The sequence below is a fragment of the Nonomuraea sp. NPDC059023 genome, from assembly GCF_042740095.1.
GTDB lineage: Bacteria > Actinomycetota > Actinomycetes > Streptosporangiales > Streptosporangiaceae > Nonomuraea.
The window spans coordinates 450030-501671 of sequence record NZ_JBHYIO010000003.1; the positions used below are offsets into that span (position 1 = coordinate 450030).

Sequence of the window (51642 nt, forward strand, 5' to 3'; positions counted from 1 at the left end):
TCAGCTGTCCTGAGGTCACCGGGTCCAGCTAGACCAGGCTGCTCCAGTATGTCCAGAAACGGATGGTGATCAGCGCGAGGACGGCCAGGTACCACAGCGTCAGCACGATCACGTGGTTGCGGGCGAAGGGGCGGGCGAGGTTCCTGAGCGTGACGTAGAGGAAGACCGGGATCGTCACCGCCCACACGACCATGCAGTACGGGCAGAGCGCGCCGATCACGTAGAGGCTCTGGTAGATCAGCCAGTGCACGAACACGACGCCCGCCGTGACCCCGATCTGCAGCCCCGCCCAGAACCACCGTTTCGGCACCGCCCCGGCCAGCAGCGCGGCGCCGGTGGTCGTGACGATCGCGAACCCGGCCACGCCCAGCAGCGGGTTGGGGAAGCCGAACAGCTCCGCCTGCGGCGTGGACATGATCGAGCCGCACGAAAGGACCGGGTTGATGCTGCAGCTCGGGACGTACTCGGGGTTCTTCAGCAGCGCGATCTTCTCGACCGCCAGCACGAACGCGGCGACCAGCCCGATCCCGCCGCCGATCAGCAGCAGGTACGGCAGCAGCCGCGGGAACGGCTCCGCCCGCCGCTCACTTGGCGAGAGCCGCATCGATGGCCGCCTTGATGTCGTCGGTGGACTTGGGCTGGAGCTTCTGGCCGTTCAGGAAGAACGTCGGGGTGCCCTCGACGCCGAGCGCCTGCCCGTCGGCGACGTCCTTGTTGATGCGGGCCAGCGTGTCCTCGGCGGCGTAGGCCTTGTCCCAGGCGGCCATGTCCAGGCCCATGCTCTGCGCGAACTCCCTGAACAGCTTGTCGGCCGGGGTCTGCTTCTCCGCCCACTGCTTCTGCGTCTGGTACATGCGCTGGTACATGGCGTCGAAGCGGCCCTGCCGGGCCGCGGCCTCGACCGCCCGCGCGGCGCGCTCGGCGTTGAAGTGGCTGGCGATCGGGAAGTAGCGGGCGACGAAGGTGACCTTGCCCTGGTACTCCTTGCGCAGCTGCTCGATCACCGGGAACGCGGCGCCGCAGGCCTCGCACTCGAAGTCCAGGAACTCCACCAGCGTGACCTTGCCGTCCGGGGCGGTCTGGAGGCGGTGGCTGTCGGCGCGTACCACCTGGGCCTGTGCGGCCGGCGCCTCCCCGCCGGACCTGCTGACCACCAGGACGGCGGCGACCACGACCGCGAAGACGGCGATGGCGGTCAGGACGAAGGCGGTGTTGCGCTTTCTGGCGCGCAGGCGGTCGTCTTCCTCGCGCATGGCCTCGACCTTGGCGCGGCGCGCCTGAGCCCGATCCTGCTCGTCCGACACGTGGCCTCCCTGGAGTTTCTACATCGCGTAGAAAATTGGATTTCTACCTAGCGTAGAAGATGAGGGCAGTGGTCGGTCCTGCGGTCAGGCGAACATCGGGCTCAGCCGGGCCAGAAGGCGCCGCAGGCCACCGGGGCGACCAGCACCGCCACCGGGCCGCTCATCAGGACCAGCGCCGCGGTGTACACCGCGGCCGGGATCCACCTCCGGCCACGCGACGTGCCGAGCAGGCGTTCCACGCGCTGCGCGACGCCCTCGTCGGCCAGCCGGAACGCACCCTCGGGCCCCTTCGGGACGGCCATGAGCACGATTGCGCGGGCCAGCGTACGATCGCCGCTCACCCGCCGCGCCTGGTCGTCGGCGAGCATCTCCAGCAGCACCGGTACGGCCCGCCGCGCCGCCTTCACCACCGGCAGCCACGGAAAGGCGGCGGCCAGCGCCGCGAACGGCATCAGGAACAGGTCGTGCCGCCCCCGCGCGTGGGCCCGCTCGTGCGCGAGCACCGCCCGGAGCTCGGCGGGGTCCAGCAGATCGAGCGCCCCGCGGCTCAGCACCACCCGGGACCGCCACCCGGGCACGCAGTAGGCCACCGGCGCGGCGCCCGGCAGCACGTACACCTCGCGGCCGGCCGGCAGGCCGAGGCCCACCTCACGCTCGTCGACCCGGTCGGCCAGGATGTCCACGAGCGTGCGCTGACGGCGCTGCCCGGCCACGGTCCTGACGGCGGTGCGGGCCGTGTGCGCCACGAGCCAGGCGATCAGCGCGGCCGACCAGGCCAGCGCCAGATGATGCCCAGGACCGAGCCCGTCCAGGCCGCGCCCGTCGACCACCTGATGCCCGAACGTGTGCATCCCATGCGGAAAGGCCGCCGCCAGCGGGGCGACCGCCGCGACCAGCCCCACCCCCACGGCCCCCAGCCCACCGGCCAGCCCGATCGCCTGCCAGAGCACCAGCGCCGCCCGGGGATGCCGGCGCGCCCACTCCGCCCCGGCCAGCGCCGCGGCCACCCGCCCGCCGAACACCGCGGGCAGAAGCGCCATCCCGGCCACGACCAGCCAGAACGTCACGACCCCCCGTCCCTGTCCGTATCGCCGCGGCCGGCTTCCCTGGTCGCCGTCAGGTCGGGGCGGTCCACCAGTGCGGCCCGGAGGGCGGCCGCCACCTCCGGTGACACCGCGCCCACGAACCGGCTCACCGCCGCCTCCACGTCACCGGCCTCGTCGAGCGCCTCCCGCATGGCCTCGGCCACGAAGGCGTCCTTGCCCGCCGCCGCGCGGTACAGATGCGCCCGGCCCGCCCGCTCCCTGGTCGCCAGTCCCTTGCGCGACAGGCGTACCAGCACGGTCAGCACGGTCGTCACGGCGGGTGAGGAGGGCAGCGTGGCGGCGAGGTCCTGGGCCAGGATCCCCTCCGGGTGCGCCCAGAGTGCCTCCATGACCGAGCGCTCCAGGTTGCCGAGCCGCACCGCCGTACCCCTCTCGCGAGATGTCCCGCTCTACGGTAGACGCTCGCCCGCGATGGACGGAGCAGAGGTGAGGGTCGTGGCGACCGTCTCCTCGCGGACCGGGGCGGGGGCGAAGGCGGCCGGGCGGCGCCGCCACAGCGGGAGGGCGATCAGCACCATGACCACGCCCACCAGACCGGCGGCGACGAACGCCCAGGCGGGGCCGTACCCGTCGATGAGGGCGCCCGCGATCGGCGCGGACGACGCGCCCCCGATCAGCAGCGCGGTGCCGTGGAAGCCCATCGCCTCGCCCCTGGCCGCGGCCGGGACCCAGCGGCTGGCCGTGTCGACGGTGCTGGACAGGGCGGGCGCGCACAGGACGCCCGCCGGGACCAGGGCGAGCAGCAGCAGGCGCCAGTCGCCGCCGACCAGCCCGACCGGGATCGTCAGCGCGCCCATCAGCCCGATCAGGAGCAGCGGCGAGAAGCCCCGCGACAGGCCGCCGTAGACGAAGCCGCCGGCCAGCGAGTAGAAGCACCAGATCGCCACCGCCAGGCCCACCCAGCCGACGTGGCCGGCGTTCTTCATCGTGGCCACCATCGCGAGCTCGGAGGCGGTGAGGATGAACGTGGCCGCGGCGGTCGTGCCCAGCAGCGCCACGAACGCGGGCGTCAGCCACTGGCGCCGCGGCACCCGGACCTGGTCGGCCAGCAGTTCCTCGGCCGAGCGGGTGGGCGGGTTGAGCACGATCAGGGCGGTGCCGGAGCCGACCAGGCCGACGGCGACGACCGTCATCGTCCACGTGCTGCCGAGCGTCGTGACGCCCGCGACGGCCAGGGCGGGCCCGGCCATGTACGCCAGCTCGACCAGCATCGAGTCGAGCGAGAAACCCATCCGGCGCTGCTCCGGCGGCACCAGGGCGGCCAGGCACTGCCTGATCACGCTGAACACCGGCAGCGCCAGCAGCCCGGCCACCGCCGCCGCGACCGCCAGCACGGGGAACGGCAGCGCCCACGCGGTGGCCCAGAACACCGCCTGGGCGAGGGTGGTGGTGATGAGGACGGGGCGCAGGCCGTACTTGTCGACGAAGCGTCCCGACAGCGGCGAGCCCACCGCCATGCCGACCGTGCTGGCCATCGTGACCAGGCCGGCCTTGGCGAATCCGAGGTCGAGGGAGTATGCCACGTGCAGGGTCAGCGCCATGCCCGTCGCCGTGGACGGGACACGGGCGAACAGCCCGATCAGCAGCAGGTTCCGGACACCGGGCAGCCGCAGCAGGCGCCGGTAAGGCTCGATCGCCATGATTGTTACTTACCTCCAGCCCCTATTGTGACGGGTCGCACTGACACTTTCCGCCCGGGTGAGGCATCATCGATGGTGTCCGGGTACGCCACTGGGGCGACTCGAGGCTTTGTTCAGGAGGGTTGTTCCATGTCCTCTCTGTATGGCGGCGTCACGGGCCGCCGCGTCACCGTCCGCGATCTGGCCCAGGCCAAGGAGCGGGGCGAGAAGTGGCCGATGCTCACCGCGTACGACGCGATGACCGCCCGCGCGTTCGACCGGGCCGGGGTGCCGGTGCTGCTGGTCGGCGACTCGGCGGCCATGGTCGTCTACGGCTACGACTCCACCCTGCCCGTCACCGTCGACGACCTGCTGCCGCTGACGGCGGCGGTGGTGCGCGGGTCCTCGCGCGCGCTGGTCGTCGCCGACCTGCCGTTCGGCTCCTACCAGGGCTCGCCGGCGCAGGCCCTGGAGACCTCGGCCCGCTTCATGAAGGAGGCGGGCGCGCACGCGATCAAGCTGGAGGGCGGGCGCCGCGTGCTGCCCCAGGTGGAGCTGCTGGTGTCGGCGGGGGTTCCGGTGATGGGGCACCTCGGGCTGACCCCGCAGTCGGTCAACGCGCTCGGCGGCTACCGCGTCCAGGGGCGCGGCCAGTCGGGCGACGAGCTCATGGCCGACGCCAAGGACCTCGAACGGGCCGGCGCGTTCGCGGTGGTGCTCGAATGCGTGCCCGCCGAACTGGCCGAGCGGGTCACGACGTCGCTGTCCATCCCGACGATCGGCATCGGCGCGGGTGCCGCCACTGACGCCCAGGTCCTGGTATGGCAGGACATGATGGGACTGACGGAGCATCCGGCCAAGTTCGTGAAGGCCTACGGCACGCTGGCCGCCGACCTCGACCGCGCCGCCCGCGCGTTCTCGGACGAGGTGGTGTCGGGCGCGTTCCCGTCCCCCGAGCACACCTACACCTAGCGTCCACCTGGCGTCCAGCTGGCGTCCACAGTTCCGCAGGGCGGTACCTGGAGGCGGCTCCCGGCGGCCGGGCTGGCATGATCTGAGCCATGACAGACGTGAGCGGGCTTTCGATCGGCATCCTGGGCGGCACCGGAGACCAGGGCAAGGGGCTGGCGCGGCGGTTCGTGCTGGCCGGGCACACCGTCCTCATCGGGTCACGCAGTGCGGAACGGGCACAGCAGGCGGCCGAGCCCATCGGCGCGCGGGGCGCGGGCAACGCCGAGGTGGCCGCCCAGGCGGACGTGGTGATCGTCGCGGTCCCCTGGGACGGCCACAAGGAGCTGCTGGAATCCCTCCGCACCGAGTTGTCCGGAAAAATCGTGATTGATTGCGTCAACCCACTCGGCTTCGACAAGCAGGGCGCCTACGCGCTGCCCGTCGAGGAGGGCAGCGCCGCCCAGCAGGCCGCCGCCGTGCTGCCGGACAGCCGCGTGGTGGCCGCCTTCCACCACGTCTCGGCCGTGCTGCTCCTGGACGAGACCGTGGAGAAGGTCGACCTGGACGTGCTGGTCCTGGGCGAGGACCGCGAGGCCACCGACACCGTCCAGGCGCTGGCGGCGGTCATCCCGGGCGTGCGCGGCGTCTACGGAGGCCGCCTGCGCAACGCCCACCAGGTCGAGGCGTTCACCGCGAACCTGATCTCCATCAACCGCCGCTACAAGGCCCACGCCGGCCTGCGCGTCACCGACGTCTGAGCCATCCTCTGACAGCTCCCGCGCCGACGTCCGAGCCGTCCCCCGACGGCTCCCCCGCCGACGTCCGAGCCGTCCCTGACAAACCCGGCCCATCCCCTACGGCTCCCGCCCCCAACCCGCCTCCCGCCGACGTGAGCGGCCCCCGGTCATCGGGCGCTTCTCACGTCGGACGCACTCCCCGCCGCCACGAGGCCCGTGCACCGGCCAAGTGGTTCACAACCACCCGGCATCCTCGGCGATCCGCACCGCGTCGATCTTGTTCCGCGCCCCGGTCTTGGTGATGGCCGAGGTCAGATAGTTGCGTACCGTGCCCGGCGACAGATGCAGCCGCCCGGCCGTCTCCTCCGCGCTCACCCCCTGGGCCGCCTCCCGCAGGACCGTGGTCTCACGCTGGCTAAGGGGGCTCTCGCCGTACTCCATGGCCGAGCTCACCAGCTCGGGGTCCAGCACCCGCAGCCCCGCGTGCGTACGGCGGACCGCGTCGGCCAGCCGCTCCCCCGGCGCGTCCTTCACCAGGAACGCGGTGATCCCCGCCGCCAGCGCCCTGCGCACCTGACCCGGCCGGCCGAGCGCGGTCAGCACGAGGATGCGGCACTGCGGCAGCCGTTCGCGCAGTTCGGCGGCGGCTGTAATGCCGTCCACGACCGGCAGGTCGATGTCGACGATCGCGACGTCGGGACGGTGTTCCAGCGCGGCGGGCACGATCTCGTCCCCGCGCGTCACCTCGGACACCACCGCGAGGTCGGGCTCCAGCCGCAGCAACGCCGAGAGCGCCGCGCGGATCATGAGCATGTCTTCCGCCAGCAGGACCCTGATCACGCCGGCACCTCCACGACCAGCCGGAACGCGCCGCCGTCCGCGTGCGCGGCGACGCTGCCGCCCGCCTGCCCGGCGCGCTCGGCCAGGCCCGTCAGCCCGCTGCCGTCTTCGCGGGGCGTGCCGGGCGCGCCGTCGTTGACGATCTCCAGGCGCAGCCGGCCCGTCTGGGCCGCCGTGGTGATGGTGCAGGTCGTGGCGGCGCTGTGGCGCAGGACGTTGGTGACGCCCTCGCGTACGGCCCAGGCCAGCGCCTCCTCCGACGCCCGGGGCGGCACGGCGTCGGCGAGGTTGACCTGCACGCTCACCCCGGACGCCTCCAGCAGCGAAGCGGCCCGTTGCGTCTCGCCCCGCAGCGTCAGCTCCCGGTACCCGCGGGCCACCTGCCGTACGTCCTGGGCCGCCTCCCTGGCCACCTTCACCAGGTCGCCGACCTCGGTGCGGGCCGTACCGGGATCGCGGTCCATGAGACGGGCGGCCAGATCGCCCTTCAGCGCGATCGCGGTGAGGCTGCGGCCGAGACCGTCGTGCAGGTCGCGCGAGATGCGCAGCCGTTCCTTCAGCACGGCCGCCTCGGCCAGCCCGGCGCGGGCGGACTCCAGTTCGCGGCTGACGGCGACCAGGCGGACGACCACGTACACGATGATGCCGCTGATCGGGATCGTCACCGCGTAGAGGGCGGCGACGACGGGGATGTTCAGCGTGACCATGATGCCGCCCGCCTGCACCACCGTCATGAGCGCGAGCAGCGGACCGGCCGCCCACAGCGGCAGGTACAGCAGGAGCGTGCCGGCGAGCAGCTGCGCGGTCACCCCCGACCAGCCGCTCGGCAGGAACGGGTCGGGCAGATAGGTCGCCACGGCCTGGACCACGACCGTCAGCGGGAACAGCGGGGGCCGCACGCCCCTGAGCGCGGCCCGCATGTTGAGGACGTGGGGGATCCAGCAGCCGGCGAGCGAGGCGAGCACGAGCAGGGTGACGTCCAGCCGGCCCGAGCTCAGGTAGATCAGCCCGAGCATCGGGTAGCCGACGGAGATCACCGCGATCAGCCAGGTGGCGAGGCGTTGAGCGGAGGAAGCGGTCATTGTCCGACAAATCTACGAGCGCCGCGGCTCCCAGCGAAACCAGAGCCGGATCGCGACCAGCCCGGCGAGCGTCCAGACCGCCAAATTCAGGGCGGGCGCCGCGAACTCCCCCGTCTTCATCGCGTGTACGGCGGCGCTGGTCGGCAGCAGGTCGAACCCGGCGCGTACCCAGGAAGGCAGCAGGTCGAGCAGCGGCCCCATCGCGCCCGCCCCGATCCCGCACACCAGGAACACCGGCACCGTCATCGCCGCCGCCAGCTCCGCCCGCGGGATCGCCACGGTGTAGGCGGCGCCGAGCACCGCCACGCAGACCGCGCCGCCGAGCACCGCCGCGACGAAGACCACCGGATTATCGGGGAAGGGCACGTCCGCCACGAACCGCACCGCCAGCAGGCAGCCGATCACGAGCGCGACCGTCTGCGTGACCGTGCTGGCGATCTCCCCGGCCAGGATCTGCGCGTCGGTCAGCATGGTCGAGCGCAGCCGCTTGAGCACGAGCTGGTCGCGCCGCATGGACAGCGCCACGGCGATGTTCATGAACCCGGTGATCGACAGCACGAGGGCGGTCGAGCCGTAGAAGGTCTGGGTGGCCCAGGCGACGCCGTCCGCCTGGACGTGCCGCATGAGCAGCGGCATCCCGATGGTCAGGCCCACCGGCGTGATCACCGACCCGGCCAGCATGGACTTGTCCCGCCAGAACAGGCGGGCGCCGAGCTTGTAGGTGGCGGCGACGCTCATGAGGTGCTCCTGTCGAGGAAGAGGTCTTCGAGGGTGGCGGCGCGTACGTCGAGCCCGGTCAGCCGCAGGCCGCGCCCGGCCGCCCAGCTCAGCAGCGTCTGCGCGGCCAGGTCGGGGTCCTCGGCGCGGCAGACGGCCAGCTCGCCGTCGAGCGTGACGGGCAGCGGCAGCTCGCCGGGGGCGACGCCCGGCGGCATGCGGAAGGCCACCCGGCCGCTCTGGGCGGCCAGCGTCTCGGCCATCCCGCCCGCGGCGATGATCGCGCCGCCGTCCAGGATCGCCAGCGACGAGGCCAGCCGCTGCGCCTCCTCCAGGTAGTGCGTGGTCAGCAGCACCGTGACACCCTCGGCGGCCAGGCCGCGCACCAGTTCCCAGGTGTCGCGGCGGGCCTGCGGATCCATGCCGGTCGTCGGCTCGTCGAGGAAGAGCACCTCGGGACGTCCCAGCGTGGCCAGCGCCAGATCCAGCCGCCGCTTCTCCCCGCCGGACAGCTGGCGCACCTTGGTGCCCGCCTTGTGCGCGAGCCCCGCCAGCCGCAGCGCCTCGTCGCGGGGACGGGCGGCCGCGGTGAAGTCGCGCCACGTGTCGACCGTGCGGGCCACCGTCAGGTCGGGGAAGAACCCCGCCTCCTGCAACATCACGCCGGTACGGCGCCGCGCCTCCCCCCGCTGCCCCGCCGGATCGAGCCCGAGCACCCGCACCGTGCCCGCGTCCGGCCGCTGGAACCCGGCCAGCACCTCGACCGTCGTCGTCTTGCCCGCGCCGTTGCGGCCGAGCAGCGCGAAGATCTCCCCTTCCGGAACCTCGAAGGAGACGCCCTTCACGGCCTCGAACGCGCCATAGCGCTTGACGAGGCCGGATACCTGGATGGCTGTCATGCCTCCGATCGTCGCGGGCTCAGCGTTCGGGGAACAGTGAAGAATTCACGATCCGCAGCAGCGTGTCCGCGACGCCGTCCGGGTCGACGACCTGGTGAAGGTGGGCGCCGGGGACACGGGTGACCGGCCAGCCGCGACCCGCCGCCCGCTCGGCCACCTTGTCGTACGGCGGGCCGTACCAGAGATAGCCGCACGGAACCGCGTCCCACCCGGCCGGGACCGGCACGAGCTGGGTGTAGTAGGCCAGCGGCAGCCGAGGCTGCTCATCGGCCACACGCCGCCTGACCTCGGGGTCGGGCAGCATCGGGGCGACGTCCTCCTCGCTCCACCAGTCGGTCCAGCGGGGCAGCAGCCCGTCCGGTCCGGCCAGGTCGCGCAGGAACGGCAGGAACGCCTCCTCCGCCGTCTTCACCAGCCCGTCACGTGGGGGCAGATGCGCGTCCGCGAACACGCAGGCCACCACCCGCTCCCCCAGCCCCTCCTTCACGACCGGCAGGAACAGCCCCGCGTTGCTGTGCCCGGCCAGCACCAACGGCCCTTCCTCCGGTACGGCGGAGCGCACCGCCTCGACCACCCTCGGCCAGTGCGGCGGGCCGCCCTCGGTCACCGCGGTCAGATCCGGCACCACGGCCCGCCGCCCCCGCCGGCCGAGCGCCTCCGCCACGGGCCGCCACGTCGAAGGACCTACCGAGGGGCTGTGCACGAGCACGAAGATCGCCTGCATGCTCGCCACCTTCCCACGCCCGCGGAGCCATCCGCCGCGATATCGCTCCCAGCGATGCCCGCCGGACATTCCAGGAGCGAACACCCCCGGGACGCCGCTCCCTCCCGGCTCGCCGCCCTCCCGGCTCGCCGCCCTCCCGGCCACGCCTCAGGAGCCGCCCATCCTGGGCAACGCCGCCCCCTGATCCACGGCCCCTTGCGCCCCTGCGGGCTCGCGCCCCTGGGTCGGGGCCGGGAGGACGAGAGCGTGGGAAGGGCCGGGAGCAGCACCCGGGAGCGGTGCCCGGGAGCGGTGCGTCGAGGAGTGTCCCGGAGGGGCGCCTCGGGAGAGGTGTCCCGGAGTTGCGCCCACGAGGAGGGGGCGGGAGCGGTGTCCCGGAGGGGCCTCCCGGAGCGGTGTTCCGGAGCAGCGTCCGGAGAGGTGTCCTGGAGCGGTCTTCCGGAGGGGTGTCCCCGGAGCGGTGTCCGTGCGGAAGGGGCTGGGAGGAAGGGGTTAGACGATCAGGGCGTGGGTGGTGGTGGGGTGGTGGGTGCCGTCGTAGGAGTGCCAGGCGGCGGCCAGCCCGGCCACGGCCCGGCTGAGCTCGCGGGGCGTGAACAGGAAGTGCAGCCGCGTGTAGGAGCCCTGCCCGCCCACCGGGTCGAAGGCGCGCCCGGGCGGGATGGCCACGCCGTGGCGCAGGGCGACCTGGGCGAAGGCGTCGGTGTCGCCGTGCGGCAGCCGTACCCAGATCGTCTGGCCGCCCAGGGCGGGCTCGAACGACCACGACGGCAGCCGCTCGCGCAGTTCGGCGCACAGGTGGTCGTGACGCTCACGCAGTACGGCGGTGCGGTCGCGGCGGATCTCGGGCAGGCGGCGCAGCAGCGCGACGGCGGCCAGTTGTGAGACGGCCTCGCCCGCCAGATCGTGGATGGCGCGCAGCCGGGCCAGGCGGGTGGCGAGCGGGGCGGCGGCGCGGATCCAGCCGATCCGCAGCCCGCCCCACACGACCTTGCTCAGCGAGGCGATCGTGATGATCTGCTCGCCGGAGGTGAACGAGGCCAGCGGCGGCGGCGTCTCGCCGGAGAAGCACAGCTCGGCGCAGACCTCGTCGTCGATGAGCGGCACGTCGTGCTCGGCGGCGAGCGTGGCCAGGCGGCGGCGGGAGGGCACGTCCATGACGGCGCCGGAGGGGTTGCTGGCGGTGGGGACCGTGTAGGCGAGGGCGGGGCGTGAGCGCAGCGCGCCGGCCACCCCGTGCTCGGCGCCGCGCACGACGGCGGCGGCGTGGCGGAAGACCTCCAGCGCGCCCGGGTAGGTGGGCGTCTCGGTCAGGACGGTGTCGCCGGGCTGCACGAGCAGGCCGGTGAGCAGCGAGAGCGCCTGCTGGGCGCCGGTGGTGACGACGATCTCGTCCGCGGTGGTGGGCAGGCCGCGTCCGCGGTAGTAGGCGGCGACGGCCTCGCGCAGCGCGGGCTGGCCCGCGGGGTAGTAGCCGAGGTCGTGGGGGCGGGCGGCGAGCCGTTCCGCGGCCTCGGCGTAGGCCTCCACCATGAACGGCGGCGGCACGTCCGGGGCGGCGCAGGTCAGGAGCTGGACCCCGTCGGGCGGGTGGAGCATGTGCTGGATCAGCGGGTTGGCGGGGACGCCGTCGACCACGCGGGTCGCGGACAACTGGGCGGCGGCGACGCGGGTGCCGCTGCCCTGGCGGCGTACGACACGGCCTTCCTGCTGGAGCAGGTCGTAGGTGGCCACGACGGTGCCGCGCCCGACGGCCAGCAGCTTGGCCAGCACGCGGTCGGGCGGGAGCAGGTGGCCGGGCGGCAGGACGCCGTCGTCGATGAGCGCGCGCAGCCGGGCCGTGAGCAGGAGGTACAGCGGCCCCCGGCCGGTCGCCCACCGGCCGAGCAGGTCCACCAGATTGGCTCCATCCATGGACCAATTCTCCACCATTGGATCTGACATTGCAGGACATTTCTGGAGATGCTGTTGACATGGAACTTCGTCCCGAGACCCGTGCCGTCCACCTGCCCCAGCCGGAGATCACCGGCAGCCGGCCGATCACCGTGCCGATCTACCAGACGTCCGGATTCGTGTTCGACGATCCCGCGGTCTTCGCCGACGCCATGGGCCGCCCCGACGGTTCCTTCGTGTACGGCCGGCTCGCCAACCCCACGGTCCGCTCCCTGGAGAGCGCGGTCTCCGGCCTGGAAGGCGGCGTCGCTGCCCTGGCCACCGGCTCCGGCATGGGCGCCATCAACTGCGTGCTGCTCGGCCTGCTCGGCCCCGGCGACCACCTCGTCTCCCAGAAGGCCATCTACGGCGGCACCGCCGCCATGATCAACGAGCTGGTCCACCGCTTCGGCGTCACCGTCACCTACGTCCCGGAGGACGACCCGGAGGCCCTGCGCGCGGCCGTACGCCCGGAGACCAAGCTCGTCTACCTGGAGACGCTCGCCAACCCCGCCCTCCAGGTGGCCGACCTGCCCGGCATGTGCGCCGTGGCCCGCGAGCTCGGCGTCGTCTCGGTCGTGGACAACACCTTCGCCACGCCCCTGCTCTGCCGCCCGATCGAGCACGGCGCCGACATCGTGGTCCACTCCACCACCAAGTACCTGTCCGGCCACACCGACGTCGTCGGCGGCCTCGCGGTCTTCGCCGACGACGCCCTCTACCGCAAGGTGTGGCACTTCTCGGTGGAGCTGGGGGCCACGCCGGACCCGTTCGCCGCGTGGCTGACGCTGCGCGGGCTCCAGACTCTGCACCTGCGCATGGAGCGCCACTGCTCCAATGCTCGCTACCTGGTCTCCCGCCTGGCCGCCCACCCCGCCGTGTCCGCCGTCCACTGGCCCGGCCTGCCCTCGCACCCCTCCTACGAGCTGGCCGGCAAGCTGCTGCCCGACTTCGGCGGCGTCTTCTCCTTCGAGCTCGCCGGCGGGCGCGCGGCGGGAGAGAAGTTCATGAGCGCGGTACGGCTGGCCCTGCTCGCCCCCTCACTCGGCGGCGTCGAGACCCTGGTCATGCACCCGGCCACCACCTCCCACCGCTCGCTCAGCCCCGAGGAGCTGACCCGCCACGGCATCGGCGAGGGCACCGTCCGCGTGGCCGTCGGCATCGAGCACCCCGAGGACCTCTGGGCCGACCTCGAACAGGCACTGTCCTAAGGTCGGATGGAACGACGATTCCGTAGCGAGGGGGACGACGATGACGGTGACGCACGCCGACGTGCAGGCGGCCGGGGAACGCGTCGCGGGCCATGTCCTGCGCACGCCCGTCCTGGAGATCTCCCCGGGGCTGATCTTCAAGCTGGAGCAGGTGCAGCGGTCCGGTTCGTTCAAGGTGCGCGGGGCGTTCAACCGCATCCTGTCGGCGGGAACCCTGCCGCCGGCGGGCGTCATCGCGGCCAGCGGCGGCAACCACGGCCTGGCCGTCGCCTACGCCGCCCGCGCGCTCGGCGTCCGCGCCGAGATCTTCGTGCCCACGGTGGCCAGCCCGGTGAAGGTCGCCGGGCTGCGCGCCCTGGGCGCCGAGATCACCCAGACCGGAGCCATCTACTCCGCGGCCGCGGAAGCCGCGGCGAAGCGGGCCGCGGAGACCGGCGCGCTGCCCGTGCACGCCTACGACCAGCCCGAGGTGATCGCCGGTCAGGGCACGCTGGCACTAGAACTGATGGAGCAGGCGCCCGGCGTCGACACCGTCCTGGTCGCGGTGGGCGGCGGCGGCCTGGCGTCCGGCCTCTCACTCGGCCTGCGCGAAGGCGTGAAGCTGGTGGCGGTGGAGCCCGAGCTGATCCCCGCCCTGCACAGGGCGCTGCGGGCGGGCCACCCCGTCCCGGTCGAGGTCAGCGGCGTGGGCGCGGACGCGCTCGGCGCCACCCAGGTGGGCGACCTGGCCTTCGGCATCCTGTCGGCGGCGGGCGGCGGGCTGCCGGGAGCGGGCGTGGAGAGCGTCCTGGTCTCGGACGAGGCCATCATCGACGCCCGCCGCCGCCTGTGGTCGGAGCACCGGCTGGCCGTCGAGCACGCCGGCGCCGCCGCCTACGCGGCCCTGCTCAGCGGCGCGTACCGGCCCGCGGACGGGGAACGCGTGGCCGTGGTGCTCTGTGGCTCCAACACCGACCCGGCCACGCTGACCGGCTGACAACACCTGACGAAAGACCTCCACAGTTCATCACGTGTCACAAGGCGCGGGAAGGCGTCGCGCTGAAGGGGGTGTGGGGCGCGGGAAGGGGTCGCGCTGGGGGGTGTGGGGCGCGACCCCTTGGTTCGCGGGCTTCAGCGGTTGCCGAAGGCGGGCGGGCTTCAGCAGTTGCCGAAGGCGGGCAGGCCGTACATCCTCAGGGCCAGCCACTCGATCGCGAGGGGACCGCCCTCGACGGCGCCCAGCACGTGGTTGCCGCCGGGGATCGACAGCCAGCGCGCGTTCACGCCGGCCCGGCAGTACTCCGAGCGCAGGGTGGAGCCGACGGCGTGCGGGATGATCTCGTCGCCGCGGGCGTGGTAGAGGAAGACGGGCACCCGCGGGGGCCTGGCGCCCAGGCGGTTCTCGGCCAGGCGGGCCAGCCACTTGGGCTGGTTCATGAGGTCGATGGGCGACAGGTCGGAGAAGCGCAGGCCGGCGAGCTTGCCGAGGTCGCCCACGCAGTCGTCGGCGGCGTCGGTCATCAGGGCCTTGCCGCGGTCGTTGAGGTCGTTGAACAGGTCGAGTTCGTCGTAGGCGGCGTCGAAGCCGACGCCGGCCGCGGCGGCGAGGCCGAAGTTGGCGCCGCCGTCGAGGCTCTGCGCGACGGCCTTCAGGTCGGCGGGTACGCCACCGGCGGCGACGCCCTTGAGCCGGAGGTCGGGTGCGTAGGAGGGCTGGAGCTGGCCGGCCCACCCGGCGGAGGCGCCGCCCTGCGAGTAGCCCATGATGCCGACGGGCGCACTGGCCGACAGGCCGGAGCCGGGCAGCCGGATCGCGGCGCGTACGGAGTCGAGGACGGCCTGTCCTTGTGAGATCCCGGCCATGTACGTGTGCTGGCCGGGCGTGCCGAGCCCCTCGTAGTCGGTGACGGCCACCGCGAAGCCCTTGAGCAGGAACAGGCTGACCAGGGCGAGTTCGGCTTCCCTGCCCTCGCGCATGGCGAGGGACGGGGCGCACTGGTCGCCGAGGCCGTGGGTGCCGACGGCGTAGCCGATGACGGGGCGGCGGCCGAACGGGTAGGAGGCCTTGGGCACGAGCACGGTCGCGGAGACGGCATTGGGCGCGCCGGTCGCGGAGGTGGAGCGGTAGAGCACATTCCAGGCGTTCACCGGGACTTCCAGGAGTTTGCCCGGCAGCAGGTACACCGTGGTCGGCCGGGCGGAGATCACGTCTCCGGCCGAGGCCGCCTGAGCGGGTACCGGGAGCAGGATGAGCGAGATGACCAGGGATAAGATCACGGACAGTCTCATGGCGCCGTCCTCCCGCGCGAAGACCACGCTGGCAGCGTGGAAACCACGCTGATCGTTACCCGGCGGTAACCTTCTGTCAAGGCCCGAAATAACGCCGGTCAGGACATCCGTCCGGCAGTATGGTCGGATGGACTCAGGGTCTGTGGCCTTCCTCCGCGAGCTCCTCGCCGACACGGGCTGGATCGAGCGCACCCGCGAACTCGGCATGGCCCTGCGGGCCACCCGATCCCCCGGCGGCCTGCTGCTGGTCGGCACCCCCGGCGACGAGCCGTGGCACCTGACCGCCCACCTGGGCGACGAGGCGCGCCTGTCCGGCCTGCCGCAGCTCGCGCCCACGCTGGTGCGCTGGCAACCACCCGCCGACGCCCCGTCCCACCTGCGGATCGGGCTGGAGCGCATCGAGGCGGCACGGCGCGGCGAGACGTTGTTCGTGGTCGCGGAGCAGCAGGCGCCGGTGCCACTTCTCGAGCGGGTGGACGACGCCCGCCGGATCGGCGCGACGATCATCGCGCTGGAGAGCGGCGACCCGGAGCTGACCGGCCTCGCGCACGAGGCGCTGGCGATCCCGCAGCACGGGCTGATCACCTTCGACGGCGCGCAGCACCTGGTCAGCACCGCCGCGGGCGAGATCCCGCAGCGGCCGAGCCTACGTGACCGGCTCGCCAGGCTCCTCGACCGCGTGAGCGGACCGCAGGTGACCGACTAGCTCCCGCGTCGCGTCCTCGATCGCGCCGATCACGACCGCCTGCACGGGGTCGGGCTCCCCCGACCGGGTACGGCTGACGCGCGTCACGGCGTCCAGCCGCCGGGCCCCGACGTCCTTGATGTAGCTGACCCGCACCTCGCCCTCCGGCACGTCGAGCAGGGCCAGTTCGGGCACGATGGCGACCCCGTGCCCGGCCACGACCAGCGACAGCGTCGGGCCGAACTCGGTGATGACGTGCACCTTGCGCGGCTCGAACCCGTGGATCGCGGCCAGCCGGTCAAGCGCCTGCCCGCAGGCCTGCGAGGGCTCGCCGGCCACCCAGGGCATCGCGGTGAGCTCGCCGATCGTGCGCGGCGCCTCGGGCCAGCCGGGCGGGGCGACGATGCGGTACTCGTCGACGTAGAGGGTCCGCGTGGACAGCGACGGCTGCGACAGCGCGGGCAGGCTCATGTCCTGCTCGGTGATCAGCACGTCGACCTGGCCGAGCCTGAGCTCCTGGAGGGCGGGCGGGCCGTACACCTCGTGGATGATCGGAATGATCTTCGGATGGTGTACGGCGAGCCGCTGGATCGCCGGGACCAGGATGTGCGTGATCACGGTCGGGAAGGCGGCGATCCGCACCGGCCCGGCCAGCCGCTCGGTGAAGCGGGTGAGCTCGCGCCGGGCCTCGGCGAGCTCGTCCTCGACGCGCTCGGCGTACCCGGCCAGCACGCGGCCGGCGGGCGTGAGCGACACGCGGCGCTGGGAACGGTCGATGAGCGCCAGGCCGACCTCGCGCTCCAGGTGGGCGAGCTGCTGGGAGACGGCTGAGGGGGTGAGGAAGAGCGCCTCGGCCGCACGCATGACGCCACCGCGGCGGGCCACCTCGTGCAGGACACGCAGGCGCCGAGGATCGATGTCCATGCAGGTCAGCTTACGCGCAGATTTAGATCTCGTTACTTGTGCTTTAGCTGGGGAAATCCGGAGAATGTGCGCCATGGAGCTACTCCTCGACGCCCTCGGCTGGCTGGGCGCGGCCACCCTGCTGTACGGCTACGCCATGGTCTCCTCGGGGAAGATGTCCGGGGACGGCCTGCCGTACCAGGTGATCAATCTGTTCGGATCGGTCAGCCTGATGATCAACAGCGGGTACAAGGCGGCGTGGCCGTCGGCGGCCCTGAACCTCATCTGGGCCGGGATCGGTATCGTCGCCCTCGTCAAGCTCTACCGTCTGGGAGTCGCCCGATGATCGTCGAACTGAGCCACCGCATCGTCGAAGGCATGACCACCTACCCGGGCGTGCCGGGGCCCGTGCTCGGCCTCCACCTGAGCAGGGAGGACTCCCGGGAGGTCTACGCGCCGGGCACGGAGTTCGAGATCGGCGTGATCACGCTGGCCGCCAACACCGGCACCTACCTGGACACCCCGCACCACCGCTACGCCGGCGGCGCGGACCTGGCGCGGGTCCCGATCGAGAAGCTCGCCGACCTGCCCGGACTGGTGGTCCCCGCCGAGGGCCGCCGCGCGATCGGCCTCGACGCCTTCGACGGCCTGTTCGTCCGCGGCCGCGCCGTCCTCGTACGGACCGGCTGGGACGCGCACTTCGGCACCGACGCGTACACCAGCGGCCACCCGTTCCTGACCTCCGAGGCCGCCGAATGGCTCGCCGAGCAGGGCGCCGCGCTGGTCGGCATCGACTCGCTCAACATCGACGACACCCCGCCACGCGGCGAACGCCCCGCGCACACCGTCCTGCTCGCCGCGGGCATCCCCATCGTCGAGCACCTCACCGGCCTGTCCGCGCTGCCGGCCGGCGGCTTCCGCTTCCACGCCGCGCCGCCCATGGTGGCGGGCATGGGCACCTTCCCGGTGCGCGCCTACGCCGTCATCCCGTAAGACGGCGTCTCAGTCGTCCTCGTCCTGGTCGGCCTCGTCCCACGCCTTGTTCCTGGCGGCGGCGCGTTCCAGCGCGCCCGCGGCCTCCTCCTGGGTGGCGTAGGGACCCATCCGGTCCTTGTTGGGGCATCCCTGGTCGGGCTCCACCCTCATGTGCTTGAGGCAGAACCACCACTGGCCTTCGCTCACGTGAGCAATGATGCCCCTTTGATCCCTTCCCAAGCATGAACATCACAGGCCGAGTCCGGCCAGTTCCCCCCGCGAAGCCACGCCCAGCTTGGGGAAGGCGTTGTACAGGTGATAGCCGACCGTGCGCGGGCTCAGGAACAGCCGAGCCCCGATCTCCCGGTTGCTGAGCCCCTGGGCGGCCAGCCGTACCGCCTGGAGCTCCTGGGCGGTGAGCCGTTCGGCGAGGTCGGGCGCGTGCGTGCGCACCGCGCGGCTCTCCCCCGTCGCGCGCAGCTCGCGCCGCGCCCGCTCCGCCCACGGCGGCGCGCCCAGGCGTTCGAAGGTCTCGGCGGCGGTCCGCAGCCACGTGCGGGCCTCGCTCATCCTGCGCTCGCGCCGCAGCCGCTCGCCGTACAGGAGCCCGGCGCGCGCCCGATCGAGCGGAAAGGCCTCATGGTGTACGGCCCGCGCGTAGTCGTCCAGATCGTCGGTGAGCAGCGCCCGGTTGCGCAGGGACACGCCCCGGGCCCAGGCCTGGCCGCTCTCGTGGGCCCACCGCTCGTAGGTCGCGGCGGGATCGGCGGCGTCGGCGGGGCGGCCGAGCCGTACCGCGGCCTCGACCATGATGGGCAGTGCGGACAACATCCCCATCGGCCGCGAGCCCGCGAGGACGGCGGCCAGCCGGTCGAAGGCCGGCTCGTAGCGGCCGAGCCCGAGGTCGAGCAGGCTGAGCGCGGCGGCGGCGTGCACCGAACCGGGGGCGAGCCCGCGCTCCAGCGCCTCGGCCGACAGCTCGCGGCAGCGTTCCTCGTCGCCCTCGATGGCGGCAAGTTCGGCGAGGACGGCCCGCAGCTCCAGCGCGGGCCGGGTCTGCCCGGTGTCGGCGGCGATGCGCAGCCCGTCCTCGGCGGTGAGCCGGGCGTCGCGGTGCGCGCCGGTGAACAGCTGGCAGCGGGCCAGGATGACCTGGACGGCGGGCAGCGTGCCGAGCGCGCCGTGCTCGCGGGCGTCGCGTTCGAGCCAGGAGACCTCACCGTAGGCGCCGGCGATGTCACCGGTGATCAGGCGCATCCGGGCGAACAGCAGCCGGTCGCGCACGTCGGCGTCCTCGCCCGGCGGGTCGGCGAGCAGGTCGCGCAGGGCGGCCAGGCCGTCGGCCACCTCGCCGCGCTCGACGCGGTTGGCGGCCAGGGCGGCGGTGGCCAGCGTGGCGACCGGGGCGCCGCCCTTCAGCGTGCGCGCGAAGCCGCCCATCATCTCGACGCACTCGAAGTCGTTGTTGCGCCAGGCCGCCGCGACCGCGTCGCGCAGCAGGACGACGGAGTCTTCCGGGGCCGCCGGATCGGTCTCGTGGAGCAGGATGCGGTAGGCGTCCTGGGCGTCGTCGCGGGACTCGGCGAGCACGGCGCGCAGCTTGGCGGCGTGCACCCGCTCCTCCATCCCGGTCAGCCGCAGCAGCTCGCCGGCCTTCTCGAACTGCCCGGCGTCGGTGGCCGCGCGGGCGGCGGCGATGTGGCGGCGGGCGCGTACGGCCGGGTCCGGGGTGAGCTCGGCGGCCCGTGTGTAGGCGGCGGCGACGGCCGCGTAGCCGCCCCGGTCTCTGGCCCGCTCGGCGGTGGCGGCCAGCGCGGCGGCGACGTCCTCGTCGGGTTCCTGGGTGGCGGCGGCCAGATGCCAGACGCCGCGGTCGCCGTCGAGGACGTCGGCCAGCGCCCGGTGCGCGGTCATCCGCTGGGCCAGCGGCGCGCGCTGGTAGACGGCGCTCCTGATCAGCGGGTGGCCGAAGGCCAGGCGGGCGCCGGAGGAGGTGAGCAGTTCGGCGCGTTCGGCCGGTTCGAGGTCGGCGGGCCCGGCGCCGAGCAGCCCCGCGGCGGCGAGCACGGCGGCCGCCTCGCCGGTGTCGTCGGCGGCGGCCACCAGCATCAGCGTGCGGGTGGCCGCGGGGAGGGCGGCGACCCGCTCGGCGAACCCCTGCTGGATCCGGCTCTGCACCGGCACGATCCCCATGGAGTAGGGCCCGGACTGCCGCCGCGCGGCCGACAGCTCCAGCAGGGCCAGCGGGTTGCCCGCCGACTCGGCCAGCACCTCCTCGCGCTCGCGGGCCGACAGCTCGCCCGCGCGCTCGGTCAGCAGGGCCTGGGCGCTCTCGTCGGCCAGGCCGCCCAGGCGCAGTTCGTCCAGGCCCGCCGCCTGGAAGCCGGGGGCGTGCGGCTCGCGTACCGTCAGGAGCATCACCACCCCCTCGGCCTCCAGCCGCCGCGCGGCGAACAGCAACGCCGCGGCGGAGGCGTGGTCGAGCCATTGGGCGTCGTCGACGAGGCAGACCAGCGGCCCCGCCTCGGCCAGCAGCGTCAGCACGGCCAGCCCCACCAGGAACGGCTCGCCCTCCCCCGCAGGTCCGGTGCCGAGCGCGGCGGCCAGCGCCCTGGCCTGCCCGTCCGGCAGCCGGTCCAGCCGCTCGGCGGTACGGCCCAGCAGCAGGCTGAGACCGGCGTAGGGCAGTTCGTGCTCCGACTCGATCCCGGCGCCCCGCAGCACCGGCAGCTCCCCGGCGCGCGCGGCGGCGGCCTCCAGGAGCGCCGTCTTGCCGATGCCCGCTTCACCCCTGATGACCAGCGCCGCGCTGGTGCCCTCCCGGGCTCCGGACAGCAGCCGCTCGATCATGGCCGTCTCGTCCGTCCGCCCGTGCAGCATGCCTCAGAGGCTACCCGCGAAGTCCCGGGCGTGATCGGCGGCCCACTCCCGGTAGGTGCGCGCGGGCCTGCCGGTCAGTTTCTCGACGGTGTCGGTGACCTGCTCGGGCGGGAAGTCCTGGAGCGCGTCGGCGACGTCGCCGTAGAGTGCGGCGATCTCCTCGCGGGTCATGTTCTCGAAGCGCAGCGGGCGCCGCAGCACCTCGCCGAGCACGCGCGCCCGCTGCCCGGCGTCGAGCGGCTCCGGGCCGGTCAGCACGTAGGTCTGCCCGGCGTGGCCCGGTTCGAGCAGTACCCGGACCCCGGCGGCGGCCAGGTCGGCCTCGTGGATCAGCGTCCGCTTCCAGCCGCCGAAGGGGCCGCGGGCCACCTCGCCCCGCGCCAGGCTGGGGGCCCAGCGCAGGTCGTTGGTGGCCAGACCGGTGATGCGGAGAAGCGTCCAGTCCGCCCCCGACTCCCTGACCAGGCGTTCCATCTCCCCGTGCGCGCTGTTGATCGGGTCGGCCGCGCCGGCCATGGCCGAGGAGAAGTAGACGACGTGCCGGCCCGGCCGGGCGATCTTCGCGACCGCCTCGGCCATGGCGGGGTCGCCGAGGACGGGCCAGACGAGGAAGACCTTGTCCACTCCGTCCAGCGCGGCGTCCAGGGTCGCGGGGTCGGTCAGGTCGCCGTAGACCTCCCCCGGGCGCTTCGGGTCGCGGGTCAGCGCCCGCGCCTCGGCGCCCCGCTCACGCAGCTGGGCGACCACCTGGCCGCCGACGCTTCCGGTTCCTCCGGTCACCAGGATCATGACGCTTGCCCGATCAGCTCGTAGAGGGTCTCGACGGACTGGGCGCCGGACAGCGTGCGCGATCCGGCCTCGAACACCGGCACCCCGGTGACGGTGACCTCGGCGAGCCTGGCCCGCAGCTCGTCCTCGCCGCCGTCGTGCCAGGTCACGCCGGTCTCGGCGGCCAGTTCCCTGAGCGTCGCGAGGTCGGAGAGGTCCAGGCCGTCGGTGAAGTAGGCGCGGAACAACCGCTCGGTCATCTCCTCGCCGAGCCCCTGGGCGGAGGCGAGGGCGATCAGCCGGTGCGCCTGGAAGGTGTTGGCGAACCGGGCGCGGTCGAAGCGGTAGTCGAGGCCCTCCGCCGCGCCCAGGCGGGTCATCCGCTCGGTCGACCTGGCCGCCTCAGGGCCGAAGGCCCGCTCGTGCACCAGGGTCAGCGGCTCGACCTCCCGCACATCGGGAGCCAGCTGGTACGGACGGAAGGCGACCTCCACCCGGGCGCCCTCGGCCCTGCGCCGCTCCAGCGCCATCCGCAGCCGGTTGAAGCCCAGGTAGGACCAGGAGCAGGCCAGGTCCAGCGTCATCGTGACCGTGGGCGGGGCGAAGTCGGCGCGGTGGTCGGCCACCCACTCCCGGTAGGTGCGCGCCGGCCGCCCGGTGACCTCCTCGACCGCGGTGGTCACGGGCTCGGGCCGCGCGGTGAGCTTCCGCATGTCCTCGAAGGTGTCGTCGATGGCCTCCGGCGGCAGCCACGTCTCGAAGTAGGCCCTGGCCTCCTCCCGCGGCATCTCCTCGAAGCGCAGCGGCCGCCCGATGACCTCGCCGATGATCTCCACCCGTTCCCGCTGCGTCTGCGCCTGCGGCCCGGTCACGTCGTACGCGGCCCCGACGTGGTCGTCGTCCAGCAGCGCCCGCACTCCCACCGCGGCCAGGTCCGCCTCGTGCACCAGCGACCTGGCCCACCCGCCGAACGGCTCCCGCACCACCCCGCCGGCCCGGATGCCCGCCGCCCAGCCCAGGTCGTTGCCGGCGAAGCCGCCGCCCCGCACGAACGTCCACTCGACGCCCGACTCCCTGATCAGGCCCTCGATCATCCGGTGGGAGGAGTTCACCGGATCGGCCTCCTCCTCCGCTCCCGCCGAGGACAGGTAGACCACCCGGCGCACCCGCTCCGTGATCTTCTTCAGCACCTCTGCGGCCCGCTCGTCGGCCGACAGCGTCGGCCACACGAGGAACACCTTGTCCACGCCGTCGAGCGCGGCGTCCAGCGTGGCGGGGTCGGCGAGGTCGCCGTACACCTCACCGGGCCGCTTCGGATCGCGGGTCAGCGCCCGCGCCTCGACACCCTGCTCACGCAACTGGGCGACCACCTGGCCGCCGACTTTTCCGGTAGCTCCGGTAACAAGAATCATGTCTGCGACCGTACGAGCCGGGGGCCTGACGCAACATCTGTCAACCGACTGGGGCTCGGTAGACTCATGTCCCATGACGACACTGCTCCAGCCCGGACGGATCTCGCCGATGCGTAAGGTCCCCGCCCACATCGAGCGGCCGGAGTACGTCGGCAAGAAACGCCCCAAGACCGGCGAGTCCGATGTGAAGACGCCGGAGGTCATCGCGCGCATGAGGGTCGCCGGCAAGCTGGCCGCCCAGGCGCTCGACGAGGTCGGCAAGCACGTACGGCCGGGCGTCACGACCGACGAGCTCGACCGGGTCGGCCACGAGTTCCTGCTCGACCACGGCGCCTACCCGAGCACGCTCGGCTACAAGGGCTACCCCAAGTCGCTGTGCACCTCGATCAACGAGGTCATCTGCCACGGCATCCCCGACGACACCGTGCTGCGCGACGGCGACATCGTCAACGTCGACATCACCGCGTTCATCGGCGGCGTCCACGGCGACACCGACGCCACCTACCTGGTCGGCGAGGTCGACGAGGAGTCCAGGCTGCTGGTCGAGCGCACCCGCGAGGCCATGATGCGCGCCATCAAGGCGGTCGCCCCCGGCCGCCAGCTCAACGTCGTCGGCCGCGTCATCGAGTCCTACGCCAAGCGCTTCGGCTACGGCGTCGTCCGCGACTTCACCGGACACGGCATCGGCACGAGCTTCCACTCCGGCCTGATGGTCCCCCACTACGAGGACCCCTCGCTGCGCGTGGAGCTGCGAGCCGGCATGACGTTCACGATCGAGCCGATGCTCACGCTCGGCACCATCGACTACGACATCTGGGCCGACGGCTGGACCGCGGTGACCAAGGACGGCAAGCGCACCGCGCAGTTCGAGCACACGATCCTGGTGACCGACGGCGGCAGCGAGATCCTCACCCTCGCCTAGGCACCACTCCGGTCACCGTCGTGCCCTCGCCGCGGACGCTGCTGACCGACAGGCTGCCGCCGATCTCGGCGAAGTGGGCCCGCATCCGCGTGATGCCCCGCCCCACGTTGGCCGCGTGGAATCCGTCTCCGTCGTCGCTGACCGTCATCCGCAGGCCGCTCTTGCCCGCTGTCACGGCGACGGAGACCACCCGTGCTCCGCTGTGCCGCTCGACGTTGGCAAGCGCTTCCTGAACGACCGCGAGCACCGCCCGCGCGATGGGCTGCGGGACCTCGACCGTGGGCAACGCCCAGGTCTCCACCGTGATCCCGGTGCGTTCGCCCCAGTCGCCGAGACAGCCTTCCAGCTCCTCGGCCAGGCTCCGCCCCCCGCGCATGCGCGTCTCTTCCGCCAAGTGATCTCGCCCTTCCAACAAGCGGGCAACGCACCGGACCTGACTCCGGCACCCCGAGGCCACAGCGTGCGGCCATGAGAACTGCCCGGCTCCCCCACGTGAAAGCCTACTAGGGCATCCGGCGCCGTGGGGGGTGACAAGGTTCTGTGACGCGGGAGTTAGTCGCCCTTGTCCGCCTTGTTGAGCCGCGCGAGGTAGTCGTTGTAGTCGTTGAGCGCCGTGTCACCCGCCGGGTTGCGGTCCGCGCGCCGGTCCTCCCGCCGCGCCGTGCGATCCTCGTCGCGATACCACTGGACGGCGATCGCCAGCAGAACGATCAGGGTCGGGATCTCGCCGAACCCCCACGCGATGGCGCCGCCGTTGTTCTGGTCGGCCAGCAGCGGCCCGCCCCACGTGCGCCCGAGCTGCTCGTACCAGTCGGCGGCCAGCACCGTGCCCATCATCATCAGCGCGATGCCGAAGAACGCGTGGAACGGCATGGTCACGAACAGCAACAGCAGCCGCCCCACGTACGGCAGCTTGTGCGGCGACGGGTCCACGCCGATGATCACCCAGAAGAACAGGCTGCCGCTCAGCAGGAAGTGCAGCGTCATCGCGATGTGGCCCAGGTGCTCCTCCATCGCGCCGGCGAACAGCGGGGTGAAGTAGAGCGCGTAGGTGGAGGCGATGAAGATCGCGGTGGCGATCGCCGGGTGCGCGATGACCTTCACCGCCCTGCTGTGCAGGATCGTCGTCAGCCACTCGCGCGGGCCCCGGTCGCCGCGGCGGGCGGCGGGCTTGAGCGCGCGCAGCGCCAGCGTCACCGGGGCGCCCAGCACCAGGAAGATCGGGACGATCATGGACAGCGTCATGTGCTCGACCATGTGCACGCTGAACATGACCTTGGCGTAGCGGGCCACGCCGCTCTGGGTGGCGATCACCAGGATGGCCACGCCGATGAACCAGGACGCCGTGCGGCCCCAGGGCCACTTGTCGCCGCGCTTCAGCAGGCGGTAGACGGCGGCGCCGTACAGGATGGCGAGGGCGGCGGCGATGGCGGCGAAGAACAGATCGAACCACCACATCGACGCCAGCGTCTGCAGCGTCATCGGCGGCGGCATCGCGAAGCCCAGCAGCTCGAACGCGCGGTCGGCGGGCAGGCTCACCACCGGCGGCGGGGTGCGCGAGAGCGCCACGGCGAGACCGACGGTGGCGAACATCAGCAGCGCCTCGCCGGCCGCCAGCCGGGTGAACGCCCTCGGCTGACCGGCTTCGAGGCTGACCAGGGTGCGCTGGCGGTGATACCAGCCGATGTAGCCGAGCAGCACGAAGCCCACGGTCTTGGCCACGATCAGCACGCCGTAGCTGGAGGTCCACAGGTCGGAGACGGCGGTCAGCCGCGCGACGACGCTGAGCAGCCCCGACAGGCCGACGACCACGTAGAACCAGAGCGCGGCGCGGGAGAAGCGGGCCGCCGTCTGCTCCAGTTGCGGCGCCTTGCGCACCGCGTGGACCACGAGCACGACCAGCCCGCCGACCCACAGCGCGAGGCCGGTCAGGTGCAGCGACAGCCCGGCCGTGGCCAGGTCGTGGTTGGGCGAGGAGGAGGCGTGCCCCGTCAGCGCCGGGGGAAGCAGCGCGACCAGACCGAGCACGAGCAGCCCCGCTGCCGCCCCGGCCGTGATGGCGCCCCGCGAGAACAGCGCGATGGCCACCCCGAACAGGATCACCAGCGTCAGCGCGATGCCGTTGCCGACCTGGGTGGCGTAGCTCGGGATGTAGTTCTTGAGAACGACGTTCGCCACCGAGTCGGTGTAGAGGTCGGACAGCTGGAAGAGCATCAGCAGGAACGCGAAGCCCGACCACGACAGCGCCGTCCACGAGGCGGCCTTGACGTAGCCGAGCGCGCTCTTGCCGAGCATCCCCTTGTCGCTGGGCAGCAGCAGCGCCGCCACGAGCAGCAACCCGACGGTCGCCACGGCCGCCGCGTCCATGCCGAGCTTCGACAGCGGCAGCCCCCAGCGCGTCAGCGCCCCCGCCACCGGAATGCCGGGAATGACCCGGGGGAAGGCCGCGCCACCGGCGATCAGCGCGATGACCAGCCCGGCGACGGCTGCGGCCACGGTCCCGAGCGCCACCCGGGCGGTTTTGCTCACGGCTTCTTTCTCCGCATGCTCAGCAGGAACCCGATGCCGACGCCCGCCAGGGCGCCGACCACGATGATCAACCAGATCGGAAACCCGGCCGGCTGGTCCTGCTCGGCGCTGGCCGGAGTCTGGTCCGGCGTCTGCACCTGCTCGGACGGCGACTGCGCCGGCGCCGCGGCGCTCGTGCTCTGCGACGGCGTGGCCGAGGTCTCGGGCTTGGGCGCGCCCTTCACCGTGAACGGGATCTCACCCTCGATCGGGTGCCCGTCGGAGGAGACCACCCGGTAGGCGATCGTGTACTTCCCGTCCCGCAGCGCGCCCTTGAGCGCCTGCGTCACCACCTTGCCGTCGAGCGCCGGCTTGCCCTCGTGGAACTCGCCGCCGTCACCCCTCACGATGACGAACGGCATGCGCACCTTGGCGGTGAACTCCAGCTTCACCTGGTCCACGGACTTGACCGTGCTGCCCTTGGCCGGGTCGCTGGTCCGCAGCGCGTCGTGCGCCAGGGCGGGGGAAGCGGTGCCGAGGAGGATCAGGGCGGCGAGAAGCGCGGCGAGCGCCGCGAGCGGGGATCTGTTCATGGCACCCCCAAGGCTACCCACGACGCCGCCCGGTCCCGCCGCCGCGCCGGGCTACAACCCGGCCGACGCCAGCGCCCGCTGGTACGCCCCGACTGCCCCCTCCGTGTCACCGAGCTGCTCCAGCCCTTCCGCGGCGGCGAACCAGATGCCGGCCGTGACCCGGGAGTCGGGCAGCGGGCTCAGCCAGGCCCGGACGGCGTCGACCTCGGCGGAGGCCTCGCTCGTGCGGTCGAGGGCGGTGTAGGCGCGGCTGAGCAGCAGGTGCGCCTCCGCCTCCGCCCGTCGCGCGGTCGTCGGGAACAGGTCGCGCCCCTCGGCCGCGTGCTGGGCGGCGGCCTCCGGCAGGCCCGCGATGATCTCGGCACGGGCGAGCTCCATCAGGGCGTGCCCGCGGTCGAAGGTGCCGGCCGAGGTCTCGGCGTGCTCCTGGATCGAGCGCTGCACCAGCGCGCGGACCTCCGCGACCGCCTGCGGCCGGACCTTGAGCGTCAGCGACGCCAGGGCCAGGCGCATGCGGGCGAGGTTACGCGGCTGGCCGTACTCGGACTGCATGCCGAGCGCGCGCTCGGCCAGCGACAGCGCCTCCTCGCCGTGGCCCAGGCTCTCGGCGACCACGGCGCCGTTCCAGCAGGCGGCGACCGTGGCGCGGGGAGTCCCCAGCGCGTCGGCGGCGTTCAGCAGCTCGGCCGCGTACTGGCGGGCGCGCAGGAGGTCGCCGCGGTAGAGGTAGACGGCCAGCAGGTTCGCGCCGAGCTCGACCAGGGTGTCCGACCAGACCGGGCGGTTGACCCCGCCCAGGATGGCCTCGCCCACCTCGACGGCCTCGGTCAGGCGGTCGCTGGAGCGGTACACGCGCACCAGCGCGCTGGCCACCTCGATCTGCCGCTCGGCGGCGAGCTCCTCCTGGGCCAGCCGGCGCAGGAGCGTGATCGCCCCGTCGAGGTCACCGCACGCCTCCGTAGCGTGTGCGAGCCCGAATTGCACGTCTTGACGCAGGGACGTGAGCCCTGTCAGGTTGTTGTCCGCCATCAGCTCGGCGAAGCGGTTCCTGGCCTCGGAGACCTCACCGTTCTCCAGCGCCAGTCTCGCGTAGCCGAGCGCCAGCTCGATGTCCTCCATCTGCTCGGCGGTCACGCCGTTGAGGAGATAGGACAGCGAGCAGTCCAGCTTCTGGGCGAGAAGCTCGAGAACAGCCGGAGTGGGAGTACGCTTGCCGCTCTCGATCAGGGAGACGTAACTGTCCGACAACTCGGGGTGCGCTAGCTGGGCCTGTGAGAGGCCACGCTGTCGTCGCACGGTCTTAATTCGCAGACCGACCAGGTCAGATGTGGTCACTGCTGCCGCTCCCTGAAATGATATGTCCGAGCATCACACACAGGCGAGGGAGAACCCCCCATGCGCACGCGTCTTGCCATGTCCGCAGTAGCTGCCGTGATCGCAACCATTGTGGTTGTTGCAGGCAATGCTACGGCCGCAACTGCGGGAACGCCATCGACGGCGGTCATATCTTCTGCGTTCGACACTCCTACTTGCTGCTAGACCGACAGGCACCACTCCGCGTCTACCGCACCGCACGCGGTACCTCGCGAGTGGGGGCGCACGCTTCACTCCCCGGAGCGTGCGCCCCCACTCGCACGCGGATGGAACCACCGTAGGCCGCCGGTCTATATTTTCCCTACATTTCGGGCGCTCACGGCTCGGGATGCCCTGGGGTCAAGGAGCGCGCAGGGCCAGATAGAAGTCGACGCGGTCCGGCATCGTGGTCAGGTCGCGGCCAGTCAGGTCCTCGATGCGCTTGATGCGGTAACGGACCGTGTTCACGTGCACGTGCAGATGCTCGGCGCACAGCTGCCACGATCCCGCCGTGTCGAGGAAGATCCCCAGGGTGCGGATCAGGTCGGACTGGTGCCGGCGGTCGTAGTCGCGCAACGGCCCCAGCAGGCTCGCGGCGAACGAGCGGCTGATGTCGGCCGGCACGGTGGCCAGCAGCAGTCCGTGCGTGTAGATCTCGGCGCTGGTGACCACGCCGCCGCCGCGGGTCTCGGCCAGCCGGCGGGCGTGGCCGGACTCCGTCACCCCGCCGCGCAGCCCCGCCGCCCCGGACAAGGCGCTGCTGAGCCCGGCGCACACGCCGGTGCCCGGCAGCGACGACAGCACGTCCATGCCCGCGCGCAGCCGGTCGGCCAGGTCGCTGACGGACCTCCCGCGCAGGGGCACGACGGCGATCGCGCCGTCCGCGCCTGCCGCCGCCACGACCTCGCGCCCCAGCAGCTCCTCGATCACCTGGCCGCCGAGCGTCACGGGGCCGGGGTCGCGTCCCTGCCCGCCGGTCGCGGTGGCGTTCACGATGGTGTACGGCTCCGCAGCGTCGATCCCGCAGGTACGCAGCCCGGCGTTGAGCTCGGCGGCGTCGCTCTCGGCCAGGGCGGCGGCGATCAGCTGCCCGGCCAGCCGGCGCTCAACCTGGCGGCCCGCGTCCATGCGGATCCGTTCCAGCGCGACGCAGGCGGCCAGTTCGTAGCCGAGGTCGGCCCGGTCGAGCAGGTCGCCGTCGCAGGCGAGGGCCCATCCGGCGGCGCGATGGCCGCGGCCGACGGCGAAGACGGTGTGCCCGCCGGTCACGAACGGCAACCGGGACGCGGCCAGGTAGGCGCGCGCCAGCCGTACCGGATCGTCGAGGGTGCCGGCGATCAGCTCGCCGGAGGCGGAGACGACCGCGCCCGTGACGCCGAGTTCCGCGGCCGTGAGGGCGACGAGCTCGGGCAGGTCGGCGCCCTCGGCGACGGCCGCGACGATGCGGCGATGGCGGCCGAGCTCCTCGCGCACGTCACCCGACAGGCGCGGCACGACGATCTCGCTGAGCGTACGGAAGGAGACTTCGGTGGGAACCTCGATGAGCGGAAGTCCGGCGGCGGTGCAGGCGGCGACGAGGTCGTCGGGGACATGGCCGAGCCAGGCCTGCCCGGCGCCGAGCGCGGCCACGCCCGCCTCGCGCAGCGCGGCGACGAAGCGCGGCGAGTCGCCGGGGCCCTGGCGCCACAGCATGCCGGTGAGGACCAACTCGCCGCCGGACAGGTAACGGCCGGGCTCGGGCAGGTCGGTGATGTGCACGGTGCCGAACTCGGCGGACGGGTCGCCCGTGAGCAGGTTCAGGCGCAGCTCCGAGATCTCCAGCAAATCACTGATGCGCACTTGGAGGAATATACAAGTGTGCCCGCCAACCGCTGACCGTGATTTCACCTGTCGCGCATAGGACGCCCGCGCCGGCCGGTGCTGTACTCGGAAGATGACGGAGACGGTCGGCACGGCGCGGCAGGGCGTCGGTGAGAGCGCGCAGCGGCCCGACGCGACGCTGAAGGTGACGGGCGAGTTCGCGTACGCGTCCGATCTGTGGCTGGACGGCATGGTCTGGGGCGTGACGCTGCGCAGCCCGCACGCCTCGGCCTGGATCAGGTCGATCGACGTGGGCCCGGCGCTGCGGATGGCGGGCGTGCACGCGGTGCTGACGCACGAGGACGTGCCGGGCGAGAAGTTCTACGGCCTGGAGCACCACGACCAGCCGGTGCTGGCCATCGACCAGGTGCGCTACCAGGGCGAACCGGTGGCACTGGTGGCGGCCGACCATCCGGAGACGGCCCGGCGCGCGGCGGCGGCGATCTCCGTCGAGTACGAGCCGCGCCCCGCGGTCACCGACCCGAGGGCGGCGGCCGGCGATCCGAGCCAGCCGCACGTGCAGCCGGGCGGCAACATCCTGCGCAGGCAGCCCGTCACGGTCGGGGACACGTTCGAGGCCGACGTGGTGGTGAGCGGCGAGTACGAGGTCGGCATGCAGGACCAGGCCTTCCTCGGCCCGGAGTCCGGGCTGGCGGTGCCCGACGGCGAGGGCGGCGTGGACCTCTACATCGCCACCCAGTGGCTGCACGTCGACCGCGACCAGCTCGCCCCCTGCCTGGGTCTGCCGCCGGAGCGGGTACGGCTCACGCTGTCGGGCGTCGGCGGCGCGTTCGGCGCCAGGGAGGACCTGTCGATGCAGGTCCACGCCTGCATGCTCGCGCTGCACCTGAACCGGCCGGTCAAGATGTCCTATGGGCGCGAGGAGTCGTTCTTCGGCCACGTGCACCGCCACCCGGCGTGGATGCGCTACGAGCACGGCGCCACCCGCGACGGCAGGCTCGTCTACGTCAAGGCCGAGATCCTCCTGGACGGCGGCGCCTACTGCTCCTCCTCTCCCGCCGTCGTCGGCAACGCGGCCTCGCTGGGCGTCGGCCCGTACGAGGTGCCGAACGTGCGGGTGGTCGCCACCGGCGTCTACACCAACAACCCGCCCTGCGGGGCGATGCGCGGCTTCGGCGCCGTGCAGGCGTGCTACGCCTACGAGTCGCAGATGGACAAACTCGCCGCCGCCTGCGGCCTGTCGCCGGTCGAGATCCGCGTCCGCAACGCCGTCTCGCAGGGCTCGCGGCTCATCACCGGCCAGCTCATCGACGCGCCCGCCCCGCTGGCGGACATGCTGCGCACGCTGGAGTCGATGCCGCTGCCCGCCGCCGCGGACGACCGCGCCGACCTGCGCGACCTGCCGGGCGGCGTCTCACAGACCACCCACGGCGAGTCGGTACGGCGGGGCGTCGGCTACGGCGTAGGCATCAAGAACATCTGCTTCTCCGAAGGCTTCGACGACTACTCCACGGCCAGGGTCCGCGCCGAACTGGTCAACGGCGAGCCGCACGTCACCGTGCACACCGCCGCCGCCGAGGTCGGTCAGGGGCTGGTGACCGTACAGGCGCAGATCGCCAGGACCGAGCTCGGCGTCGACGACGTCACCGTGGCCACGGCGGACACGGCGGTCGGCTCGGCGGGGTCGTCGTCGGCCTCCCGGCAGTCCTACGTGACCGGCGGCGCGGTGAAGGCGGCGTGCGAGGCGGTGCGGGCGCGGTTCCAGGGGCTGGAGGCGCGGGCGGCGCTGGAGAAGTTCGGGCCGATCGAGGAGACGCGGGAGTTCCGGCACCGGCCGACGTACCCGCTGCACCCGGTGACCGGGCAGGGCGACTCGCACACCCAGCTCGCCCTGTGCGTGCACCGGGCGGTCGTGGACGTGGACGTCGAGCTCGGGCTGGTCAAGGTGGTGGAGCTGGCGGCGGTGCAGGACGTCGGGCGCATACTCAACCCGCTCGCGCTGGAGGGGCAGATCCACGGCGGCACCGCGCAGGGGCTCGGGCTGGCGCTGATGGAGGAGATCCAGGTCAGGGACGGGCGCGTGGTGAACCCGTCGTTCACCGACTACCTGATCCCGACCATCCTCGACATGCCGCCGATGCGGCTGGAGATCCTGGAGAACGCCGACCCGGCCGCGCCGTACGGGCTGAGAGGGGCCGGTGAGCCGCCGACGCTGTCCTCGACGCCCGCGATCGCGGCGGCGGTGCGCGACGCGACCGGCCTGGCGCTTGCCCGGGTGCCGATCCGGCCCGAGGAGATAGCCCTCCTATAGGTTGTCCGGATGAGCAACATCGAGGCTGAGGCGAGAGAAGAATTCGCCAGATTCGACACCGACGGCGATGGCGTCATCACCGTCGAGGAGATCCGGAAGGTCAACGAGGCACTGGGGACGCACGGCCTCGACCGCACCGAGATCGAGCTGTTCATCAGGTCGGCGGACAAGAACGGGGACGGGCACATCGGACTGGAGGAGTTCGTCGCCATGGTCGGCGGCGGACGGCACGAGAAGGCATGACCGGCTCCCCCGCCGGGTAGGCAACCGGCAATCCCCCTTGATCGCTAGGGGGGACCGCTGTGCTCGACCGCTTCTTCGAGCTGTCCGGGCGGGGGACGACCGTCGGCCGTGAGGTACGCGGTGGCATCACCACGTTCATGGCCATGGCCTACATCATCCTGCTCAACCCGATCATCCTGGGCGGCGCCAAGGACGTCACCGGCGCGCAGCTCACCATCGCCCAGCTCACCACCTCCACGGCGCTGGCCGCCGCCATCTGCACGCTGCTCATGGCCGTGGCGGGCAACGCGCCGTTCGGGCTGGCGGCCGGGCTCGGGCTGAACGCGGTGGTGGCCTACCAGGCGGCGCCGTTCATGACCTGGGCGCAGGCGATGGGGCTGGTGGTGCTCGAAGGCGTCGTGATCATCATCCTGGCCGTGACCGGGCTGCGCACACTGATCATGAACGCGATCCCGCTGGCGCTCAAGCACGCGATCAGCGTCGGCATCGGCATGTTCATCGCCCTGATCGGCCTCGTGGACGCCGGATTCGTCGGACGCGGCACCGGGACGCCCGTACAGCTCGGCGCGACGGGCCATCTGACCGGCTGGCCCGTGGCCGTGTTCTGTTTCGGGCTGCTGCTCATGATCATCCTGTACGTCAGGAAGACGCCGGGCGCCATCCTCATCAGCATCGTCGTCACCACGATCGTGGCCGTGATCGTGAACTCGCTGGCCGTCGTCGACCCCAAGACCTGGGGCATCGTGGTGCCCCGGCTGCCCGAGTCGCTCGTCGCGGCGCCCGACTTCGGGCTGGTCGGGCAGGTGGACGTGTTCGGCGGCTTCGCGCGGGCGGGCGTGGTCACCGCGACCGTGGTGCTGTTCACGCTGGTGCTGTCCGGGTTCTTCGACGCGATGGGCACGATCATCGGGGTCAGCGACGAGGCGGGCCTGGTCGACGCCCAGGGCCGGGTGCCCCGGCTCGGCGCCATCCTCACCGTGGACGGCGTCGCCGGCGTCGTGGGCGGCTCCATGAGCGCCTCGGCCAACACCGTCTTCGTGGAGTCGGCGGCCGGGGTCGGGGAAGGGGCGCGTACCGGTCTGGCGAGCGTCGCGACCGGGGCGTTGCTGGGGCTGACGCTGCTGTTCACGCCGCTGGCCGCCGTGGTGCCGCCCGCCGCGGCCACGCCCGCGCTCGTGCTGGTCGGGGCGCTGATGATGACGCAGTCGCGCAAGGTTCCCTGGGAGGACCTGGACTTGGCCATCCCGGCGTTCCTGACGATCGCGCTGATGCCGTTCACCTACTCGATCACCAACGGCGTCGGCGCCGGGGTGATCTCCTACACGCTGATCAAGGCGGCCCGCGGCAGGTTCTCCGAGATCCCCTGGCTGCTCTGGGTGGTCTCGGTGATCTTCGTGGCGTACTTCGGGATCACCGCGCTGGAGGGGCTGTTCGGCTGACGGCCAGAGCCGCGTGGACCGCGTGCCGTTCCACCCGGACCTTCTCCTCCCAACGCGGGTTCTTCAGTACGGCGGCCAGGGCCGCCGCCCGCTCGGCCAGCTCCTCGGCCTCCTCCAGGCGGCCCAGCTCGCGCAGGGCACGCGTGCGGCCGACCATGTGGCGCAGCTCGCCGATGCGGTTGGACACGCTGCCGATCAGGGCGGCGGCGCGGTCGAAGCGGCTCAGCGACCGCTCGGGCCGGCCCAGAGCCAGGCAGGTCTCGCCCATGATCAGGTGGGCCAGGCCCTCCTGTAGGGCGTCGCCATCGCTCACGGCGCCGGCCATGACCTCGGCCAGGGGTTCCGCCGCCTCCTCCGGCCGGCCCAGCCCCAGCAGGGCGCTGCCGATCATGAGCTGGGCGTAGCGGATGCCGACCCGGATGCCGAGATCCCGCGCGATCACGAGCTGCGCCCGCGCGAAGGCCAGGGTCTGGCCATGGCGTTCGGAGATCAGGTTCAGGTTGGCGAGGTTGCCCAGGGCGCGCAGCTCGCCGAAGCGGTCGCCGAGCCGCCTGGCCAACTTGAGAGCGGCCTCGTGGTGTCCGGCCGACTCGCCCAGCCGGTCGGCCATCCACAGGGCCTCCGCCACGTGGGCGTGGGCCTGCTGGGCGAGTGCCGGCTCGTCCAGCCGCCGGGTCACGGCCAGCGCCAGCTCGTTGCACTCCAGCATGTCGATGGTGTGGTAGGCCATGCTCTGGAACCACATGAAGGAGAAGGTCAGCGCGACGCCCAGCCTGGCGATCTCCTCGTCCTGGCCGGACATCGCCTGCTTCGCCGCGGAGACGAGGTTGGCCGACTCGGCCGTCAGCCAATCCTGGCCCTGCCGCGGGGTGTCCAGGGCCGCGGGCTCGGCCGCCACGGGCGGGATGACAGGCTGAAGGCGATGCGGGTCCACCAGGACGCTGGCGTGCCGGGCGGACGCCACGCAGAACGCCAGAGCCCTGGCCACCGCGGCCTGGGCGCCCTCGGGCCGGAGCTCCGCGGCGAACAGGCGGACCAGATCGTGCAGATGGAAACGGTCGGCACGGCCGCGTTCGACCAGATGGGCGTCGGCCAGGCGGCACAGGGCCGCGGCCGCCTCGGCCGTGCCCGAGCCCAGCAGCGCGGCGGAGAACGCGACCGTGATCTCGGGGAAGTGGAGCTCGCCGAGCAGGGACAGCAGGCGGGCGGCGGCCCTGTCGCGGGGATGCGGGCTGTCGTGCAGCGCGCGCCAGCTCGACGTGAGCGCGGAGCGGACCGCGAAGTCGCCGATCTGCAGCTCGTGCAGGCGGCGGCGCTCGTCGCCGAGCCGCGTCACCAGGTCGGCGACGCTCCAGCCCGGATGGTCGGCCAGGCGCGCGCCGGAAATGCGCAGGGCCAGCGGCAGCCCGTCGCACAGGCGCGCCAGCCGTTCCGCCTGGGCCGGGTCGGCCGCCACCCTGTCGGCGCCCGCCAGTGTGGCGAGCATCGCGGTGGCCTCGGCGGGCAGCAGCCCCTCCAGCCGGACCTGCGCGCAGTCGTCGCCCGCGGCCAGTGTCTCCCTGCTGGTGACGATGAGGGCCGCGCCCAGCGGTGCTGACAGGAGCGGCCGCACGTGACCGAGACCGGCGGCGTCGTCGAGGACCACCAGGACGCGCCTGCCGTCCATCCTGCTGCGCCACTCGGCCGCCGCCTCGTCCTGATCCACCGGTACGGCGCTGCCCGGCACACCCAGGGCCCGCAGGAACCGGCCGAGCACCTCCAGCGGAGTCAGCGGTGGCACGCCGGGCGTCCTGCCGTGCAGGTTCACGAACAGCTGGCCGTCGGGGAAGCGGTCCTTGACGGCGTGGGCCAGCTTCAGCGCCAGGGCGGACTTGCCGATGCCGGGCGGCCCGGAGATCGCCACCAGCGGATGGCCCTGCTCGGCGACCAGCGTCGTCAGCCTGGCCAGCTCCCCGGCCCGGCCCACGAACCCGATGAGCGCACGGGGAAGCTGCCGCGGCACCGGATCCCGACCGGCCCGCGGCTCCGCACTCCCGGGAACGATCTCCCCACTGCCCCGCGCCGGCACGCGCTCCTCGGCGTCCGGCGCCGTCACGCGCTCCCCGCTGCCCCGCGCCGTCACGAGCTCCTCGGTGTCCGGCGCCTTCACGAGCCCGCTCCGGTCCGGTGGTTCCCCGGGCGGGTTCTCGCCCGCGATCCCGGGGACGGGGTCGCCGCGGAGGATCAGCTCGTGGCAGTGGCGCAGACCCTTGCCCGGGTCCACTCCCAGCTCGTCCGCCAGGACGCGGCAGCCGTCGGCGAAGACCTCCAGCGCCTCCGCCGACCGTCCGCAGTGGTAGAGGGCGAGCATGAGCAGTTCGCGCAGCCGTTCGCGCAACGGGTGGTGGGCCAGCAGGCCGTCGAGGGAGTCGACCGCGGCGTCCGCGCGGCCGGTCTTCAGCAGGACGCCGGCCCGCAGCTCGGCAGCCGACAGCCCCAACTCCTGCAGACGGTGCCGCTCCGCCCCGGCGAACGGGCCCGGCACGCCGCACAGCGGGTCGCCCCTGACCAGCCCCAGCGCGCGGTCCAGAGCCGACAGCGCGGCCGGGTGATCGTCGTGCCGCCCGAACCGCCTGGCCTCCTCGACAAGAGCGGTGAACTCGCGGGCGTCCACGAGGCGCGGATCCAGCCGCAGCTGATAGCCGCCCGCGCCGCCCACCAGCACGCTCGGCGGCTCCCGCCGTCCGCGCACCGGCTCCAGCACCGCGCGCAGGCCGGCCACGTAGGTGTAGACGCTCTGCCCCGCCGAGCGCGGAGCCCGTGCGCCCCACAGCCCCTCGATCAGCGCCGTCATCGTGACCGGGTGGGGCGCGTGCGCGGCCAGCATCGCCAGGACCGCCTGCCGGCGGGGCGGCCCCGCGACGAACGCCCCCGCCGTCGTGCGCACACCCACCGGGCCGAGCAACAGAATCCGCACCTGACAACCCTCCGAAGGCCAGACTCAACCAGGAGCCTAGCCACCGCCCCCGACAGTCCGGCGCGGCTCAGAGGTCGGCGGAGTTGCAGGCGGTGCCGTTGTTGTCCTTGTCCACGTACCAGGTGTATTCGGTGTGCCGGCCCTTGGTGTAGGGGCCGAGACCCGCGGCCACCGCCTCCTTGCAGGACGGGTGGCGCTTGTCCTTGGCGGGCAGCAGGGAGCCGCCGGTCGGGTTGGCCCCGACCGGGGTGTTGGCGGCCGGCGTGGTCGCGTTCGGGTTGCCGGTGCCGGGGGGCGTGGTCGCGTTCGGTGCGCCGGTGCCGGTGTTGGGCGCGCCGGTGTTCGGCGCCCCGGTGTTGGGCGCGCCGGTGTTCGGCGTCCCCGTGTCCGGCAACCCCGTGGTCGGGGCTCCGGTGCCGGGGAGGCCGGTCTCCGGGGCCCCGGTAGGGGCGCCCGTGCCGCCCGCGCCCAGGCGGGCGGCGAGGGCTTCGGCCTCGGCCTTCGGCAACGGGCCGATGCTCACGCTGTCGCCGTCCATCGCCTGCAGGACGGACGGCGCGGCCACGACGACGTTCGGCGGTGTCAGCACCACGGCCAGCGGGCGCTGGTCGCCGGCGAGCTCCTGGATGATCGTGGCCACCCGCGTCTTGAAGGCGGGCGCCATCGCGATGCGGACCGAGTACGTGCCGTCGTCCTCGGCCACGGTCTCGATCTGCTGCACGGCGTTGACCGTGACGCCCTTGCCGATCAGGTAGCAGGTGGTCTTCAGCTCGTCCAGGACCGCCTCCTCACCGGGGCAGGGCGCTTCCTTCGACTCGCGCACGGGCGCGAAGTGGATGGGGGTGGCGAGCTGCAGCGGCGGCACCGCGCCCAGCAGGGGGGCGTCGGGGCTCCTGGTCATGAGGACGGCCACCGCCCCCAGCACCCCGGCGATCACGATCACCAGGACGAGCGAGACGATCAGGACGATCGTGGTGAGCTTGCTGGCCTGCGGCTGCTCAGGCCGCGGCGTGTCGGAGACCGGTGGATTCTCCATCGACATGGACGACGACCCCATCCTGGCGTTCGCGGGCTGCCGGTGAGCTTATCGAGGACAAGCCGGACCGGGGTAATCAGCCGGAATTTCTCCACTTTCCACCATGGTGTGAGGAAGAATGGAAGAACAATTACAGATTGTCGATAGTTCTGTTTGACTGGCGAGCCGAGAGTGGTCTCATGAAGGTCGGAGTACCCCGCGAGATCAAGAACAACGAGTTCCGCGTGGCTCTCACCCCCGCGGGCGTCCACGAGTTCGTACGGCACGGCCACCAGGTCCTCGTCGAGCGGGACGCGGGCACGGGCTCGGCGATCCCCGACGCCGACTTCGCCGCCGCGGGCGCGCTCATCCTGGACGGCGCGGACGCCGTCTGGGCCGAGGCGGACCTGGTCATGAAGGTCAAGGAGCCCGTGGCCGAGGAGTATCACCGGATGCGCAAGGGCCAGGTGCTGTTCACGTACCTGCACCTGGCGGCTTCCGAGCTGTGCACCCGCGCGATGCTGGAGTCGGGCGTGACCGGCGTCGCGTACGAGACCGTGCAGACGGCGAACGGCGCGCTGCCGCTGCTGGCCCCGATGTCCGAGGTGGCCGGACGGCTCGCGCCCCAGGTCGGCGCCTACCATCTGATGCGTTCCGAGGGCGGCAGAGGCGTGCTCATGGGCGGCGTGCCCGGCGTGCGGGCGGCGAACGTCGTGGTGATCGGCGCCGGCGTCTCCGGGATGAACGCGGCCGCCATCGCGCTCGGCATGCAGGCCGAGGTGCTGCTGCTGGACCGCAACATCGACAAGCTGCGCCAGGCCGACGCCATCTACCAGGGCCACTGCCAGACGGTCGCCTCGAACACACTGGAGGTCGAGCTCGCGGTGCTGGAGGCCGACCTGGTCATCGGGGCGGTCCTGGTGCCGGGGGCAAGGGCGCCGAAGCTGGTCTCCAACGACCTCGTACGCAGGATGAAACCCGGCTCGGTGCTGGTGGACATCTCCATCGACCAGGGCGGCTGCTTCGAGGACTCGCGCCCGACCACCCACGCCGACCCCACCTACCGGGTCCACGACTCGATCTTCTACTGCGTGGCCAACATGCCCGGCGCGGTGCCGCACACCTCCACGTACGCGCTGACGAACGTGACCCTCCCCTACGCCCTGGCCATCGCCGACCTGGGCTGGGCGCGGGCGCTACGCGAGGACCCCGCGCTGGCGCACGGCCTCAGCACACACGAAGGGCACCTCACCAGCCGGCCCGTGGCCGAGGCGCACGGGCTGGAGTGGGTGCCCATCGAGGACGTGCTCGGCTAGCCCTACTGGTTCGACGACGACGGCGTCGGGGCCGGGCTGCCGCTCGGCTGCCCCTGCTGCTGCGGCTCGGGCGGCAGCGGCTGCTGATCGGCGGTCGTCGTGATCGCCTGGTTGCCGCCGCAGGTCGCGCCCGGCTCGGGGGTGTCCTTGCCGTTCTGGTACTTCTTGATGAACGCGGGCAGCTTCTCGTCGGCCGCCTTCTCCAGCTTCAGCTGGTGTCCCCAGGAGGAGGCCACGATCGGCGCGGGCAGGTTCGGGAACGGGCTGACGAGCATGTACTCGAGGCTGCCCGTCTCACTGGCGACCTTCTTCAGCGCGTCGATCTCGGCCTTGGGCAGGTCGGGCCGGTAGGTGATCCAGATCGCGCCGTGCTCCAGCGAGTGCACCGCGTGCTCGGGATGGATGGGCTTGTCGTAGATGTCGCACTGCTGCCAGTAGTTGTTGTGCTCGCCGCCCACCGGCGGGGTCTCCTTGTAGGTGACCGCGTTCCACACGTGCTGTCCGGCGTCGTACTTGACACTGGTGACGGCGTCGAGCGAACTGGCCCTCGACTGGTTGATCAGGTAGAAGCCGACCACGCCGACGAGCAGCACGATGACCGCGCCACCCGCTCCCCACATGAGGAACGCGGTGCGGCGCTCCTTACGCCTCTGCGCGGCCCGCATCTTGTCCAGATGCTCGCGCCGCGCCTGCGCTTTCTCCTTCGTCATCGCGATTTTCCTCCATCGGCATGCCAACTGCGGGTCACCCTATGCCCTCCGGGCGTATATGGAGAATAAGAAGCTTAACGACGAGCTCACGCCGGCCCTGGGTACGCTGGGAGCGACATGAACAAGCTCATCGCCGTCGGCGCGGTCGCTCTCGCGGCCATCGCCGCTTTCCTGCTGTTCGGCCGGGGAGGCACGCCGTCCGAGACCTCCGCGGAGGCCGGGTTCGCCCGCGACATGGCCACCCATCACGCCCAGGCCGTGGACATGTCGTTCACGATCAGGGACAAGGGCCCCGCCCCCGAGGTCAGAAACCTCGCCTTCGACATCATCAACACTCAGGCGAACCAGCGCGGCATGTTCCTCGGCTGGCTGCAGCAGTGGGATCTCGGCCAGTCGACCGATCTGCGGCCGATGACGTGGATGAGCGGGCACGGGCACGGCGGGCAGCCGCTCAAGGCGGGCGTGATGCCCGGCATGGCCACGCGCGAGGAGCTGGACAAGCTCAAGGGCCTGCAGGGCAAAGCGGCCGAGGTGCTGTTCCTGCAGCTGATGATCCGCCATCACGAGGGCGGCGTGCAGATGGCCAGAGGGCTGCTGCCGCTGTCGGAGCGTGAGGAGGTGACCAGCATGGCGCAGAAGATCATCGACGGCCAGAACGGCGAGATCAAGCTGATGACCGACATGCTCGGGCACCGCGGGGCGCAGCCGCTGCCGTCCATCTTGTGACCTACGACGCGGCGGTGGTCGGTTCCGGTCCCAACGGGCTCGTGGCCGCGATCACGCTGGCCGCCGCGGGACGCCGGGTGCTGCTGCTGGAGGCGGCCGGCCGGTTCGGGGGCGCGCTGCGCTCGGCCGAGCTGACGTTGCCCGGCCGCGTCCACGACGTGGGCGCGACCGTGCTGGCCATGGCGCTGGTCTCGCCCGCCTTCCGGGCGCTCGGGCTGACGACGATCGCGCCGTTCGCGCAGCCCGAGGTCGCCGTGGCCCATCCGCTGGACGGCCGGCCCGCCGCGCTGGTCCATCGGGACGCCGGCCGTACCGCGGAGGGCTTGGGGCGGGACGGGGCGGCGTGGCGCGCGTCGGTCGGGGCGGCGGCCCGCGCGGGCGCGCCGCTCGTGGAGACGCTGCTGTCGCCGCTCTCGCCGCCCAGGGCTCCGCTGGCGGCGGCGCGGTTCGGACTGCTCGGGGCGCTGCCCGCGACCGTGCTCGGGCGCGCGCTGTTCCGGACCGTCGAGGGGCGGGCGCTGCTGGCGGGCATGGCCGCGCACTCGGTGCTGGACCTGCGTTCGCCGATCACGAGCGGGTACGGCATGCTGCTCGCGGCCAGCGCGCACCTGGTGGGCTGGCCGCTGGTCAGAGGCGGTTCGCAGGTGCTGGCCGACGCGCTGGTGGAGCGGCTGCGAAGGCTCGGCGGCACCACGGTGAGCGGCCACCGGGTGCACGACCTGCGCGAGCTGGACGCCCCGATCGTGATGCTGGACGTGACGCCCCGGCAGTTCCTGCGGATGACCGAGCTGCCCACCGGCTACCGCGACCGGCTGCGGCGCTTCCGGTACGGGCCGAGTGTGTTCAAGATGGACTGGGCGCTCGACGGCCCCGTGCCCTGGCGTGACCCGCGGGTGGCGCGGGCGGGCACCGTCCACCTGGGCGGCACACTGGAGGAGATCGCGCTGAGCGAGGCCGAGGTGTCGGCGGGACGCCACTCGCCGCGGCCGTACGTGCTGCTGGTGCAGCCCTACGCGGCCGACCCCACACGCGGCGGGCACACGCTGTGGGCCTACTGCCATGTGCCGCGCGGCTCGTCGGCCGACATGAGCGCCGCGATCGAGGCGCAGATCGAGCGGTTCGCGCCCGGCTTCCGCGAGCGGGTCCTGGCCCGGCACACGATGAACACCGCCGACCTGGAACGGTTCGACCCGAACCTGGTCGGCGGCGACATCAACGGCGGCACCGGGTCCCTCGGCCAGTTCGTGAAACGGCCCGTGTGGTCACCGGCGCCGTGGCGCACGCCGCTGCCCGGCGTCTACCTGTGCTCCGCCTCCACCCCGCCCGGTGGAGGGGCGCACGGTATGGGCGGCTACCACGCCGCCCGCCTGGCACTGCGCGAGCACCCCTGACGGCTCAGGCCGACATCTCCTCGCGTACGGCGGCGGCGAAGGCGTCCACGTCGGCCTCGGTGGTGTCGAAGGAGCACATCCAGCGCACCTCGCCGATCGCCGGATTCCAGGTGTAGAAGCGGAAGCGCTTCTGCAGCCGCTCCGTCACCTCCGGCGGCAGGATGGCGAAGACCGCGTTGGCCTCCACCGGCCTGGGCACCTCGACGCCCGGGATGTCGCGCACGGCCTCGGCCAGGCGGCGGCCCATGGCGTTGGCCCGCCGCGCGTTGCGCAGCCACAGGTCGCCGCCGAGCAGCGCCTCGAACTGGGCCGAGACGAACCGCATCTTCGACGACAGCTGCATGTACGTCTTGCGGATGTAGTCGACTCCGCGGGCGGCGCCGGGGTCGAGCACGACGACGGCCTCGCCGTACAGCAGCCCGATCTTCGTTCCGCCGAAGGAGAGCACGTCCACGCCCGCGTCGGTGGTCAGCGCGCGCAGGGGCACGTCCAGCGCGGCGGCGGCGTTGGTGAGGCGCGAGCCGTCCAGGTGGACCTTCAGGCCGCGCTCGTGGGCGTGCTCGCAGATCGCGGTGATCTCGGCGGGGGTGTAGACGGTGCCGAGCTCGGTGGTGTTGGAGATCGACACGACGCCGGGCTGGGCACGGTGCACGTCGCCGAAGCCCCACGCCTGGGTGTCGATCAGTTCCGGGGTGAGCTTGCCGTCCGGCGTGGGGACGGTGAACAGCTTGATGCCGCCCGCCACCTCCGGCGCGCCGCCCTCGTCGGTGTGGATGTGGGCGGTGTCGGCGCAGACGACCGCCTGCCACGTGTCGAGCATGGCGCGCAGCGAGACCACGTTGGCGGCGGTGCCGTTGAAGACCGGGTAGGTCTGGGCCTGCTCGCCGAAGTGCCGCTGGAAGACGCCCTGGAGGGCCTCGGTGTAGACGTCCTCGCCGTAGGAGATCTGGTGGCCGCCGTTGGCGCGGGCGATGGCCTCCAGGATCTCCGGGTGGACGCCCGCGTAGTTGTCGCTCGCGAACGCCTTCAGCTCTGGGTCGTGCCGGGGATTCACGCGGTGAGGTCCAATCGGGTGCCGTTGATCTGCGCGGCCGGGCGCTCGTAGAGGCCGCCGATGGCCTCGGCGAGGGTACGCACGTCGGTGAAGCCGGTGAACGCGGCCTCCGGCTTGGCGGCCCGCATGGAGTCGTTGACCAGCGCCTTCACCACCAGGATGACGGCGGCCGCGTTGGTACCCGCGAGCGCGTCGGCCAGCGACCTGGTCCACGCCTCTGAGGCGGCCTTGGCCGCGGCGTAGCAGGCGCCGCCCGCGGTGGGCGACTCGGCGGCCTTGGCGGAGACGATCGCGAACCGGCCGTTGGCGCTCTTGCGCAGCAGCGGCTCGAAGGCCAGCGTGACGTGCTGGAGGGTGCGCACGAGCAGGTCGTGCAGCAGGTTCCAGTCGTCCAGGTCGGTGTCGGCGAACGTCTTCCCGCCGCGCCAGCCGCCCACGAGGTGCACCACCCCGTCGACGCGGCCGTGCTCGATGTCGATACGCTCGGCCAGCGCCTGTACGGCGGCGCGGTCCAGCAGGTCGACGTCGTCCTTGTCCACGCCGACGACGGTGTGGCCGTTCTTCTCGAAGTACTCGGCGACCGCCTGGCCGGTGGGCCCGGCGGCGCCGGTGATGAGGATGATCATGCGCGGATCCCCTTGGTGCTCTCGACGACGTCTGCGAGCTTACGGCGCAGCGCCTCGTAGAACATGCTCAGGGGGAACTCGTCCGACAGCACCGCGTCCACCTTGGCCTTCTGCTCCTCCGGCAGCGCCTGGATGCCCTTGGCCCAGGTCGAGGCGGGGTTCGGCTCCACGTAGGCGCTGACCAGGTCGTACGCGGCCAGCCAGTGCGCGATCTTGGACCGGTCGATGCTGTCGCGGTAGAGCTTCTCCACCTCTCCGCGCAGGTCGGCGACGCCGTCGGCGACCCGCTCCCAGTCGATCGTGAGCCGGTTGTCGGTCCAGCGCACGACGTCGTTGCGGTGCAGGTACGCGAAGAGCAGCTGGCCGCCGAGCCCGTCGTAGTTGCGCACCCGCTCACCGGTGATCGGGAAGCGGAACAGCCGGTCGAACAGGATCGCGTGCTGCACGTAGCGGGCGTGCGGCACACCGTCCTTCTCCAGCTTCACCGCCTCGCCGAACGCGGTCAGGTCGCAGCGCAGCTCCTCCAGCGAGTAGAGCCAGTACGGCATCCGCTGCTTGATCATGAACGGGTCGAACGGCAGGTCACCGTGGCTGTGGGTACGGTCGTGGATCAGGTCCCACATGACGAACGTGTCCTGGGCGAGCTGCTGGGAGGCCAGCAGCCGGGCGGCGTCCGGGGGCAGGGCCAGCTTGAGCGTGGTGGCGGCGGCGCCGGAGACCGCGCGGAACCTGGCCGCCTCGCGGTCGGCGAAGATGCCGCCCCAGGTGAACCGCTGGGGTGCCTGCCGTACCGCGACGGTCTCGGGGAACAGCACGGCCGAGTGGGTGTCGTAGCCGGAGGTGAAGTCCTCGAAGGCGATCGGCACGAACATCGGGTTGTCGTAGCCGCCGGCCTCCAGCCCGGCCAGCCAGTCGGGCCAGATCGTGCGGATCCAGACGGCCTCGACGTTGCGGTTGGGGTTGCCGTTCTGCGTGTACATCGGGAACACCACCAGGTGCTCCAGCCCGTCCACGCGCTGGGTGTCGGGGTGGAAGAGCTCCAGCGACCGGAGGAAGTCGGGGACGCCGAGGTCCTGCTCCGACCACTGGCGCAGGTCGGCCTGAACCGCCTGAAGGTAGGCGGCGTCATGCGGGAAGTGCGCCGCCATCTCGCCCACCTGCCGGGCGATCGAGCCGACCAGTTCCTTGGCCCGATCCTTCTCCTCCGGCACCGAGCCGTCCTTGACCTGCAGCGGTCGCAGCTCCTCGACCGTGGCCTTGAGCTCGGCGAACCCGGCCGCCTTGGCCTCGTCGGTGCCCGTTCCCGCCCGGTCGTCACCTGGTACGCGCGCGGCCCAGGTGACCACGTTGCCCCAGAGCCGGCGGTGGTCGTAGTCCTCGATGGAGTCGTCGCCGAACAGGTCGGAGTCGGCGAAGACGACCACGCGGCCCTTGCCGTACGTGCGCGCCACGGCCAGCGGGGCGCCGGCGGGGGTGGCGGACGGCGAAGACGCGAACAGGACGGTGGCCCCGTCTGCGGCCAGCACGCCCGACCGGTAGAAGCAGGCCTTCCCGACGCCCGCGAGCAGACCGTCAGAAGTGTTCTTCGCGGCCAGGACCCAGGTGGCGACATCCCGGTGGGCGTTCTTGGGGTCGCGGACCGTGGTGTGCTCGACGGCCACGCCGAAGCGGGCGAGCAGGTCGTTGAGGTTGTTGCCGTACTTGTCCTGCTCCTCCTCGGCCAGCACGACCAGGCCGCCGCCGTCCTGGACGTAGGCGGTGATGGCGTCCAGCTCGGCGGCGGAGAAGACCGGGCTGCCGTGGCCGGTGGTGCGCTCCCAGCGCTCGCCCGACGGGTGCGCGATGACCAGGACGTCCTGGTCCTGGAGCGTTCCCGTGTCGAGGGCGCCGGTGATGTGGGCGCCGACCGTGTGCCCAAGGTGCCGCAGCTGAGCGGCGGCGCGCGCGTAGCTGTTGTCGTCGGGGTGGCCGGGGTTCATCGCCTCGGCGACGTCGCGCCGGATGGTCCACGACTCGCTGTGGGCCTCGTCGAAGAGCACCTTGGGGAAGGACTTCATGAAATATCTCCTGCCAAAGTCACCTATTGACGGAAAATATACATGATAGATGGGGGTGCAACGCTAGTCCCTTCATGATCTGAGGGTGTGCACCGAAGACGTCGATGCTGGCGGCAGCGGCGGTCCCGCGCCCACGGCATGCCGATGGTGACGGCATCCGCGAGATCCCCGGACATACGCGCCGGCTACGGCCGGCGACCGTGAAGGGCACCTCGCACCTTTTGGTGATCATTGCCGCGACGCACGGCCCCTGTTTCGGGGGCCGTGCTCACCTGATCGTCCCCGCCGGGATCACTCCTCGGGGCAGGTCGTGCCGGGCGCGGGGAGCGTCAAGTCGGTGAGGTACGCGGTCGCGTGCCTGATCGGGCACTTCTTGCCCATCATCCACAGAACGTGGCCGGGTCCCTCGTAGGTGACGGTCACCGAACCCGGGATCATCTCGGTGAAGGTCCGGGTCGTCACCACGTCGCCGGACGTGCTCCCCGCGCCCAAGATCGGCGGGAGGCCGCGCGACGGGAGCGGACGGACCGGGTTGGCCACCTTCAGCGGCCAGCCTGTGCACGCGACGCCTTCGGTCCGGGCGGAACCGAGATTCGGCAGGGTCCTCTCCGCCGTGCGACGGTAGTTCCGCAGTTCGTCGTAGCCGGCGAAGCCACGACCGTCGCCGCAGCTCATCGCCAGGACGCCGGGTGTGCTCCAGACGCTGGTGCCGGTGATGACCGCGTCGCCGAATCCGGACCCGTCCCCGCGCCGCGCCAAGTCGACCGACTTGGCGAAGGGCAGCCAGTTCGCGTGGTCCTTGCCGGGGTCGACCGCCGCCAGGCCGAAGGCGAACTGCCGCAGCATCCATCCGGTCATCTCGCCCTTGCCGAACTCGGCGGAGGTGCCGGGGATCGGCTTGCGGTCGGCCGCGCGGACGAGCGCGCGCCAGACCGCTCCGGCGTCCTCGCCGTGCAGCGCGCAGGCGGGGGTGTCCGCGCACCAGGTGACGAACTTCCCGAACGTCTCCTCGAAGGCGGTCGATATCCGGAGCATCTGGTCGTTGAAGCCCGCGGCCTGGTTGATCACCCCGTCGGCGTACAGCGCCCGGATCCGCTGCGGGAACAGGCGAGCGTAGGCGATGGAGGGCACCCCGCCGTAGGAGTGGGCCACGATGCTCAGCCGCTCCTCGCCCAGCACCGACCGGATCGCCTCCATGTCCCTGGCCATCGACATGGAGTCCACATGGGCGAACAGGCCGGTGGTGTCCGCCTTCTGGCAGGCGAGGAACGCCTTGGTCATCGCGGCGGTCTGGGCGGCGTATGCCTTGCGGCTGCGAGGGTCCTCCAGTTTGGTGCCGGGCTTCCAGCAGACTTTGGGCATGGTTTTGAACCACAGGCTGGTGCGCGTCTGGAAGAAGACGAGGTCGAAGCGGCGGCCCAGTTCCTTGAGATGGGAAGCGGCGATCTTCACCTCGGGGATGCCGCTGCTCCCGGGTCCGCCGGTGACTTCCAGGACGCTGCCGATCCGGCGGGCGGGCTCGGTGGCGGGCAGCCGGGCCAGGTCCAGCCGGATCTTCCTGCCGCCGGGCTCGGCCCAGTTCACCGGCACCTCGATCGAGGCGCACTCCGTGGGCGCGGGAAGTGTCTTGTCTGAGCACTCGCCCCAGGTCAGCCGCCCGGCCTCGGCCGCCGCCGAGACCGGCGCCGCCGGTGCGAGCGCTGCCACGGCCGCCGTGGCGGCGAGGATGGCGAAAGTCTTCTTCAGGATTCTCATCTCGGCGTCACGGATCTCGTCGCCCCATGGGGATGTCCAGGGGATGCTTTTGTGATCATGACTTCATCCTCCGCCGGTGGGGACCGGTTCTCGTCGTCCGCGCGGAGGATTGCCGGCTGGGAGCCCGCTCCCAGCCGCATGGTCCACCGTGGTAGGACACGTCGGTGCGTCCGCTTGTCCCCCCGTCGCCGGACCCTGATTCACCGGGCTCTGATCCCGCCGTTGCCGGCCGTCGGCGAAGCCGGCCCCACCAGCCGCCATCCGCCTTGCTCTCGCAGGTCGGACTCGCCATAGGAGTGTCCACGCCCGGCCTTCCCAGGGCCTGAGGCGCTCTACTGGGCCGGCTTGGCCTCCTCGGCCGTACCGTCGCCGAACACCTCCTTGAGGAGGTTGTCGCGCGCCGTCGGGAAAGCCCCTGCCAGATCGGGTACGGCGTCGCCGTAGGTGATCGAGGCGGCGAGGGTCTTCTTGCCGTCGGGCGTGCCGTACAGGACCGACACGTAACCCCCGGCGGTGCTGCCGTTGTGATGGAGGACGGTACCGCAGTCCGGGCCCAGGTCCTGCACGTATATCCCGAGGCCGTAGCTGCCGAAGGGGCCGCCGCTCTTCGGGTCCGTCCTGCGCATCTCGGTCAGCAGTTCGGCGGGCAGGAGCTTGCCACGGTTCAGCGCGGAGAAGAACGTGGCCAGATCCTCGGTGGTCGAGATCATGTCACCGGCGGCGGCCGTCATGGAGGGGTTCTGGCGGGTGACGTCGATCACCTTCCCCTTCCCCGCGGCGTCCTGGTAGCTGAAGTAGCCGTGGGAGTACGGCCGGGGAAGCTCGGGCGAGGCGCCCGGCAGTACCGTGCCGCTCAGCTGGAGCGGACCCAGGATCCGCAGCTTCATCTCCTCGGCGAGCGAGTGGCCGGTGACCTCCTCGATCAGCAACTGGGCCAGCGTGTAGCCGGTGTTGGAGTAGCTCCACTTCTCGCCCGGCTCGAACCTCGGCCCCTTGGACAGTCCGAACCGCACCAGTTCCTCCGGCCGATAGGTCTTGAACCGGGCGTCCGCCCACTCCGCGCCCCCGGCGGGGATCCCCGGCTCGACCGACCCGTCGACACGAAACTCGCCGGTGTAGTTGGACAGACCGCTGGTGTGCTGCAGCAGCATCCGCGCCGTGATCCCCCGGTCCAGCTCGAACGCGGGCAGGTGGTCGGCCACCGGGCCGTCCAGCTCGATCTTGCCCCTGGCCACCAGCTGCAGCACCAGGGTCGCGACGAACGGCTTGGTGCTGCTGCCGATCCGGAACCGTCCGTCCGCCGGCGGCTTGACGTTCACACCGAGCTTGCGCCGCCCGGCGCTGCCGACCCACTCGCCCCGCTCGTCGTTCACGCGCGCCTGGACGCCGAGGAAACCGGCGTCGACGATCGCCTCGATGGCCTTCTGCAGTTCCGGGCGCCCGCCTCCGGTGTTCTCTGCGGTGGGGAGGGATTCACTCATGACCGTTCCTCATTTCACGATAGTACGCGTCTTGTGCTGCTCGAAAGCTACGTTGCATTCGCAATTCCGTCAATCTCGGAGAATGCATAATCGCAGGTAGACGGCCAAAAATTGAAGCAATGACGCTGAACCCGAATGCAAGGCTGTTGCATTGACTGACGGCGAAGACAACACTGGAGGTATGCCAGGAGGACGACTGACCCAGCAGGACCGCGAGCGCATCGCGTCCGGACTCGCCGACAAGCTCTCCTACGGTGAGATCGCCAGGCGGCTCGACCGGGCGACCTCGACGGTCACCCGGGAGATCGCACGCAACGGCGGCCCCACCGGCTACCGGCCCCAGCAGGCACAGCAGGCGACGATCCAGCGAGCCCGGCGCAGCACACCGGCACCCCCACGCGTGGACACGCCGCCCGACGGCCTGATGGAAGAGGAACTCCTGGAGAGGGCGGTCAGAGCGGGGATGCCGCGGATCACCGCGCGCGTGCACCACGACCTGATGCTGTCCGAGAACGGCAGGCGCACCGCGGCCGAACTGGCCCGCAGGCTGAAGGTCAGCCCGGCCTCCATCTCCGTGGCCGTGAACTTCCTGCTCCAGCAGGGATTCATCCGGCGCGAGCGCGATCCGCGGCGGCGGCGCGACATCTATGTGATCGACGACGACGCCTGGTACCACGCGATCATGATCAGCGAGCGGCAGACGCTCGAGGCGGCGCGGGCCACGATGGCGGCGGCCGAGAGGTACGGGCTCGACAGCCCCGTGGGGCAACGACTGGCCAAGGCAGCGAACTACCTGGAACGCGTCAGCCTGGACATCATGGAACTGGCCGGCCGCTGGCGCATCCTCCTGAAGTGACCGCGATGTCCACGCCAGCGGCTCCTCACGCGATCAGCCGCTGAGCGGCGGCGTGTCAGCGGCCGTGTCAGTACGGCGACAGCCCCGCGTCAACACAGTCGGCCATCGTCTCCTCCATGAACAGCACGGCGATCGCGGCCTCCGGGCCCGGCGCCGGGCGAACCGAACACTGAACACCAGGAGAACGACGATGGAACACGGTAAGAGCGGCTTCACCGAGGCGGGCCTGCGGCGAGTGCGCGGGGTGCTGGAGCGGCACGTCGAGTCCAGGAAGATCCCCGGGCTGGTCGCCATGGTCAGCCGTGGCGAAGAGACGCACGTCGAGACGATCGGGACGATGCGTCACGACGGCGGCGCGCCGATGCGCCGGGACACGATCTTCCGGATGGCCTCCACCTCCAAGCCGGTCACGATCGCCGCGGCGATGGTCCTGCTGGACGAGTGCGAGCTGCGGCTCGACGACCTGGTCCAGGAGTGGCTGCCGGAGCTGGCCGACCGGCAGGTGCTCAAGAGCATCGACGGCCAGCTCGACGACACCGTGCCGGCCCGGCGGCCGATCACCGTCCGCGACGTGCTCACCTCCACCTTCGGGCTCGGCATGGACATGACGGTCCTGGGCACCCCGATCATGGGCGCTATCTTCGAGCGGGGACTCACGCCCAACCTGCCGACGCCGGTGCCCGAGCAGGACGAGTGGATGCGCCGCCTGGGCGAACTTCCGCTGATGCACCAGCCCGGCGCGCGCTGGCAGTACCAGATCAGCAGCGACCTCGTCGGCGTGCTCGTCTCCCGGGTCACCGGCCGGTCGTTCGAGGACTTCCTGCGCGAGCGCGTCTTCGAGCCGCTGGGCATGAAGGACACCGGCTTCCACGTGCCCGCCGACCAGATCGACCGGCTGCCGACCCTGTACGCCCCCGACCCGCAGACCGGCGAGTTCCAGGTGTGGGACGAGGCCGAGGGCGGACGCTGGAGCGAGCCGCCGGCGTTCCAGGGCGGCGGTGGCGGCCTGGTCTCCACCGCCGACGACTTCCACGCCTACTTCCGCATGCTGCTCAACGGCGGCACCCACGAAGGCCGGCGCATCCTGTCGCGGCCCGCCGTACAACTGATGACCACCAACAGCCTCGCCCCCGAGCAGCAGGCGGCCAGGCACGCCATGGCCACGGAGAACGTCCACATCTCCTTCGGCCAGGGCCAGCAGGGCGGCTGGGGTTACGGCATGGCGGTCCGCACCCACCGCAGCGACTACGCTCCCATCGGCCAGTTCGGCTGGGACGGCGGCAGCGGCACCTCCACCTACGCCGACCCGGAGACCGGCGTCACCGGCATCCTGCTCACCCAGGTCGGCTACACCGTCCCGGCCCCGGCGCGGCTGATGAACGACTTCTGGACCACCCTCTACCAGGCCATCCCCTGAATGGCATGGTCCTCGCGCTTCGCGCTCGGGCTCCCCTCACGGGGGAGCCCAGCTCCCCCGAACCCCCTCGCCGGTGGCC

The 51642-nt window shown here is 72.1% G+C and carries 46 protein-coding genes; 16 read left to right on the forward strand and 30 right to left on the reverse strand.

Annotated elements, in window-relative coordinates:
• Positions 1 to 28: 28 nt before the first annotated feature.
• From ACFWYW_RS07995 to ACFWYW_RS08015, 5 genes are all read right to left on the reverse strand, one after another.
• A complete protein-coding gene (locus tag ACFWYW_RS07995; protein ID WP_379611497.1) occupies positions 29 to 604 on the reverse strand; it encodes a vitamin K epoxide reductase family protein in 576 nt (191 codons plus the stop codon).
• Positions 585 to 1304, reverse strand: coding sequence for a DsbA family protein (locus tag ACFWYW_RS08000; protein WP_379611496.1), 720 nt, complete (start codon positions 1302 to 1304; stop codon positions 585 to 587). The genes ACFWYW_RS07995 and ACFWYW_RS08000 overlap by 20 nt, the downstream gene beginning before the upstream one ends.
• A gap of 101 nt (positions 1305 to 1405) precedes the next feature.
• Positions 1406 to 2371, reverse strand: a complete 966-nt coding sequence (locus ACFWYW_RS08005; RefSeq protein WP_379611495.1) for a M56 family metallopeptidase — start codon at positions 2369 to 2371, stop codon at positions 1406 to 1408.
• The gene (locus ACFWYW_RS08010) at positions 2368 to 2769 is read right to left on the reverse strand and encodes a BlaI/MecI/CopY family transcriptional regulator (protein ID WP_379611494.1); all 402 of its coding nucleotides are present in this window, start codon (positions 2767 to 2769) and stop codon (positions 2368 to 2370) included. Before ACFWYW_RS08010 ends, ACFWYW_RS08005 begins: the two co-directional genes overlap by 4 nt.
• 30 nt (positions 2770 to 2799) lie before the next feature.
• Positions 2800 to 4050: an MFS transporter gene (locus ACFWYW_RS08015; protein ID WP_379611493.1), complete on the reverse strand. Its 1251-nt coding sequence runs from the start codon at positions 4048 to 4050 to the stop codon at positions 2800 to 2802.
• Between the two features lie 129 nt (positions 4051 to 4179).
• Here ACFWYW_RS08015 and panB point away from each other — a divergent pair, with 129 nt between their 5' ends.
• Both panB and npdG read left to right on the forward strand, forming a co-directional pair.
• Positions 4180 to 5001: a 3-methyl-2-oxobutanoate hydroxymethyltransferase gene (panB, locus tag ACFWYW_RS08020; RefSeq protein WP_379611492.1), complete on the forward strand. Its 822-nt coding sequence runs from the start codon at positions 4180 to 4182 to the stop codon at positions 4999 to 5001.
• A gap of 89 nt (positions 5002 to 5090) precedes the next feature.
• Positions 5091 to 5738: an NADPH-dependent F420 reductase gene (npdG, locus tag ACFWYW_RS08025; RefSeq protein WP_379611491.1), complete on the forward strand. Its 648-nt coding sequence runs from the start codon at positions 5091 to 5093 to the stop codon at positions 5736 to 5738.
• A gap of 213 nt (positions 5739 to 5951) precedes the next feature.
• On the opposite strand, the gene ACFWYW_RS08030 is transcribed toward npdG, so the two are convergent.
• The 6 genes from ACFWYW_RS08030 to ACFWYW_RS08055 form a co-directional block, all read right to left on the reverse strand.
• The gene (locus ACFWYW_RS08030; RefSeq protein WP_379611489.1) at positions 5952 to 6557 is read right to left on the reverse strand and encodes a DNA-binding response regulator; all 606 of its coding nucleotides are present in this window, start codon (positions 6555 to 6557) and stop codon (positions 5952 to 5954) included.
• Positions 6554 to 7639 carry a sensor histidine kinase gene (locus ACFWYW_RS08035; RefSeq protein WP_379611488.1) on the reverse strand — a complete coding sequence of 362 codons (1086 nt, stop codon included), beginning with the start codon at positions 7637 to 7639 and terminating at the stop codon, positions 6554 to 6556. The genes ACFWYW_RS08030 and ACFWYW_RS08035 overlap by 4 nt, the downstream gene beginning before the upstream one ends.
• A 12-nt stretch (positions 7640 to 7651) precedes the next feature.
• Entirely contained in the window at positions 7652 to 8377 is a 726-nt protein-coding gene (locus ACFWYW_RS08040; protein ID WP_379611487.1) for an ABC transporter permease, read from the reverse strand.
• Positions 8374 to 9255 (reverse strand): ABC transporter ATP-binding protein, encoded by an 882-nt coding sequence (locus ACFWYW_RS08045; protein WP_379611486.1) that lies wholly within the window; start codon positions 9253 to 9255, stop codon positions 8374 to 8376. The genes ACFWYW_RS08040 and ACFWYW_RS08045 overlap by 4 nt, the downstream gene beginning before the upstream one ends.
• A gap of 19 nt (positions 9256 to 9274) precedes the next feature.
• Positions 9275 to 9979, reverse strand: coding sequence for an alpha/beta hydrolase (locus tag ACFWYW_RS08050; protein WP_379611485.1), 705 nt, complete (start codon positions 9977 to 9979; stop codon positions 9275 to 9277).
• A 492-nt stretch (positions 9980 to 10471) separates the two neighbouring features.
• Entirely contained in the window at positions 10472 to 11893 is a 1422-nt protein-coding gene (locus tag ACFWYW_RS08055; RefSeq protein ID WP_379611484.1) for a PLP-dependent aminotransferase family protein, read from the reverse strand.
• 59 nt (positions 11894 to 11952) lie between these two features.
• On the opposite strand from ACFWYW_RS08055, the gene ACFWYW_RS08060 reads away from it, so the two are divergent.
• Positions 11953 to 13122 carry a trans-sulfuration enzyme family protein gene (locus ACFWYW_RS08060; RefSeq protein ID WP_379611483.1) on the forward strand — a complete coding sequence of 390 codons (1170 nt, stop codon included), beginning with the start codon at positions 11953 to 11955 and terminating at the stop codon, positions 13120 to 13122.
• A 40-nt stretch (positions 13123 to 13162) separates the two neighbouring features.
• Positions 13163 to 14098, forward strand: coding sequence for a threonine/serine dehydratase (locus tag ACFWYW_RS08065; protein WP_379611482.1), 936 nt, complete (start codon positions 13163 to 13165; stop codon positions 14096 to 14098).
• Positions 14099 to 14259: 161 nt separating this feature from the next.
• On the opposite strand, the gene ACFWYW_RS08070 is transcribed toward ACFWYW_RS08065, so the two are convergent.
• Complete coding sequence (locus ACFWYW_RS08070; protein ID WP_379611480.1) at positions 14260 to 15390, reverse strand: lipase family protein; 1131 nt, start codon at positions 15388 to 15390, stop codon at positions 14260 to 14262.
• A gap of 127 nt (positions 15391 to 15517) precedes the next feature.
• Here ACFWYW_RS08070 and ACFWYW_RS08075 point away from each other — a divergent pair, with 127 nt between their 5' ends.
• Positions 15518 to 16096 carry a hypothetical protein gene (locus ACFWYW_RS08075; RefSeq protein ID WP_379611479.1) on the forward strand — a complete coding sequence of 193 codons (579 nt, stop codon included), beginning with the start codon at positions 15518 to 15520 and terminating at the stop codon, positions 16094 to 16096.
• Here the strand turns inward: ACFWYW_RS08075 and ACFWYW_RS08080 are convergent.
• Entirely contained in the window at positions 16037 to 16999 is a 963-nt protein-coding gene (locus tag ACFWYW_RS08080; RefSeq protein ID WP_379611478.1) for a LysR family transcriptional regulator, read from the reverse strand. The two genes, ACFWYW_RS08075 and ACFWYW_RS08080, sit on opposite strands and share 60 nt — an antisense overlap.
• Positions 17000 to 17072: 73 nt before the next feature.
• On the opposite strand from ACFWYW_RS08080, the gene ACFWYW_RS08085 reads away from it, so the two are divergent.
• Positions 17073 to 17324, forward strand: a complete 252-nt coding sequence (locus ACFWYW_RS08085; protein ID WP_184970658.1) for a hypothetical protein — start codon at positions 17073 to 17075, stop codon at positions 17322 to 17324.
• The gene (locus ACFWYW_RS08090) at positions 17321 to 17971 is read left to right on the forward strand and encodes a cyclase family protein (protein ID WP_379611477.1); all 651 of its coding nucleotides are present in this window, start codon (positions 17321 to 17323) and stop codon (positions 17969 to 17971) included. Before ACFWYW_RS08085 ends, ACFWYW_RS08090 begins: the two co-directional genes overlap by 4 nt.
• A gap of 9 nt (positions 17972 to 17980) precedes the next feature.
• Here ACFWYW_RS08090 and ACFWYW_RS08095 read toward each other — a convergent pair whose 3' ends face one another.
• From ACFWYW_RS08095 to ACFWYW_RS08110, 4 genes are read right to left on the reverse strand one after another with little or no spacing between them, the layout of a single operon-like run.
• Entirely contained in the window at positions 17981 to 18160 is a 180-nt protein-coding gene (locus ACFWYW_RS08095) for a hypothetical protein (protein ID WP_184970998.1), read from the reverse strand.
• Positions 18161 to 18202: 42 nt separating this feature from the next.
• Complete coding sequence (locus ACFWYW_RS08100) at positions 18203 to 20833, reverse strand: AAA family ATPase (RefSeq protein ID WP_379611476.1); 2631 nt, start codon at positions 20831 to 20833, stop codon at positions 18203 to 18205.
• A 3-nt stretch (positions 20834 to 20836) separates the two neighbouring features.
• Positions 20837 to 21622: an NAD(P)H-binding protein gene (locus ACFWYW_RS08105; RefSeq protein WP_379611475.1), complete on the reverse strand. Its 786-nt coding sequence runs from the start codon at positions 21620 to 21622 to the stop codon at positions 20837 to 20839.
• Positions 21619 to 23013, reverse strand: a complete 1395-nt coding sequence (locus ACFWYW_RS08110; protein ID WP_379611474.1) for a DsbA family protein — start codon at positions 23011 to 23013, stop codon at positions 21619 to 21621. Before ACFWYW_RS08110 ends, ACFWYW_RS08105 begins: the two co-directional genes overlap by 4 nt.
• A gap of 73 nt (positions 23014 to 23086) precedes the next feature.
• Here ACFWYW_RS08110 and map point away from each other — a divergent pair, with 73 nt between their 5' ends.
• Entirely contained in the window at positions 23087 to 23935 is an 849-nt protein-coding gene (map, locus tag ACFWYW_RS08115) for a type I methionyl aminopeptidase (protein WP_379611473.1), read from the forward strand.
• On the opposite strand, the gene ACFWYW_RS08120 is transcribed toward map, so the two are convergent.
• From ACFWYW_RS08120 to ACFWYW_RS08140, 5 genes are all read right to left on the reverse strand, one after another.
• Complete coding sequence (locus ACFWYW_RS08120) at positions 23922 to 24311, reverse strand: sensor histidine kinase (protein ID WP_379611472.1); 390 nt, start codon at positions 24309 to 24311, stop codon at positions 23922 to 23924. The two genes, map and ACFWYW_RS08120, sit on opposite strands and share 14 nt — an antisense overlap.
• Positions 24312 to 24487: 176 nt before the next feature.
• Positions 24488 to 26464, reverse strand: coding sequence for a cytochrome c oxidase assembly protein (locus ACFWYW_RS08125; protein WP_379611471.1), 1977 nt, complete (start codon positions 26462 to 26464; stop codon positions 24488 to 24490).
• Complete coding sequence (locus ACFWYW_RS08130; protein WP_379611469.1) at positions 26461 to 27036, reverse strand: copper resistance protein CopC; 576 nt, start codon at positions 27034 to 27036, stop codon at positions 26461 to 26463. The genes ACFWYW_RS08125 and ACFWYW_RS08130 overlap by 4 nt, the downstream gene beginning before the upstream one ends.
• Before the next feature lie 51 nt (positions 27037 to 27087).
• Entirely contained in the window at positions 27088 to 28371 is a 1284-nt protein-coding gene (locus ACFWYW_RS08135; RefSeq protein WP_379611468.1) for a helix-turn-helix domain-containing protein, read from the reverse strand.
• Between the two features lie 378 nt (positions 28372 to 28749).
• Positions 28750 to 30228, reverse strand: a complete 1479-nt coding sequence (locus tag ACFWYW_RS08140; RefSeq protein ID WP_379611467.1) for a PucR family transcriptional regulator — start codon at positions 30226 to 30228, stop codon at positions 28750 to 28752.
• A 94-nt stretch (positions 30229 to 30322) separates the two neighbouring features.
• Here ACFWYW_RS08140 and ACFWYW_RS08145 point away from each other — a divergent pair, with 94 nt between their 5' ends.
• Genes ACFWYW_RS08145 through ACFWYW_RS08155 form a run of 3 tightly spaced genes read left to right on the forward strand, consistent with a single transcriptional unit; the run spans position 30323 to position 34203 of the window.
• The gene (locus tag ACFWYW_RS08145) at positions 30323 to 32521 is read left to right on the forward strand and encodes a xanthine dehydrogenase family protein molybdopterin-binding subunit (RefSeq protein WP_379611466.1); all 2199 of its coding nucleotides are present in this window, start codon (positions 30323 to 30325) and stop codon (positions 32519 to 32521) included.
• A 9-nt stretch (positions 32522 to 32530) separates the two neighbouring features.
• Positions 32531 to 32764 (forward strand): EF-hand domain-containing protein, encoded by a 234-nt coding sequence (locus ACFWYW_RS08150; protein ID WP_379611464.1) that lies wholly within the window; start codon positions 32531 to 32533, stop codon positions 32762 to 32764.
• A gap of 59 nt (positions 32765 to 32823) precedes the next feature.
• Positions 32824 to 34203: an NCS2 family permease gene (locus ACFWYW_RS08155; RefSeq protein WP_379611462.1), complete on the forward strand. Its 1380-nt coding sequence runs from the start codon at positions 32824 to 32826 to the stop codon at positions 34201 to 34203.
• Here ACFWYW_RS08155 and ACFWYW_RS08160 read toward each other — a convergent pair.
• Both ACFWYW_RS08160 and ACFWYW_RS08165 read right to left on the reverse strand, forming a co-directional pair.
• Positions 34175 to 37159, reverse strand: coding sequence for a BTAD domain-containing putative transcriptional regulator (locus ACFWYW_RS08160; RefSeq protein WP_379611460.1), 2985 nt, complete (start codon positions 37157 to 37159; stop codon positions 34175 to 34177). The genes ACFWYW_RS08155 and ACFWYW_RS08160 overlap by 29 nt on opposite strands.
• Before the next feature lie 67 nt (positions 37160 to 37226).
• Positions 37227 to 38201 carry an excalibur calcium-binding domain-containing protein gene (locus ACFWYW_RS08165; protein WP_379611459.1) on the reverse strand — a complete coding sequence of 325 codons (975 nt, stop codon included), beginning with the start codon at positions 38199 to 38201 and terminating at the stop codon, positions 37227 to 37229.
• Between the two features lie 173 nt (positions 38202 to 38374).
• On the opposite strand from ACFWYW_RS08165, the gene ald reads away from it, so the two are divergent.
• Positions 38375 to 39490 (forward strand): alanine dehydrogenase, encoded by a 1116-nt coding sequence (gene ald, locus ACFWYW_RS08170; RefSeq protein ID WP_379611457.1) that lies wholly within the window; start codon positions 38375 to 38377, stop codon positions 39488 to 39490.
• Between the two features lie 2 nt (positions 39491 to 39492).
• On the opposite strand, the gene ACFWYW_RS08175 is transcribed toward ald, so the two are convergent.
• Complete coding sequence (locus tag ACFWYW_RS08175) at positions 39493 to 40200, reverse strand: DUF3105 domain-containing protein (protein ID WP_379611456.1); 708 nt, start codon at positions 40198 to 40200, stop codon at positions 39493 to 39495.
• 117 nt (positions 40201 to 40317) lie between these two features.
• Between ACFWYW_RS08175 and ACFWYW_RS08180 the strand changes: the two genes are divergently transcribed.
• A complete protein-coding gene (locus ACFWYW_RS08180; RefSeq protein ID WP_379611455.1) occupies positions 40318 to 40926 on the forward strand; it encodes a DUF305 domain-containing protein in 609 nt (202 codons plus the stop codon).
• On the forward strand, positions 40923 to 42317 hold the full coding sequence (locus tag ACFWYW_RS08185) for a phytoene desaturase family protein (protein WP_379611454.1): 1395 nt from the start codon (positions 40923 to 40925) through the stop codon (positions 42315 to 42317). The genes ACFWYW_RS08180 and ACFWYW_RS08185 overlap by 4 nt, the downstream gene beginning before the upstream one ends.
• Before the next feature lie 4 nt (positions 42318 to 42321).
• On the opposite strand, the gene ACFWYW_RS08190 is transcribed toward ACFWYW_RS08185, so the two are convergent.
• The 5 genes from ACFWYW_RS08190 to ACFWYW_RS08210 all read right to left on the reverse strand — a co-directional run bounded on the left by ACFWYW_RS08190 (position 42322) and on the right by ACFWYW_RS08210 (position 49290).
• Complete coding sequence (locus ACFWYW_RS08190; protein WP_379611453.1) at positions 42322 to 43371, reverse strand: threonine aldolase family protein; 1050 nt, start codon at positions 43369 to 43371, stop codon at positions 42322 to 42324.
• Positions 43368 to 43997 carry an SDR family NAD(P)-dependent oxidoreductase gene (locus tag ACFWYW_RS08195; protein ID WP_379611452.1) on the reverse strand — a complete coding sequence of 210 codons (630 nt, stop codon included), beginning with the start codon at positions 43995 to 43997 and terminating at the stop codon, positions 43368 to 43370. The genes ACFWYW_RS08190 and ACFWYW_RS08195 overlap by 4 nt, the downstream gene beginning before the upstream one ends.
• Entirely contained in the window at positions 43994 to 46054 is a 2061-nt protein-coding gene (locus ACFWYW_RS08200) for a DUF6421 family protein (RefSeq protein ID WP_379611451.1), read from the reverse strand. Before ACFWYW_RS08200 ends, ACFWYW_RS08195 begins: the two co-directional genes overlap by 4 nt.
• Before the next feature lie 291 nt (positions 46055 to 46345).
• Positions 46346 to 47809, reverse strand: a complete 1464-nt coding sequence (locus tag ACFWYW_RS08205; protein WP_379611450.1) for an alpha/beta fold hydrolase — start codon at positions 47807 to 47809, stop codon at positions 46346 to 46348.
• A 332-nt stretch (positions 47810 to 48141) separates the two neighbouring features.
• Positions 48142 to 49290 carry a serine hydrolase domain-containing protein gene (locus tag ACFWYW_RS08210; RefSeq protein WP_379611449.1) on the reverse strand — a complete coding sequence of 383 codons (1149 nt, stop codon included), beginning with the start codon at positions 49288 to 49290 and terminating at the stop codon, positions 48142 to 48144.
• A 181-nt stretch (positions 49291 to 49471) separates the two neighbouring features.
• On the opposite strand from ACFWYW_RS08210, the gene ACFWYW_RS08215 reads away from it, so the two are divergent.
• Entirely contained in the window at positions 49472 to 50146 is a 675-nt protein-coding gene (locus ACFWYW_RS08215; RefSeq protein ID WP_379611447.1) for a helix-turn-helix domain-containing protein, read from the forward strand.
• Positions 50147 to 50336: 190 nt separating this feature from the next.
• A complete protein-coding gene (locus ACFWYW_RS08220; RefSeq protein WP_379611446.1) occupies positions 50337 to 51563 on the forward strand; it encodes a serine hydrolase domain-containing protein in 1227 nt (408 codons plus the stop codon).
• The last annotated feature ends 79 nt before the right edge of the window (positions 51564 to 51642 follow it).

Excerpts from the sequence above, each read along its gene's own strand:
- ACFWYW_RS08045 (WP_379611486.1), bottom strand. The coding sequence starts at position 9,255 with ATGACAGCCATCCAGGTATCCGGCCTCGTCAAGCGCTATGGCGCGTTC.
- ACFWYW_RS08145 (WP_379611466.1), top strand. The coding sequence starts at position 30,323 with ATGACGGAGACGGTCGGCACGGCGCGGCAGGGCGTCGGTGAGAGCGCG.
- ACFWYW_RS08085 (WP_184970658.1), top strand. The coding sequence starts at position 17,073 with ATGGAGCTACTCCTCGACGCCCTCGGCTGGCTGGGCGCGGCCACCCTG.
- ACFWYW_RS08075 (WP_379611479.1), top strand. The coding sequence starts at position 15,518 with ATGGACTCAGGGTCTGTGGCCTTCCTCCGCGAGCTCCTCGCCGACACG.
- ACFWYW_RS08105 (WP_379611475.1), bottom strand. The coding sequence starts at position 21,622 with ATGATCCTGGTGACCGGAGGAACCGGAAGCGTCGGCGGCCAGGTGGTC.
- ACFWYW_RS08205 (WP_379611450.1), bottom strand. The coding sequence starts at position 47,809 with ATGAGAATCCTGAAGAAGACTTTCGCCATCCTCGCCGCCACGGCGGCC.
- ACFWYW_RS08195 (WP_379611452.1), bottom strand. The coding sequence starts at position 43,997 with ATGATCATCCTCATCACCGGCGCCGCCGGGCCCACCGGCCAGGCGGTC.
- ACFWYW_RS08150 (WP_379611464.1), top strand. The coding sequence starts at position 32,531 with ATGAGCAACATCGAGGCTGAGGCGAGAGAAGAATTCGCCAGATTCGAC.
- panB (WP_379611492.1), top strand. The coding sequence starts at position 4,180 with ATGTCCTCTCTGTATGGCGGCGTCACGGGCCGCCGCGTCACCGTCCGC.
- ACFWYW_RS08065 (WP_379611482.1), top strand. The coding sequence starts at position 13,163 with ATGACGGTGACGCACGCCGACGTGCAGGCGGCCGGGGAACGCGTCGCG.
- ACFWYW_RS08050 (WP_379611485.1), bottom strand. The coding sequence starts at position 9,979 with ATGCAGGCGATCTTCGTGCTCGTGCACAGCCCCTCGGTAGGTCCTTCG.
- ACFWYW_RS07995 (WP_379611497.1), bottom strand. The coding sequence starts at position 604 with ATGCGGCTCTCGCCAAGTGAGCGGCGGGCGGAGCCGTTCCCGCGGCTG.
- map (WP_379611473.1), top strand. The coding sequence starts at position 23,087 with ATGACGACACTGCTCCAGCCCGGACGGATCTCGCCGATGCGTAAGGTC.
- ACFWYW_RS08120 (WP_379611472.1), bottom strand. The coding sequence starts at position 24,311 with ATGCGCGGGGGGCGGAGCCTGGCCGAGGAGCTGGAAGGCTGTCTCGGC.
- ACFWYW_RS08090 (WP_379611477.1), top strand. The coding sequence starts at position 17,321 with ATGATCGTCGAACTGAGCCACCGCATCGTCGAAGGCATGACCACCTAC.
- ACFWYW_RS08060 (WP_379611483.1), top strand. The coding sequence starts at position 11,953 with ATGGAACTTCGTCCCGAGACCCGTGCCGTCCACCTGCCCCAGCCGGAG.
- ACFWYW_RS08220 (WP_379611446.1), top strand. The coding sequence starts at position 50,337 with ATGGAACACGGTAAGAGCGGCTTCACCGAGGCGGGCCTGCGGCGAGTG.
- ACFWYW_RS08110 (WP_379611474.1), bottom strand. The coding sequence starts at position 23,013 with ATGATTCTTGTTACCGGAGCTACCGGAAAAGTCGGCGGCCAGGTGGTC.
- ald (WP_379611457.1), top strand. The coding sequence starts at position 38,375 with ATGAAGGTCGGAGTACCCCGCGAGATCAAGAACAACGAGTTCCGCGTG.
- ACFWYW_RS08215 (WP_379611447.1), top strand. The coding sequence starts at position 49,472 with ATGCCAGGAGGACGACTGACCCAGCAGGACCGCGAGCGCATCGCGTCC.
- ACFWYW_RS08210 (WP_379611449.1), bottom strand. The coding sequence starts at position 49,290 with ATGAGTGAATCCCTCCCCACCGCAGAGAACACCGGAGGCGGGCGCCCG.
- ACFWYW_RS08015 (WP_379611493.1), bottom strand. The coding sequence starts at position 4,050 with ATGGCGATCGAGCCTTACCGGCGCCTGCTGCGGCTGCCCGGTGTCCGG.
- ACFWYW_RS08165 (WP_379611459.1), bottom strand. The coding sequence starts at position 38,201 with ATGTCGATGGAGAATCCACCGGTCTCCGACACGCCGCGGCCTGAGCAG.
- ACFWYW_RS08100 (WP_379611476.1), bottom strand. The coding sequence starts at position 20,833 with ATGCTGCACGGGCGGACGGACGAGACGGCCATGATCGAGCGGCTGCTG.
- npdG (WP_379611491.1), top strand. The coding sequence starts at position 5,091 with ATGACAGACGTGAGCGGGCTTTCGATCGGCATCCTGGGCGGCACCGGA.
- ACFWYW_RS08130 (WP_379611469.1), bottom strand. The coding sequence starts at position 27,036 with ATGAACAGATCCCCGCTCGCGGCGCTCGCCGCGCTTCTCGCCGCCCTG.
- ACFWYW_RS08175 (WP_379611456.1), bottom strand. The coding sequence starts at position 40,200 with ATGACGAAGGAGAAAGCGCAGGCGCGGCGCGAGCATCTGGACAAGATG.
- ACFWYW_RS08070 (WP_379611480.1), bottom strand. The coding sequence starts at position 15,390 with ATGAGACTGTCCGTGATCTTATCCCTGGTCATCTCGCTCATCCTGCTC.
- ACFWYW_RS08080 (WP_379611478.1), bottom strand. The coding sequence starts at position 16,999 with ATGGACATCGATCCTCGGCGCCTGCGTGTCCTGCACGAGGTGGCCCGC.
- ACFWYW_RS08055 (WP_379611484.1), bottom strand. The coding sequence starts at position 11,893 with ATGGATGGAGCCAATCTGGTGGACCTGCTCGGCCGGTGGGCGACCGGC.
- ACFWYW_RS08180 (WP_379611455.1), top strand. The coding sequence starts at position 40,318 with ATGAACAAGCTCATCGCCGTCGGCGCGGTCGCTCTCGCGGCCATCGCC.
- ACFWYW_RS08040 (WP_379611487.1), bottom strand. The coding sequence starts at position 8,377 with ATGAGCGTCGCCGCCACCTACAAGCTCGGCGCCCGCCTGTTCTGGCGG.
- ACFWYW_RS08035 (WP_379611488.1), bottom strand. The coding sequence starts at position 7,639 with ATGACCGCTTCCTCCGCTCAACGCCTCGCCACCTGGCTGATCGCGGTG.
- ACFWYW_RS08200 (WP_379611451.1), bottom strand. The coding sequence starts at position 46,054 with ATGAAGTCCTTCCCCAAGGTGCTCTTCGACGAGGCCCACAGCGAGTCG.